The sequence below is a fragment of the Xaviernesmea oryzae genome (assembly GCF_900109605.1).
Lineage (GTDB): Bacteria > Pseudomonadota > Alphaproteobacteria > Rhizobiales > Rhizobiaceae > Xaviernesmea > Xaviernesmea oryzae.
The window spans coordinates 170,884-212,597 of sequence record NZ_FOAM01000010.1 but is presented as its reverse complement, the minus strand read 5'-3'; the positions used below and the strand labels follow the sequence as shown (position 1 = coordinate 212,597).

37 protein-coding genes and 1 pseudogene are annotated in these 41,714 nt (G+C 60.9%); 17 read left to right on the top strand and 21 right to left on the bottom strand.

The genetic code is table 11. The annotated features are described in order from the left end of the window. Together BMX61_RS14455 and BMX61_RS14450 are read left to right on the top strand one after the other, a co-directional pair. Positions 1-361: IS5 family transposase (locus BMX61_RS14455; protein ID WP_139198933.1), on the top strand; the 361-nt coding region annotated here is incomplete at its 5' end. A gap of 173 nt (positions 362-534) precedes the next feature. Beyond that, entirely contained in the window at positions 535-1,629 is a 1,095-nt protein-coding gene (locus BMX61_RS14450; RefSeq protein WP_234794690.1) for a PDDEXK family nuclease, read from the top strand. Positions 1,630-1,661: 32 nt separating this feature from the next. On the opposite strand, the gene BMX61_RS14445 is transcribed toward BMX61_RS14450, so the two are convergent. Both BMX61_RS14445 and BMX61_RS14440 read right to left on the bottom strand, forming a co-directional pair. Beyond that, positions 1,662-2,924: a type II toxin-antitoxin system HipA family toxin gene (locus BMX61_RS14445; RefSeq protein ID WP_075628176.1), complete on the bottom strand. Its 1,263-nt coding sequence runs from the start codon at positions 2,922-2,924 to the stop codon at positions 1,662-1,664. Beyond that, positions 2,921-3,151, bottom strand: coding sequence for a type II toxin-antitoxin system Y4mF family antitoxin (locus tag BMX61_RS14440; RefSeq protein WP_075628177.1), 231 nt, complete (start codon positions 3,149-3,151; stop codon positions 2,921-2,923). The genes BMX61_RS14445 and BMX61_RS14440 overlap by 4 nt, the downstream gene beginning before the upstream one ends. Positions 3,152-3,521: 370 nt before the next feature. Between BMX61_RS14440 and BMX61_RS14435 the strand changes: the two genes are divergently transcribed. Both BMX61_RS14435 and BMX61_RS14430 read left to right on the top strand, forming a co-directional pair. After that, complete coding sequence (locus BMX61_RS14435) at positions 3,522-6,872, top strand: hypothetical protein (RefSeq protein WP_456119708.1); 3,351 nt, start codon at positions 3,522-3,524, stop codon at positions 6,870-6,872. Between the two features lie 2 nt (positions 6,873-6,874). After that, a complete protein-coding gene (locus tag BMX61_RS14430) occupies positions 6,875-7,585 on the top strand; it encodes a hypothetical protein (RefSeq protein WP_018095597.1) in 711 nt (236 codons plus the stop codon). Positions 7,586-7,613: 28 nt separating this feature from the next. Here the strand turns inward: BMX61_RS14430 and BMX61_RS14425 are convergent. The 3 genes and pseudogenes from BMX61_RS14425 to BMX61_RS25070 form a co-directional block, all read right to left on the bottom strand. Next, positions 7,614-8,890, bottom strand: a pseudogene (locus BMX61_RS14425) (type IV secretory system conjugative DNA transfer family protein). Between the two features lie 642 nt (positions 8,891-9,532). Further along, positions 9,533-9,865, bottom strand: a complete 333-nt coding sequence (locus BMX61_RS25075; protein ID WP_234794694.1) for a hypothetical protein — start codon at positions 9,863-9,865, stop codon at positions 9,533-9,535. 3 nt (positions 9,866-9,868) lie between these two features. Further along, a complete protein-coding gene (locus BMX61_RS25070; RefSeq protein WP_234794693.1) occupies positions 9,869-10,342 on the bottom strand; it encodes a hypothetical protein in 474 nt (157 codons plus the stop codon). A gap of 154 nt (positions 10,343-10,496) precedes the next feature. Between BMX61_RS25070 and BMX61_RS25440 the strand changes: the two genes are divergently transcribed. Beyond that, the gene (locus BMX61_RS25440) at positions 10,497-11,231 is read left to right on the top strand and encodes a hypothetical protein (RefSeq protein WP_407703772.1); all 735 of its coding nucleotides are present in this window, start codon (positions 10,497-10,499) and stop codon (positions 11,229-11,231) included. On the opposite strand, the gene BMX61_RS25060 is transcribed toward BMX61_RS25440, so the two are convergent. Together BMX61_RS25060 and BMX61_RS14410 are read right to left on the bottom strand one after the other, a co-directional pair. Further along, positions 11,114-11,596 carry a plasmid mobilization protein gene (locus BMX61_RS25060; RefSeq protein ID WP_234794689.1) on the bottom strand — a complete coding sequence of 161 codons (483 nt, stop codon included), beginning with the start codon at positions 11,594-11,596 and terminating at the stop codon, positions 11,114-11,116. The two genes, BMX61_RS25440 and BMX61_RS25060, sit on opposite strands and share 118 nt — an antisense overlap. Next, complete coding sequence (locus tag BMX61_RS14410; RefSeq protein ID WP_075628180.1) at positions 11,593-12,354, bottom strand: helix-turn-helix domain-containing protein; 762 nt, start codon at positions 12,352-12,354, stop codon at positions 11,593-11,595. The genes BMX61_RS25060 and BMX61_RS14410 overlap by 4 nt, the downstream gene beginning before the upstream one ends. Before the next feature lie 596 nt (positions 12,355-12,950). Here BMX61_RS14410 and BMX61_RS14405 point away from each other — a divergent pair. Together BMX61_RS14405 and BMX61_RS14400 are read left to right on the top strand one after the other, a co-directional pair. After that, positions 12,951-13,676: a DNA-methyltransferase gene (locus BMX61_RS14405; RefSeq protein WP_139198931.1), complete on the top strand. Its 726-nt coding sequence runs from the start codon at positions 12,951-12,953 to the stop codon at positions 13,674-13,676. 53 nt (positions 13,677-13,729) lie between these two features. Beyond that, complete coding sequence (locus BMX61_RS14400) at positions 13,730-14,773, top strand: hypothetical protein (protein ID WP_075628182.1); 1,044 nt, start codon at positions 13,730-13,732, stop codon at positions 14,771-14,773. 211 nt (positions 14,774-14,984) lie between these two features. On the opposite strand, the gene BMX61_RS14395 is transcribed toward BMX61_RS14400, so the two are convergent. After that, complete coding sequence (locus tag BMX61_RS14395) at positions 14,985-15,434, bottom strand: GatB/YqeY domain-containing protein (protein WP_075628315.1); 450 nt, start codon at positions 15,432-15,434, stop codon at positions 14,985-14,987. Positions 15,435-16,071: 637 nt separating this feature from the next. On the opposite strand from BMX61_RS14395, the gene carA reads away from it, so the two are divergent. Beyond that, complete coding sequence (gene carA, locus BMX61_RS14390) at positions 16,072-17,280, top strand: glutamine-hydrolyzing carbamoyl-phosphate synthase small subunit (RefSeq protein ID WP_075628316.1); 1,209 nt, start codon at positions 16,072-16,074, stop codon at positions 17,278-17,280. Between the two features lie 73 nt (positions 17,281-17,353). Here carA and BMX61_RS14385 read toward each other — a convergent pair whose 3' ends face one another. Further along, positions 17,354-18,754, bottom strand: coding sequence for an MATE family efflux transporter (locus BMX61_RS14385; RefSeq protein WP_075628317.1), 1,401 nt, complete (start codon positions 18,752-18,754; stop codon positions 17,354-17,356). A 476-nt stretch (positions 18,755-19,230) separates the two neighbouring features. Between BMX61_RS14385 and BMX61_RS14380 the strand changes: the two genes are divergently transcribed. Further along, positions 19,231-19,542: a hypothetical protein gene (locus BMX61_RS14380; protein WP_075628183.1), complete on the top strand. Its 312-nt coding sequence runs from the start codon at positions 19,231-19,233 to the stop codon at positions 19,540-19,542. A 76-nt stretch (positions 19,543-19,618) separates the two neighbouring features. Here the strand turns inward: BMX61_RS14380 and BMX61_RS14375 are convergent, their stop codons facing one another. After that, complete coding sequence (locus BMX61_RS14375) at positions 19,619-20,866, bottom strand: TCR/Tet family MFS transporter (RefSeq protein ID WP_075628184.1); 1,248 nt, start codon at positions 20,864-20,866, stop codon at positions 19,619-19,621. Between the two features lie 351 nt (positions 20,867-21,217). Between BMX61_RS14375 and BMX61_RS14370 the strand changes: the two genes are divergently transcribed. Then, positions 21,218-22,465, top strand: a complete 1,248-nt coding sequence (locus BMX61_RS14370) for a sugar MFS transporter (protein ID WP_075628318.1) — start codon at positions 21,218-21,220, stop codon at positions 22,463-22,465. A 75-nt stretch (positions 22,466-22,540) separates the two neighbouring features. Here the strand turns inward: BMX61_RS14370 and ypfJ are convergent, their stop codons facing one another. Beyond that, positions 22,541-23,455 carry a KPN_02809 family neutral zinc metallopeptidase gene (gene ypfJ, locus BMX61_RS14365; RefSeq protein WP_075628185.1) on the bottom strand — a complete coding sequence of 305 codons (915 nt, stop codon included), beginning with the start codon at positions 23,453-23,455 and terminating at the stop codon, positions 22,541-22,543. A 292-nt stretch (positions 23,456-23,747) separates the two neighbouring features. Continuing rightward, positions 23,748-24,224, bottom strand: coding sequence for a DUF2306 domain-containing protein (locus BMX61_RS14360; RefSeq protein WP_075628186.1), 477 nt, complete (start codon positions 24,222-24,224; stop codon positions 23,748-23,750). A gap of 169 nt (positions 24,225-24,393) precedes the next feature. Between BMX61_RS14360 and BMX61_RS14355 the strand changes: the two genes are divergently transcribed. The 3 genes from BMX61_RS14355 to BMX61_RS14345 all read left to right on the top strand — a co-directional run bounded on the left by BMX61_RS14355 (position 24,394) and on the right by BMX61_RS14345 (position 29,340). Continuing rightward, complete coding sequence (locus BMX61_RS14355) at positions 24,394-25,242, top strand: LytTR family DNA-binding domain-containing protein (protein WP_092742767.1); 849 nt, start codon at positions 24,394-24,396, stop codon at positions 25,240-25,242. A 163-nt stretch (positions 25,243-25,405) separates the two neighbouring features. Next, positions 25,406-28,891, top strand: a complete 3,486-nt coding sequence (carB, locus tag BMX61_RS14350) for a carbamoyl-phosphate synthase large subunit (RefSeq protein ID WP_075628188.1) — start codon at positions 25,406-25,408, stop codon at positions 28,889-28,891. Between the two features lie 257 nt (positions 28,892-29,148). Beyond that, positions 29,149-29,340, top strand: coding sequence for a DUF2283 domain-containing protein (locus tag BMX61_RS14345; RefSeq protein ID WP_075628189.1), 192 nt, complete (start codon positions 29,149-29,151; stop codon positions 29,338-29,340). Positions 29,341-29,582: 242 nt separating this feature from the next. On the opposite strand, the gene BMX61_RS14340 is transcribed toward BMX61_RS14345, so the two are convergent. Then, positions 29,583-29,909, bottom strand: coding sequence for a hypothetical protein (locus tag BMX61_RS14340; RefSeq protein WP_075628319.1), 327 nt, complete (start codon positions 29,907-29,909; stop codon positions 29,583-29,585). 59 nt (positions 29,910-29,968) lie between these two features. Beyond that, positions 29,969-30,274 (bottom strand): hypothetical protein, encoded by a 306-nt coding sequence (locus tag BMX61_RS14335; RefSeq protein ID WP_075628190.1) that lies wholly within the window; start codon positions 30,272-30,274, stop codon positions 29,969-29,971. Positions 30,275-30,667: 393 nt separating this feature from the next. Between BMX61_RS14335 and greA the strand changes: the two genes are divergently transcribed. Together greA and BMX61_RS14325 are read left to right on the top strand one after the other, a co-directional pair. After that, positions 30,668-31,144 (top strand): transcription elongation factor GreA, encoded by a 477-nt coding sequence (gene greA, locus BMX61_RS14330; protein WP_075628191.1) that lies wholly within the window; start codon positions 30,668-30,670, stop codon positions 31,142-31,144. A gap of 97 nt (positions 31,145-31,241) precedes the next feature. Further along, entirely contained in the window at positions 31,242-32,363 is a 1,122-nt protein-coding gene (locus BMX61_RS14325) for a glycosyltransferase family 4 protein (protein WP_083639494.1), read from the top strand. On the opposite strand, the gene BMX61_RS14320 is transcribed toward BMX61_RS14325, so the two are convergent. The 7 genes from BMX61_RS14320 to BMX61_RS14290 all read right to left on the bottom strand — a co-directional run bounded on the left by BMX61_RS14320 (position 32,347) and on the right by BMX61_RS14290 (position 38,802). Further along, complete coding sequence (locus tag BMX61_RS14320; RefSeq protein ID WP_075628192.1) at positions 32,347-33,369, bottom strand: glycosyltransferase; 1,023 nt, start codon at positions 33,367-33,369, stop codon at positions 32,347-32,349. The two genes, BMX61_RS14325 and BMX61_RS14320, sit on opposite strands and share 17 nt — an antisense overlap. A gap of 3 nt (positions 33,370-33,372) precedes the next feature. Next, entirely contained in the window at positions 33,373-34,398 is a 1,026-nt protein-coding gene (locus BMX61_RS14315) for a glycosyltransferase (RefSeq protein ID WP_075628193.1), read from the bottom strand. Next, positions 34,399-35,214, bottom strand: a complete 816-nt coding sequence (locus BMX61_RS14310) for a glycosyltransferase family 2 protein (protein ID WP_075628194.1) — start codon at positions 35,212-35,214, stop codon at positions 34,399-34,401. Further along, positions 35,207-35,926 carry an FkbM family methyltransferase gene (locus BMX61_RS14305; protein WP_083639480.1) on the bottom strand — a complete coding sequence of 240 codons (720 nt, stop codon included), beginning with the start codon at positions 35,924-35,926 and terminating at the stop codon, positions 35,207-35,209. Before BMX61_RS14305 ends, BMX61_RS14310 begins: the two co-directional genes overlap by 8 nt. Before the next feature lie 68 nt (positions 35,927-35,994). Beyond that, positions 35,995-36,462, bottom strand: coding sequence for an Lrp/AsnC family transcriptional regulator (locus BMX61_RS14300; protein ID WP_075628195.1), 468 nt, complete (start codon positions 36,460-36,462; stop codon positions 35,995-35,997). 129 nt (positions 36,463-36,591) lie between these two features. Next, entirely contained in the window at positions 36,592-37,641 is a 1,050-nt protein-coding gene (locus BMX61_RS14295; protein WP_170854948.1) for a glycosyltransferase family 2 protein, read from the bottom strand. Between the two features lie 102 nt (positions 37,642-37,743). Continuing rightward, positions 37,744-38,802 carry a glycosyltransferase family 2 protein gene (locus BMX61_RS14290; RefSeq protein ID WP_234794688.1) on the bottom strand — a complete coding sequence of 353 codons (1,059 nt, stop codon included), beginning with the start codon at positions 38,800-38,802 and terminating at the stop codon, positions 37,744-37,746. Positions 38,803-39,300: 498 nt separating this feature from the next. Here BMX61_RS14290 and trxB point away from each other — a divergent pair, with 498 nt between their 5' ends. Both trxB and BMX61_RS14280 read left to right on the top strand, forming a co-directional pair. Continuing rightward, complete coding sequence (gene trxB / locus BMX61_RS14285; RefSeq protein WP_075628196.1) at positions 39,301-40,275, top strand: thioredoxin-disulfide reductase; 975 nt, start codon at positions 39,301-39,303, stop codon at positions 40,273-40,275. A gap of 208 nt (positions 40,276-40,483) precedes the next feature. Next, entirely contained in the window at positions 40,484-41,380 is an 897-nt protein-coding gene (locus BMX61_RS14280) for a LysR family transcriptional regulator VtlR (protein ID WP_075628197.1), read from the top strand. Positions 41,381-41,714 lie beyond the last annotated feature (334 nt).

Here is a 41,714-nt window from a genome sequence, read left to right as displayed (position 1 = left end):
CTTCGTCCTGACGGGCGGAGAGGCTTCGGATTACAACGCCGTTCCGGACCTGCTGGCGATACCTGTCGGCAAGCCGAGACTGTTCCTCGCCGACAAAGGATATGACGGTGATTTCCTGCGCGAGGAACTCCTGATCCATGGGATCAGGCCAGTCATTCCGCCGAAGGCCAACCGTAAGAACCCGCCTGCCTGTGACTTCCGGGCATACAAGGATCGAAACCGCATTGAGCGGATGTTCAACCGCCTCAAGCAGTTCCGTCGCGTTGCGACCCGATACGACAAGACCCGAAAATCCTTCTCAGCATTTCTCGCCCTGGCTGCCGCTAAGATATGGCTGCCATACTCTGTCAACAGGACCTAAACCTGAAATTCAAGACGAAATAATTGAAACGCATTTAATTCGAACCAAGGCAACTGAACTGCTCGCCGCCGCAGCAGATCTCGGAAATGGTTCTCAAGATGTCGGCGTTGCCAGTTTGGCAGACAAAATTGCTGAGGACGTAAGGAAGCTCCTACAAGCAGTAGAACGCAAGCGTGACATTTCCACGGTACTTTCATGAGGATGAACGAAGTTGGTTATTGTGCATGAGCTCGCTTTACTCGATCGTTGACGGCAAACTGCAGCCAGCAACGCGCCGCGCCTTAATGAAGGAAAGCCTCATCGAGGATTGGGTGGCGGCTGATCCGTCGCTGCTGGGCCTGGATGCCCTCGTCATCGGCCGTCAGGTGCCGACCGACCACGGCAAATTCATCGACCTTCTGGCGCTGGACGCTTCGGGCGCGCTTATTATCATCGAACTGAAAAAGGACCGCACGCCGCGAGAGATCGTGGCGCAGGTGCTTGACTACGCCTCGTGGGTGCGCACGCTGACGACACCGCAGATTTATGAGCGTGCGGAAAGATACCTCCAGACACGCCTGGTCACCGCCTTTCGCGAGAAATTTGGCGAAGCCATTCCGGAGCAGCTCAACGGCAGCCACTCCATGCTGATCGTGGCAAGTGAACTCGATCCGGCATCGCGGCGGATCGTCGAATATCTGTCGGAAGAGCATGGCGTCGCCATCAACACAGTCTTTTTCAACGTCTTTGAGGCCAATGGCCAGGAATGGCTGACAACCGATTTCCTTCTCGATCAGGAAGAGGTGGAAGAGCGCTCAGAGCGCAAGGTTCGCCCGCCTTGGTCCGGCTATTATTTCGTCAATGCCGGTCTTGGCGAACATCGCTCCTGGACGGACATGAAGCGCTACGGCTTCGTGAGTGCCGGCGGCGGCGAATTCTACACCAAGCGCCTGGAGCAGCTCGCCGTCGGCGACGAGATATTCGTCTACGACAAGGGCAAGGGCTATATCGGTTACGGCGTGGTGACGAGCGAAGCGCAGCTCGCCTCGGACTTTATGACGCCCGATGGCCTCCTCTTTGAGCAAGCACTCGCCGAGCCACGAATGAAGCGTCCCGGCGAACCTGCTGACCGCGCGGAATATGTCGTCGGTGTTGAATGGCGCAAGACGGTGGAGCCATCACAAGCCAAGTGGTTCAAGGGAGCCTTCGCCAATCAGAACATCGTCTGCAAGCTGCGCGATCAGGCGACGGTCGATTTTCTGATCACGGAATTTGGGGTGGGCGGGTGAAACACCAGCTTGGCGGATCGTTTTTATTTTCGCTAAAGTGACGATCCTACCAACTGCGCGCGGCTCGCGATCAAGGTCGAGACCTGATTGATCGTAACCGGGTCAACGGCGCTTGGAGATAGCGATTCGCGCACTTGGGCTATCGTTCCACAGGTGGCATCCGTCAGCTCAGCAACTCGGCGGCGCACCAACGGTAAGCCAACACCGGTATCTTTCGAAAAAGCCTTCCAACCGTCGGCGTCCATTTCGGCAAGGGTCGCACGTCTCCCGATCCGCATAGCCATTTTCGGTGAGAGGTCTGGATAGGCCACGGTTGAAAGCAGGTCGTACAAAGGAGCCATTCGGGGCCCTTGGTCGTCATACAGAATCGAAAAATTCTTGCCGTGGGCGTCAGCATTTCCAACTATGAGATTAAAGATTGCTGCGTCCAGTAACTTCGCGATGTCCGTGCCCGGCCGTTCAGACACCCGCCGCAATAGCTCGAAGCAGTCCTTGAATGTCGGTCCGCCCTCGCTTGCATACTTCGTTTCAGGCGGCACACCAAGTGCTTGGCAAAAGTCTTCCTGATGTATGCGGCGAACCACGCCGTCGGCATCGCGGTAGCGATCGTATCGCTCGATCAAAAGAAAAGGGCGACCATTCGCGGACCACGGTTCGACGGGGGCAATGTCGAGGCCAACTGCTGCAGCGAGCCTCATGACGAAGGCTTCGTTTTCGGTTGTCCCTGGGAAGCGTGCGATCGGCGGCTTAAGTATGTGGGTAGTCGCCTGGCCGAGAACCGGAAGTGCGATCTGACCGTCGATTAGAACAAGCGGCACCTTGGATTGCGCGCCAGCCAGCGATAGCCTCAAGCCCTCTTGGCCGGCCAATAGCGGCCGGGTCGGAAGTGCGTCCAGTATCCGAACGATTCCGGCCTCATCCAGAGGTGCTGGTTGCTGATCCGCAATCGGTCCCGCTTCTGTGGGTTTCTGATCTTCCGGCAAAAGCTGAAGTGCGCCGGCAACGTCACCGCCTAAGCGATCAAGAAGCGCGAAGTCGTTCGCAGGTGAAACGCCCAATGCCTGCGCCGCAACAAGACGCTGGCTTTCCTCGGGCAACAGGCCTCCGAAAAATGGTCGGCATTCACGACGGGAAAAACGCTCTTGGCGCTTCGGGAGCGAGGCAGACAGCGGAAGAGTATTTTCGTCACGAAGCCAAGCTTCGGAGTAGGCAAAGCCAATATCACCGTGCCTATCCTGGGTGAATTGCCCGACAATACGACCATCCCACCAGACGTTGAGAACCCTTACCGTCATTTTCTACGTTCACCAGGTGTCAGAATATCAACGGAACAGCCGAGCGTTTGCAGAACCTGCAACACTTTTCCTATCTGAGCTGTCGGCTTTCCGGCTTCGAGATCGACAATGAAGCGGAGGCCGACCCCAGAAACGCCAGCAAGTTCGTCCTGCCGCAAGTTTTGCTCCTTGCGTGCGATACGGACCAGGGTGCCGATATCGGCTGGAGTTTTGATGCGTTTCGCCATTGCTCTTTTCCCGATCGGGAAAATAGCAGCGTAGTTGGTGTCTTGTCGATAGGAATTTTCCCGATCGGGAAAATGATGCCGCCGAATGACGCTCGTGCAGATAAATTTCCCGATCGGTAAATTGATGAGGGGCTAACCGATACCTTTGGATTTGCAGCTAACGGCTAACTGAACGAGATTGCAGTCTGACCCGGCTTTCTTAAAATAACTCAGCTTCCACACTGAGCGACAATGCCGCCTTTACAGCCAATATATGCTGGTGCGGCCCGATTGGAACTGACGGCGTCAACCCGCGCGGCCGTGAAATTATTCAACAGCGAGGCCAAATACGAATAGATGGTATAGTTGCGCTGATCAGAATCGTCGCTGCATGCGCGAATCCAGACCAAGCGCTTCGGTAAGCTTGCCCAAGTGTGACGCCCAATATAACTCTACACAAGTGTATGTATTCGCGCATAGTTGCATCGGATCGATGCAAGACATTTGGAGCCTCCCTGTGCCAATAATTCCTACAATTGATTATGTGCCTGACGGGCTGATCGCAGGGTTGGCGGACCGCGAAGTCTCGGTTTGGATTCGCGGCGTTGCGACCGGCGACGCGGAGCGACGTGAAATAGCGCGCATGCTCAGGCTTCCTTGGAAGCATGTCTACCTTGAGGAGTCGGACCCGATTTTGGTGGCCGAACTCGAGAACATGGAAGACGATCCGTACGTCGGCCGGCGTGGGTTCCTGCACGTCGTGGACAGCGACCCTTCGCGCATCGATCTGCCTCCGCGATCGCTACCAATCTTCCTTCTCAGTGGAAGAGACAGCCGGGGATCGCCGTTTGAGCAGCAGCTTCGGCGCATGACGATGCTAGAAGAGTTACGCCGTTCCAGCATCAGACAATTGATCGTGATCTCCAGTGGAGGTGGAGAACCGCCGCCCGGCGTAGGGGAGTTGTGGGCAACCGGTTTCAGAACGCGTCTCACTCTCGTCGACTCGGGGCCCGGGGCTCCGGAACAGTTGGGTGCTTGGCTAGAGAGAAGCGGCTCAGGACCAACGCCTTCGGTCGTTTTGATGCCCATCATTGCGTTTGCTACGTCGCTCGTCGACGCCTTCAACGCAGCCTATCGTGACGAGCGGCTTACGATCCGTCTACGCGACGAAACCGATGCGATCGGTGAGTTGGACCTCGCTGGTGTTGATGATCCCGAACGTCCGCTGTTGGGCAATTATGATGTAATTCTCGGTCGCGATCTTGGCGTCACCGATCCAACTGACCTCTCTGAAGATGCATTCAACGCCTTCTTTCGGGGGGAAGCTCGGGACTGGCGTGCTTTCTCGGCTGGCCTACCTTGGATACGAAGCGACGAGGCGTGGCAAGGGCTAAGAGATCAGCTCTGTCGTTTGGACGCGGTAGGCCCCTCAGAGAATTGCGTCACATATATATTGTCAGAACCGGGCGCCGGCGGGACTACGCTTGCCCGTCACCTCGCGTTCAGTGCAGCCCGCTCCGGGTATCCTACCCTAGTTGCAAAGGAGCTGCCGTTCGCGCCAGACTCGCTTTCGGTAATCAACTTTCTCACCCGGGCGAAGCAGCGCGCAGAAGATGGACGCAACAAAAATAAGTCCGTTGAGGCGCAAGATAACGATGGCGAGAGGCGCATGTACGAGACGCCCTGGCTGATCGTCTTCGATCGCATCCACTGGGAGTCCAGAGACGCCGAACTCCGTCGATTTCTTCAGCAGATTGAAAGAGCCGGACGACCGGTTTGCATCCTAGTCGTTTCTGGACCAATCCGAGAAGCAGGCTATTATGACACCTCTCGGTTTAATTTACTCTCCGAGCTCCACCACATGCTCGACCAAGATGAAGCCATCGAACTTGGGCGGCATCTGAACCGTTTCCTTCGCCATTACGGCAAGGAGCGACCTGATTGGCAATGGCGCAACTTCCAGGAAGCGCATTCCGTGCGTCTGCTCGATGGACTGGCAGCGTTCTGGATCACGCTAAGCTTCTGGCTTCAGACGCAATACGATCTCACGGAATCCATTCAGGAGTGGGTTTATCGGGCCTTCAAAGAACGGGTCGATACGCACGATCTGAAGAAGGCTGTCCTCCAAATAGCAGCGTTAAGCTCGGAGCGGCTGCCGATGCCCGAGACACTACTTGAGCAAAGCGCAGACGGTTGGCCACTTACACTTCTCCTTGACGACCACCGGTCAAGCCTTTCACCTCTTGGACTCGTTCGCCTTTCTGACGGTAGCAATAAGTACTGGGCACTGGCCCACGATATACTCGGTAGGCTGCTCATCAATGCCGTTTTTTACGATCAAAGCGCGCGTACCGCGCTGGGGCTCGGCGAAGCAACTGATGCAGAGCATTTACGGTTCCTGATCTTGCGAGAGATTTCCAGCAAGCCGTCACTCGGCGAGATCGACGGGATTAGGTACGGTGAGGAGTTTGCGACCACAGTTTTCAAGGTCGATCCAGACCATGGACGCGGAAGTTGGGTACATATATGGCGCGAGGTGCTCGCCGCGCTCGACCACATGCCGCAGGCTCTTCGCAACGGCAGCCGCGTTTTTCGCCATCATACAGCGATCTCCAGGCGCCGTATAGCGTGGCTCGATGCGGCCGCGTACGGTGTTTCCGACGCGGATCGCGTTTCGTTGCTCGAACGCGCGGTGGATGACATTGTTTACGCGCTACAGTCGATCGACCGCTCTCAGGACGAGGAGCCCGACGTTAATCTCTACAATTCGCTCGCCAATGCCTATTTCGACCTGGCTCGCGTGCGAGCAAAGCAAGGCGCGTCTCCAGAGGAGCTGGCGAATCTGAGGCGGTTGGCGGCGGAAGCAACTCGACATGCGTACGAGGAGAGCCCTTCAAGCCCGTATGTTATCGAGACGCACGTCAAGAGCCTTATCGCGTCGGCGGAGGGGGCGGGCGATGGTGCTGCCGCCTACTGCATTGAGGCACTGGAGATCGTGTACGCGGCCATCCGGAACGACCAGAATGAACTCCGGCGTCACGCACTGACAGTTTTGGCGGACCGTGTCGTAGGCATCCTTCTCGCTGGCAGTGCCGTTACCAAGCGACAGGGCGAACCCGATGGGCCTGCGGACGTTCTTGTTCGTGCATGGATCGCGCTTGCAGCGCCGCTCGGAGGGCGGGCACCATCATCGCTTGAGGAGGTTCCTCGCGACATACTCGACGCAGTCTTAGCGGAGTTGAACCATCCTGCGGGCGCTGGGAACCCACAGGTTCTTAGGTTCAAGTACCTTGTCCTTGTGGCGATTGCACCATTTGATTTCGTGCGCCAGGCAGAGGTGTTGGATCAGCTGATTGCCAGCGACTACCGGCTGTCTCCGCAGTTGAGGCTGGAATATGCGTTGCTTCTGTTTCAGCTCATGCGGACTGATGAGGCCGATCGCCAGTTTCGCGCCCTCAGAAAGCTTTGGCGCGAAACGGACATCTTCGGTCAAGTTCCAGAGCGGCTGCGCTGGCTTTTGCAGCCTGGCGACCATCGGCCCCGTGTTGTAAACGCCGTTGCGGCTTACGATCACGGTCATCGTGCCATGGCTCGCGTTCGAGAGTTTGCGCGCTTCGATGTACCCTATCGTCCGCAGGAGTTTGGGGTGCGTGAGCACACTCCTGGAATGGTGTTCGCTGCACACGTTTCATTTGGACACAACGGCGCCTTTCTGCGTCCTGTAACCGCACGGCCGCACTAATAATGACAGCGGAGCCAGATTTTGTAGCGCGCTATGCGCTTTCTCAGGGCTGGGGTTTGAAGCCGAGGACGATTCTCGTCGAAGGGACATCCGACGTCGCATTGTTCGGCTTAGCAGCCAGACTGTTTCATCGTTCAACTGGCAAGGATCTGCTTGGTGATCTTGCGGTCCTCGCCGCTGGCGAGGGCGATCGAGGGGGGACACATGGCGTGGTCCGCGAGCTCGTCACCATGCGCAATCTTTCTCGCGCCTACCTCTCACCAGCCGGTCGGCCGGTCTATCGAGTGATCGGGTTGTTTGACAATGATGTCGCTGGACAGAAGGCGGTAAATGGTGCCCGAAGCGTTGATGCCAGTATCATCGAGTATCGAGATGTCTTCCGACTCCGGCCGACAATGCCGATTGGAGGAAGCTTAGATCCATTAGCTCTGAAACGGAGCTTCGAGGAGCGCAATGAGGCATACAAGGGTCTCAATTGGGAGCTGGAAGACCTGATTGGCTCGGCGCTAATGGAGCTTTTCCTACATGAGAATCCTACAGCGTTGATCCGAGAACATGTCATGTCCGACCGCACGCATCGGGAATTGACCCGTGATGGAAAAAGCCGATTAGTAAGGTTTTGTCAAACCCATGCTGACTTGGCGAGCTTGGATGATTTGGTTGCAACCCTCCACGCACTCCGACACTATCTCGTGCTGCCTTCTTTGGTATGACGGCAGCTGAGACGATCGATGGCCCCTTTCACAGGACCATCGGGTTCCGATCCAGCTTCCCCCGATATGCCGGATGCCTGTGCGAGACGATCGCGTCAACCAACGCAGGAGGTTTCGAGCCCGCCAGCAACAGCATTTTGCCGGTCTTCATTTCCAGTATCTGATCTGCGGTCATGAGTTTCTGGCGCTGCTCAGCAATTGAGGTCTTGCGGCTCTCGCCGAATTTCGCGGCGGATTGCTTGCTACGGGTCAGCACCGTCTGATCACCAAGGGCGTTCGCGGCCCAGTTAGCGGTTTCGAATTCGGCGCGGCCGAGACCGAAAATGCGGGTGGTGACGCAAGAGCCGACAATGCTGGCGGTGTCGCCCTTGCCATAGACGCTTTCGATTTGCCCCTTGTCCTGGGTAATGAACAGCGCCTCGATGCCGCAGCCGGCGGCGACGTTGGCGATGTTGATCAGCTTTTCCATCCGGCCGAGACGGACAAACTCGTCCAGCACCAAGAGCACGTTCTTTTTCGGCTTCTTGGCACCCTCCAGGCGCACGGCCATGCCGAGAATGATGTTCGTCAGCAGCCGGAGAAAGACCGCCTGGGCGTCAACCTGGTCGAGCGGCACGACCATGAAGAGGTCGGCACGGCCCTCGAACAGGTTTTCGAGCGAGCATGTGGAGGTGCTGAGAAAACTACGCAGTTCGTCGGAGCGTGCCCAATCGAATGCCTTCTTGATCGTCGTCTTGATCGCACCGCGCTCGTTTTCGCCGGCTGCGAGGAAGGTGGCGGCGGCTGCGGCCGGACGGGTGCCGAATGTCTCCGGCGCACCGGCCCATTCCGTCAGTGTCTTTTCAAAGCCGGCGGAAAACAGCAGGTCCATGACGGTGATCAGGTTGCGATCGGCTTCGGCGCGCCTGGTCATGATGACCTCGATCACGGCCGCAATCATGGATTTCGCCATTTCGGCAAAGTGCGCGCCGTTTCCGCTTTCCGGCCGAACAAGACCCTCGGCAATGACCTCGATATCGCGGACCAGGTGCGCTTGCCGGATATAGTCGAGGGGATTGAGACGATCCTTCAACGGCTCGATGACGCCGAAGGGATTGAGAACCACAACCTGGCGCCCGAGCGATCGGCGATAGCGGCGCGTTACGGCGAAGTTTCGCCCTTGATGTCGAGGACGGCGACCGGCCCGTCATGGTCGATGATGGCGGGAATGACGACGGACACGCCTTTCCCGGCGCGGGTCCCGGCGATGGCGACATGATGGCCGGCACGCCATCCGGTTTTAGGGTTGGGGCGGTAGCGCAGCATTGCGCCGCCGGAGAGACCGAGCGGCAGGCCGCTGTCGTTGTGCCGGAGCTGGCGCAACTCCTGGCGATTCATCCATCGGGCGCGCCATGGGCCTTGTTTGGAAATTCGGCTTGACGAAGCGGGGACGGCTATCGAGATCGCTCGCAGAATGAGGAACAGCGGCACAGGCAGGCCGATGGCGAGGCTGGTTTGCACACCAAGTTTCTGCGCCTCTGTGAAGCTGTCCCATGTCGAAACCATGCCTCGGATGCTCTCGATTCCGGAATAACCGGCATTTCGCCAAGCCTTGAAGCTGTCGAGCAGGACGCCTGCCGCAATGGTCGGGTCGGTAAGGGCGAGAGCAGACGCGGCAAGGAGGGCAGCCCCCACAGCTAGGCCCGACGCGCTGCGGATGCGGCCCTGGGTGTCTCCCACCAAGGTCAGCAGCGCAAACCCGCAAAACATGACTAGGATCGCGGCGCGCGCGTTTTGGTAGATGGGTTGCCAGAACAACGGCGCTGTCTCCATCAGCAGGAAACCGGCCGCCACGACGGCAATGGAAAGGGCATAGCGATAGGGCTGAATAATCAAATTCATGGCTCGAAACTCCGGACGGAAATGAGGATCAGTTGCGGCCGCGACTTGGCGCAGGCGGTCGGGCTGTCACGTTGGCGGCGCGACCGCCTCCAGCATCGCTTCGGCTTGCTCCAGCAGGGCGAACGCTTCCGTCAGCTCGGTCGAGGCCGTGTCGCTGGAAGGATTGCCGGAGGCGAGCCAGGCGTTCATGAAGGTAGCCTGTGACGCGATGAGCGATTTCAGCGATCCTTCCAAAGCCCATTGCCGGCTTTCGATCATGTCTGTCGAGCGTTTCTCCAGCGCCTCGAATTGCGCGGTCCCGCTCTGCAAGGTGTTCATCAACGTCTCGACGTAACCCAGCAATTCGCGCTCCAGCGGCGAAAGGCTCTCGGGCATCGGTGGTTTGGCGGTCTCGGTCATCGGTCAATCTCCCTGGGCGATCTTCAGGCATGGGGTTTTGGCGGTCCCGGCCTGACAGGTGATCAGCTGAAGGCGGTTGACGTCCCATGTCAGGACTTTGCCGTTGCCGGTCTGGTTGATCTGCAAGCCCATTTGCCAGAGGCTGGCGCTCTGGGCTCGGTCGATCATCAGCCCCGCCCAAAACCAACTCGCGGTGAAGCTCAAAAGGACGATCAGCAACGCCACCGCGCCCATGGTCAGGAAGTACGGCTGTACCATCGACCGGAGCCGGTTCACGTCCGCCTCGGTCGTCGCCAGTGCCTCGCTCAAGTGCTGGCGGTTCGCGGCCGTGAAGCTGCGGATATCGGTCTCGATTGTAGCTTGCGCGCGCTTCAAGGCTTCGCTCCAATCGGTCTCGAAGCTCGTCGAGGGCGATGGCGTCGAGCCGGCTTCCGGTGCGGGTGGGCTCGCCAGCCGATCTTTCAAGCGCTCGCTCAAGGGTATTCTTTCGGGTCCAGTCTTCACGGAACAGGTCTCCTTTCAAACGCCAGCGCTCGTCGGTCTCTGGGTCGCGCACGGTGATGTAATTTTTGCCGGCGCGCGGCAGGTCGAAACCCGCCGCCGTCAAGGCTTCGGTCATGCTCGGACGGTCATGGATGTCGCCGGTCTCGATGCGCTGGACGATCCAGTCGTGAATCAACTCACGGGCATCGCCACGCCTGACGCTCTCGATGAGGCTGACGGTCTCACGGGCGCGCTCCGGCGCCATCGGGTCGTTCCAGCCGTGTTCCTTGTTCAGAACATCGCGCAAGGCGTCATAGTGCTTCTGGTAGCCGGGCGGCGCGATGTTGAGGCTGCGCCCGCTCGCAAGCTCCATGCGCGGCGTCACGAAATGCAGCTCGACGCGGCCCTCGTGGGTGTGGCGGACCCAAAGCATATCGCGCTGGTCGGCTTCGAGGCCGGCAAAGGCAAGGCTCTCGAAGGCGTCCATCACCCGCCGTTGCTGGGCAGGGTTCGGCGCGTCTTCAGCGGTGAAGGCAATGACGCCGGCTCGATAGGTCCACTGGTGCGGGCAGGCGTCGATCAGCGCGCGCATGCGGTCTGCATCGCCGCGCAGCACTTCCGGCAGGGGCTCGCGGGCAAACAGCATGATCTCGCCGCGCTCGTCACGGATCGCGTTGCGGTTCTGGTCGTAAGCGACGACGTCGCGCTCGACCAGGTAGTCAACCGGTCCCGATCCGCCGCCCTGGCCGTTTCGGAAAAACTTGATCAGCACGGCGCGCCATCCTTCGCCGTGAACTGCTCTAGGGTTTCCGATAGCGCCCGCTCGATGGCGACCAGGCGCGCGGCAATCGTGATAGCGTCGATGGCGGGCAACTGGCCCTGAGCCTGGGCCGTGTTCAGCCATCGGGCGATCTGGTTGAGGTTGCCGCCGATCTGCGCGACGGCTCGCACCAGCTCCGGGTCCACCCTGGGGACCGGACGGCGACGGCGCGCCTCGGTGAGGCCGAGCGCTTCCCGCATCAGCGTGGCGAAGGGCAGACCGGCCCTCGCTGCGCGGGCGGTCAGCGCCTGCTTTTCCGATGCCGAGCAGCGGAAAACCACGACGGCATTGAGTTCGCCTTTGGGCGATCGCCGCGTGCTCTTGGTGGGGTTTGAAGGGGAGGCCTGCCTCCCCTCACAAGGCTCCCTGTCGGACGGCTCGCCGTATGACAGGGGTCGCCTTGCTCCCTTCAAATCGCCAGCCGTCATGACGCCCTCCGAAGGTCGGTTTGTCGGGCTGTTTCATCGGCGATGTGGTCACGGCGGCGGCTGAAGAAAGCGATCCAATCGAGCGCGCTTGGGCTTGCCTCGTCCGGTGGCCAGTAGCCGGGCAAGGCATACCCCGGCTTGCCGGTTTTTACCGTTCGAAGGCCCAAGGCGTTGATCGAGGGAAAGCCGTGATGGCGCAACCAGGAGCGCCATTGCTCGACCTGATCCGCCTTGGTCTCTGCCACGAAAACGAGCGGGACGGCTCGCCGCGTCTCGACGCGCGGCGGGGCGTCCTCGCGCGGGTTAGGTTTATATATTTTTTCTTTCTCTAAGTTTGGTGGACATATTTGTCCCCCTTCGCCGGACACATCTGACCGCCTTTCCGGACGATTTTGACCGCCTTTTTCAGGGTAAAGGGTGACAATTTTGTCCGTCTTTTCGCGAGCCTCCGATGCGCGTAAAATCGATGCCGCTGAGGGACGATATTCTGTGTTGTGCCCGACGCCATTTCCGCGCTCGACCTCGAACCATCCTTTGACATCAAGTTCACGGACGGCGCGCTGAATGGTCTTGACGCTCTTGCCGGTCGCGTCGGCAATCGTTTGATAGGACGGCCACGCCTTTTCGGTGTGGCCGTTCATATGCGTGGTGATGATGTAGAGCGCCACGGACCGCGCGCTGTCGCTCAAATCCCTGTCGCAGCTCAACTGCTGAAGCCATTGCAGCTTCACGTCCCGAAATGGCCGCGTCCCACTCATGCGCGCCTCCCTGGTCGCAATACGACCGGGAAAGAAGTGCCGGAAACGGCCGGAAAAAGTGGGACGGCGGCTTTACTAAACCATTGATTTTTATAAAATGGGGTCTTCGTCCCACACAGGGTTAAGTTGCTGATTTTCTTGGAATTCGGCAGGCCCTCCGGGCCCACCAACACGTCTCTTACCTCAATAAAATCAATGACTTAGTCCGCGACAAAAGTGCTCAAACTGGCATTTTGGAGGTATTCAGAGGGCAAAATACCCTTTCGGTTTGGGGTAAGATACCGTCAGGTGTCCGCCAGGCAAGTATAGTTCTGGGCGCGTCGGCAGCGTTTCTCAGGCTGAATCTATAAGTGGGATCATACACTTACGCGGCAAATGAAACTCGCATAACCGCTGAGTATAGGCTAGGTAAAACTTCCTGACGGTTGTGGGTTCGAGTCCGAAACATTGCGGGTTCGATTCATATTGAAGTATTCAACACGACGTTGAATTGCTTTTCTCTGTTCAACATTGTCTACTGTAGAGAAATTACCGACTTTGAGAGAATCAAGTTTGCGTATAAGCCCCAGCTACTTCTCGTTGACTGCTTAGACCGGATGCAGGAAATCCCTGACAGCTCTGTCGACCTGGTGCTCACCGATCCGCCCTACGGCACAACCGCCTGCAAGTGGGACGCTGTGATTCCGTCTGACGAGATGTGGTTGCAGGTGAAGCGCGTGCTCAAGCAAAATGGGGCGGCAGTGTTCACTGCGTCTCAGCCCTTTACGAGCGCCCTTGTGATGAGCAATCCTCGTCAATTCAAATACGAGTGGATTTGGGAAAAGAGTAAAGCCACAGGTTTTTTTAAACGCAAAGTTGCAGCCGCTTCGGGCGCACGAGAGCATATTGGTCTTCTCACCGGCACGGACGCCATATTTTCCCAACATGGTTCAAGGTGCTGCTTACAACAAAGGTTTGCGCAGGTGGAAGTCAGAAGTGACGGGGAGCGTTACCCGAGGAGCGTCCAAAAGTTTAGGACTGCCGAGCGAGAAGGCGGTTTCCATAAAACACAAAAACCAATCGCACTGATGGAATACCTGATCCGAATCTACACCAACGAAGGCGAAACGGTTCTGGATTTTACGATGGGCTCCGGCACCACCGGCGTGGCTTGCGCCAACACAGGTCGCCGCTTCATCGGCATTGAGCGAGATGAAAATTATTTCCAGATTGCCAAGGATCGCATTGCTGCTGCGCAACCAGCGACAATCGCGCCGGTACCAGACAACGACAATATTCAGAGCCCATTTGAACGGCTTATCCGCAGTATTCTTGCAGCCTGATCTTCGTCGAGCGCGGCGTCTCTGGTAACCTTGCGTAACAAAACGGAGACGCCATGAACGGATTGAGTCGACTTTGGGCAGGCAACATTTACGGCACGAACACCGGCAACGTGTTTGTGGAACTGGATTCGGGCGAGCAGGACGGCCTCAAAGGTCTGATCCGAATCCAGGATCACCTGTTCGGTTTGGCGCTCTACGATGTTTCGGGCAAGTTCGACGGCAAGACACTCACGCTTCGTGGGCAGGCGAAGCAAGGCCCGGACGGCATAGAACTCGGCGAAGTCGAAATTGCAGGAACCTTGACGGAGAACGGCCAGATACGAGGACGCTGGTCATCCACGCTCGGAACTGGTGGCACATTCATTCTTCACCCGCATGACCAAGACCAAACGCCGCCCAAACAGGGTCCGTCCCCCGAGCGGTTACATACGGCTGTCCGTGAAATAGGCGCTGTGCGCCTCTACGCCGACGACGTGAAGCATCTCATTCAGTTCATGGCGAGCGACTTCGGCCATCAGACTGTCACCGTCAGCTTTCGGGAACGGCGCACCGAGACGAATATGTATGCCGTGGATTTCCTGACGGACATCGAGCGGCTGGGTGAGCAGCGCTACCTGCGGCTTTTCATTCAAGAGCCCGATCTTTTTGGCGTTAGCAAACTGGTCGTGATCGAATTGAATGCCGATGGCGAAAACCAAATTCGGGTTCAGGGCGCTCAAGAAAGCTGGGTTACAGGGAAAGCAGAGTCCCTGCTCGCTCACATGAAGGGTTTCGAGAAACCTTTGGCAACGTCTGTGCGGAAGTTCGGCCTGAACGTGAATGGCCTCATGCTTCTGTTCGTCGTGGCGCTAATCCCAGACCTAGACTTTTGGGGACGAATCGCATTCTTGGCAGCCGTGGTAGCGATCGCCACTGTGATTGTGCAGCTGCACAAGAGGCTCATTCCGAATACCGCAGTCTATCTCAGTCCGCGCAAGCCTAGCGCTATAGCGCGAGCATGGCCTACTACGCTATCATGGGGCCTTGCGTTTACCTCGGCCTTAGTCGCCGCTTTGGCATATGGCCTGATCAAAGGAGAGATACCAACACCGTGGTGAAATAGGTGGGGTATCCTGAGGGGTATCGAAGGCATTCAGGGGCAAAAAGGTCAATGATTTCAATGCTTCACGGTTGCCTCCGGGCCCACCAAAACGACACGATTACATATACCTAGCCAGAAACTGGCTAACCATATTATCGAGAATTGCACTCAACACCGGCCTTGCAAAAACGCTCTGGCCCCTCCCCAGGCCAGCCGCCTCATATCCCCTACTTCAACAGCTCCTTCAACACCCCTGAAGCCTTCGAAAAGTCCATCTGGCCGGCGTGGCGCTCTTTGAGCAGGGCCATGACCTTGCCCATGTCGCGCGGCGACGCGGCACCGGCGTCGGTGATCGCCGTCTGGACGACCTCGCGGATCTTGTCCTCAGAAAATTGCTCGGGCTGGAATTCGCTGATGATGGCGATTTCCTCGCGTTCCTGGGAGGCGAGTTCGGGGCGGCCGGCATCGTCGTAGACGCGAGCGGATTCCTCGCGCTGCTTGACCATCTTGGAGAGGATCTGCAGCACCTCCTCGTCGCTGGCCGCGCCATTGCCCACGCCGCGATTGGCGATATCGCGGTCCTTCAGCGCGGATTGGATCAGCCTCAGCGTCGAGACACGCTTGGCATCCTTGGCCTTCATTGCCGTCTTCAGGGCTTCGCTGATCGCGTCACGCATCGTCATGATCCTTTCGTCTTTTCGCAAGGCCGTTCGCCGCCGGGTTTGTCAATCCCATCGGCGCAGCCGTTCTGTTCTGGAAGGGCGGCCTGCTGGCACGCACTCTTGGCGCGTCCGGCGGACGCCGCTGCCTTGCCTTCTCTTTAGCCGGAACGCCAGCGCGAAGGCAAAGCCTCTCTCCCCGTCATATAGGCTGAGGGTGCGCCCTTCCCAAGTCGGACGGCGCTGTCGGGCGCGGAGGACATACCGCACTCTGCCTGGGATCGGAACAGTCTCACCGGCGCAAGCAAGGAACGCATGCGCCCGTCGCGGCGGCGCATGCCGTCGGGCCCTCGCCTAGTGCTTTTCCTCTGTGCATGTCGTGACATGGCTGGCATAGGATAACACGTGTATTCGGCTGGCTCGGGGCGGCTCTATTTGGTCGATAGCGGCGCCCGCGCATCCTGTCGGGGTTGACCCGTCTTTTCCCAGGGTTTATGCCCGGCACCTGCACGAAATTTGCCGAACAGGCCTCGAAACCCTGCGGAAGCGCAAGCCTCCTGCCGCTTCGGGGCGCTTGGCGCGCGGGCTTTTCAAGGCGCGATAGGGCTTCATGAGGGAGCCCGCCGCCGCCCGCCGGAACGGGATGATCAAGACGATGAGCGCGACGAGCCCCTGGACGACTGAGACGCCGACTGCCCTTCTGGTGCTTTCGGATGGAACCGTGATCGAGGGCAAGGGCGTGGGTGCCACCGGCGCGGTCGAGGCCGAGGTCTGTTTCAACACCGCGCTGACGGGCTATCAGGAGATCCTCACCGACCCCTCCTATCTCGGCCAGATCGTCACCTTCACCTTCCCGCATATCGGCAATATCGGCGCCAATGACGAGGATATCGAGGATCTGACGCCCGCCGCCCGGCGCGGCGCGGTGGGTGTCATCTTCAAGGCCGATATCACCGACCCGTCCAACTATCGTTCCGCCCAGCATCTCGACCAATGGCTGAAGTCGCGCGGCATTATCGGCCTGTCCGGCATCGACACCCGCGCGCTCACCGCCTGGATCCGCGAGCATGGCGCGCCGAATGCGGTGATCGCCCATGATCCGAACGGCAATTTCGACATCGAGGCACTCAAGGCCCGCGCGCGCGGCTGGAGCGGGCTGGAAGGGCTCGATCTCGCCAAGGAAGCGACGTCAGGCCAGTCCTCACAATGGACGCAGACGCCCTGGGTCTGGAACGAGGGCTACGATGAGGCGAAGCCCGAAGAGGCCGCCTATCATGTCGTCTGCCTGGATTACGGCGTGAAGCGCAACATCCTGCGCCTGTTCACCGGGCTGGACTGCAAGGTCACCGTGCTGCCGGCAACGGCCAAGGCCGAGGACGTTCTGGCGCTGCAGCCCGATGGCGTGTTCCTGTCCAACGGCCCCGGCGATCCGGCGGCAACGGGGGACTATGCCGTTCCGGTGATCCAGGAGCTGATCAAGACCGAGCTGCCGATCTTCGGCATCTGCCTGGGGCACCAGATGCTGGGCCTCGCCTTGGGCGCCAAGACCGAGAAGATGCATCAGGGCCATCATGGCGGCAACCACCCGGTCAAGGATCACACCACCGGCAAGGTCGAGATCGTCTCGATGAACCATGGTTTCGCGGTTGCCTCGGATTCACTGCCCGAAGGCGTGGAAGAGACCCATGTCTCGCTGTTCGACGGCTCCAATTGCGGGTTGCGGATGAAGGACAAGCCGGTCTTCTCGGTCCAGCACCATCCGGAAGCCTCGCCCGGTCCGCAGGACAGCCACTATCTCTTCCGCCGCTTCATCAACCTCCTGCGTGAGAAGAAGGGCGAGGAAGCGCTGCCCGAGCGGGCTTGAGCCGATCCCTCATCCCTGAACAAAAAAATGCCGCCTCGAAAGGGCGGCATTTTTGTTGCGATGACGGATCGTCTCAGCCGAGCAGGATCCGCTCGCGGCGGATGAAGCGGTAGACCCGCCAGTTGAGCGAGACGGCGGCGGCGGCCAGGCCGATCAGGAAGCCATACCAGACGCCGATGCCGCCAAAGCCGAGGGGAAAGGCCAGCGCCCAGGCCGAGAGAAAGCCGATCGCCCAATAGGAGATCAGCGCCAGGATCATCGGCACCGTCGTGTCCTTCAAGCCCCGCAGCATGCCGGAGGCCAGCGCCTGCAGACCGTCCACCAGCTGAAAGGCGCCTGCAACGACGATGAAGGGCACGGCACGGGCCAGAACCTCGGCGGCATCCGCCCTGTCCGTGTCGAGATAGAGCGCAGCCAGTTCCGCCGGAAACAGCGCGAAGACCAGGCTGCCCACCAGCGCGCAAAGGCAGCCCAGCACCAGAACGGCGATGGCCGCGCGGGTAACGCCCTCCCCATCCCTGCGCCCATGCGCCAGCCCGATCCGCACCGTTGCCACCTGCGACAGACCGAGCGGCACCATGAAGGCGATCGAGGCGAATTGTAGCGCGATGCCATGGGCGGCCAGCTCCGCCGTGCCGATCATGCCCATCAGCAGCGAGGCGACCGTAAACAGGCTGACCTCGGCGAGAATGGTGATGGCAATCGGCAGGCCGAGCTTGACCACCTCGAAGAACGCGCTCCAGTCGGGCCTCCAGAAGCGCGTAAACAGCGCCACATCGCGCGTTTCCGGCAGGCGCCGGAGATAGAGGATCGCCAGCACGAGGCTCATCGAATTGACGACAAGCGCCGAGATGGCGGCCCCCTCCATGCCGAGCGCAGGCAAGCCGAGATGGCCGAAGATGAGGATATAGCACATGACGGCATTGAGCCCGAGGATGGCCAGCGTGATGTAGAGAATCACGCCCGCCCGCTCCAGCGCGCTGAGGAAGGCGCGCAGCACCATGAAGGCCAAGGCGGGAAAGATGCCCCATTGCGCGATGCGCATATAGCGGCCGACCAGAGCCGCCACCTCAGGCTGCTGGCCCATGAGGCGCAGGATCTGCTCCGCATGCCAGAGCACCGGTGCGGTGATCAGGCCATAGATCAACGCGACCCACAGCCCCATGCGCACGGAGCGGCGAATCGACACGCCATCGCCACGCCCCATGGCCTGGGCGACCATGGGCACGACGGCATTGGCAAAGCCGGAGCCGAAGATGAAGACGGTGAAGAACACCTGCCCTGACAGCACCATGGCCGCGAGCTCGACCGTGCCGAGCCGGCCGATCATCAAGATATCGGTGGTGTGGATCGCAAGCTGCGCCACCTGCGCGCCGATGAAAGGCAAGCCGAGCAAGAGACTTGCGCGAAAATGGGTAAACCAGGAATTGTCGGGCGTGCCGCCATGCGGCATTGCGCCGGTCCGAGCGTGCATCTGAATAACCTTGGACATGGCTAAGGGCGCCATGGACCATCCTTGTCCGGCGCGACCCTGCCCTTCTACAGGCGCTGAGCGCAACAAGGCAAATGCATAAACTTTATGCACCCCATCAAATGGGCTGATGTAGAGCGCGCTGCGGGCCGTCGCTCCTGGGCAAATCTCCAAGGTTAGCACAAGCTAACTATGCTCAGCTCGTGACGCGCCGGAAGCCGAGAAGGCGAGCCGGCACCGGCCGCAAGGCCGCGCCTTTAAAAATACCTGCCGAGCTCAATCCGGCCCGCGCGTCTTCGGCCTAAACCATGCACGTGGCCGAGGACACGGCGAGCCGAGCCGGCCTTTCAAAAGCCTCCTGCCCTCGCCCGCCCTCGGCATGCCGCAGATTTTGCGGGCACCTCCGACTGAGGGGGAGGGTCGGTCAGAATTCGCTTAACCTTTACAACGCATATTCCGAACAGAAACAGGATTGATCCATGGTCAGCGCCACAACATCCGTCAGTTCGACGGCCCTCTCCTCATCCACATCCAGCACCGCCGATATCAAGGCACAAATCGCGTCGAAGGAAGCCGAGCTTGCCAAGGCCAAGGACAAGGCCGAACAGGCGGCGCTCGAAGGCGAAATCGAAGCCCTGAAGGCGCAGCTCGACAAGCTCGAAAGCAGCAAGAAGAAGGATCAGGGCACCACCGCCGAGACCGACAACAAGGCCTCGGGCGAGAGCGACCGCATCGGCACGAAGAATTTCGACGAGAATACCGAATTCGGCAGCCGGACGCTGTACGTCTAAGCCGATCTGCAAGCGTCATGGAACTGCGACGAGGCGGCCGCGGCACACGGCCGCCTCGTGTGCTGGATGGCCAGCCTCAACCGCGCATCGGATGAACCCGTCGCAGGAAAATAATGAGGCCGGTGGCGACCAACAGGGCGGCAAGCGCGAAGGGCGCGCCCGGCAGTTCAATGGCCGCGCCGTCGCGCGTGAAGGCTTCGAAGACCGAGGCAAACATCAGCGGTCCGACGATCGAGGTGAGCGAGGAGAGGCTGGAAAGAGCCCCCTGCAGTTCGCCTTGCTCCGATGGCGGCACGCGTGCAGCCGCAAGGCTGCGCAAGGGCGGATCGGCCACGGCCTCCAGCGGGGTCGCCAGAATCACGAGATAGACCATCCACCCCTGCCAGGCCAGCGCATAGCCCATCAGCGCGATCACACCCGTGGCAAGGCCGAGGATCGCGGTCCGCCGCTCGCCGAACGTGGCGACGACACGCGGCAGAACGAGCGCCATCACCAGGGCGGTGACGATTCCATAGACGCCGAGCGAAAGGCCGATCTGCCCTTCCGACCATCCGTAGCGATAGGCACCCGCGAAGGGCCAGATGGCCGGATAGACCACATGCGCCTGATAGATGAGGAAGAAGACGGCAAGCACCGGCATCAAGCCTGGGCGGCCGCGCATCTGCTTCAACGCCCCCATGGGATTGGCGCGGCGCCAGTCGAAGGCGCGGCGCAGCGGCTTTGGCAGCGTTTCCGGCAGGAGCCAGCAGGCAGCGCAGAAATTGAGGAAGGACAGGGCCGCCGCGCCGAAGAAGGGCACGCGCGGCCCGAAGCTGCCGAGCAGCCCACCGACAACGGGGCCGAGCGTGAACCCGACGCCGAAGGCAATGCCGATCAGGCCGAAATTGCGCGCACGGCTGCGCTCGTCGCTGACATCGGCGATGAAGGCCGAGGCCGTGGAAAAGCTCGCTCCGCTGACCCCGGCCAGGATGCGGCCGATGAAGAGAATCCAATAGCTGTCAGCCAGCGCACAGATCAGATTGTCCAATGCGAACGTCAGCACGGAGACAAGCAGCACAGGCCGGCGCCCGAAGCGATCCGACAGATTGCCGACGGTCGGGGCGAACAGAAACTGCATGGATGCGTAAACGAAGAGCAGCCAGCCGCCATCCACAGCCGCGCGGGCCGGTGGATCGCCCGTCAGCTCCTGCAGAAAGGTCGGCAACACCGGCATGATGATGGCAAGGCCCATGATGTCGAGCAGCATGATGGTGAAGACGACGGCAAGGCCACGCCGCGCCGCTTTCTCGCCAATCGAGCCGATTGCCGGCCTGTCTGCATCCATGATGGTCCTCCCCCCGACCTGCTGCCGGCTCCTGCCGAAGCGGTTAGCCGAATTGTGCCGTAACGACAATGAGCCGAGCTTGTCCCGCCTGTGAGAGGCCAATCGCAGCGCAGCAAGCGGCTAAGGGCATGAGGTAGCGCTAGCTGAAGCTGTTCAAAGCGCTTTGGTAATCCTTGCATCGCAAGAAAAGCGGCCGTAAGAGGTCCGCAATATTCGTTCTTTCGCCGTCGCGAATGTCAATTTGGCTTTATCAAGCACAGCCGCTTTGAGGACGTTCACAAGGACATGCTTCCCGATGCGGCGGCTGTTCACAGCACCTCGATCCGGTTCGATTTCTCGAAAGGTTTTTCTGTGGCCTCGATCTCGTCCAATCGCTCCACCGCGCAAGCGTCGCCGGCTGCCGCCGGCGCACATGCGCCAGCTCTCGTGGCGCTCACCAGCCTGTTCTTCATGTGGGGCTTCATCACCTGCATGAACGACATTCTGATTCCGCATCTGAAAAAGGTGTTCGAGCTGAACTACACCCAGTCGGTGCTCATTCAGTTCTGCTTCTTCGGCGCCTATTTCATCATGTCGATCCCGGCCGGGGCGTTGGTGAAGCGCATCTCCTACAAGGGCGGTGTGGTTGCCGGCCTCGTGATTGCGGCGATCGGCTGCGCCATGTTCATCCCCGCCGCCTTCAGCCGGGCCTATTCCTTTTTCCTCGGCGCACTCTTCGTGCTGGCCTCCGGCATCACCATTCTGCAGGTGGCGGCCAATCCCTATGTAACGGTGCTGGGTGATCCGAAGACGGCACCGGCGCGGCTGACGCTCACGCAGGCCTTCAACTCGCTCGGCACCACGATCGCCCCGCTCGTCGGCGCGCTTCTCATCCTCAAAGACGCTGACGTGAATATGTCACCGGCCGAAGGGGCGGATGCGGTGCGCATCCCCTACATGATCTTGGCAGGAACCTTATTCCTGCTCGCGGTGATCTTTGCGATCCTGAAGCTGCCCGTCATCCGCGAGGAGGCACCGGCGGCCAAAACCGGGGGGCAGGCATCGATCTGGTCCTATCGCCATCTGATGCTAGGCGCCGTCGCCATCTTCCTCTATGTCGGCGCGGAAGTCAGCATCGGCAGCTTTCTGATCAATTTCATGGCCGAACCGACCATTGCCGGCCTGCCGGAAAAGAGCGCCGCGCACTACGTCACCTATTTCTGGGGCGGCGCGATGATCGGGCGCTTCATCGGCGCTGCGGTCATGCGGGTGATCGATGGCGGCAAGGTGCTGGCTTTCAATGCCGTGGTGGCCGGCCTGCTGCTTGCCATTGCCGTCTTGACCTCCGGCCCCTTGTCCATGTGGTCGGTGCTGGCCATCGGCCTCTTCAACTCGATCATGTTCCCGACGATCTTCAGCCTGGCGCTGAACGGGCTCGGCGACCGGACCAGCGAAGGCTCGGGCGTGCTGTGCCTGGCGATCGTCGGCGGCGCCTTGATCCCCCTTGCACAGGGCGCTCTGGCCGATGCGATCGGCATTCACCACGCCTTCTTCCTGCCGATCCTCTGCTATGTCTTCATTGCCTATTACGGACTGAAGGGCGCCAAGCCCGCCGCCTGAGCAAGACCACATGCTTCAACGATAAAGGGCGCCCGCAAGAGCGCCCTTTTTATTTCCATACGCGGTGAAACTGGATCAGACAGGGTTGTTGAACGTATCGCAGGCCGAAAGCTGACCGCTGTCGAAACCGCGCTTGAACCAGGTCGAGCGCTGCTGCGATGTGCCGTGGTTGAAGCTCTCCGGCACCACATAGCCCTGCGTGCGGCGCTGCAGCGTGTCATCGCCGATCTGGGTGGCGGCGTTCAGCGCCTCTTCCAGATCGCCCTGTTCGAGCAGGCCCTTCTGCTGGGTATATTTGCCCCATATGCCGGCAAAGCAATCGGCTTGAAGTTCCGTGCGCACCGACATCTGGTTGGACTGCGCCTCACTCATATTTTGCCGCTGCTCGTTGACCTTGGGCAGTATGCCGAGCAGGTTTTGTACGTGATGGCCAACTTCATGCGCGACGACATAAGCCTGGGCGAAATCGCCCGACGCCTTGAAGCGCTGGGAGAGTTCGTCGAAGAACGACATGTCGAGATAGACCTTCTGGTCGGCGGGGCAATAGAAGGGACCGGAGGCCGCAGACGCATTGCCGCAGGCTGACTGGATGGCGTTGCGGAACAGCACGAGCCTCGGCTCACGATAGGTTTCGCCGTTCGCCTTGAAGATGCCATTCCAAGTATCCTCCGTCTCCGCCAGGACGGTGGCGACAAAGGCCTTCGTATCCTCCTCGCCCGGCGAGCTTTCCTGGGCGCTGCGCTCATAGCCGGCGGGCGTCGGCTGGCCGCCGCTGACGACCTGCAGGAGGTCGATGCCCATGGCCTTGAAGACGAAATAGATCACGACCAGAAAGATGATCGTGCCGATGCTGAGGCCGCCGCCACGGCCCGAGCCGACGGGAATGCGAAAGCCACCACCTGGACCGGAACCGCCGAACCCACCGCCGACAGGCCCTTCGGCCCGGCGATCCTCGATATTGCTGGACTGACGGCGTCCTCTCCATTCCATGGCTGATCTCCCTCTCCGGATGCGCATGAGGGCCCCGCGGCAGCACATCTGCCGGGCTCGGCCCGGCGGGGTAACGCAGAAGACATCGCTTTGTATCCGTAAGCACGTATGAAATTCACAAAGGGTGCTTGCTGCCTCTTCGGTCAGCGAATGCTTGTGCCGGTTCGACATGTGCACCGGCCATCAGCGCGAGGTGCTGCCGCAGGGATGGCATAGGCTTTCGGCAGAGCGACGGCAGCACGTAAGCCGACTTGGATGCTCAAGGACCAAATCCTCCGGATCGGTCCGCTTTTCAGACCAATCGCCGCCGCAAAAGGAGGGCTGCAGCCAGTGTCAACATGGCAAGGCCGGCAAGGACAAGCCAGATATGGCCTCCGCTGAATAAGACCGCCGCCATGCGCCGGCCGGGCAGGAGAGTGAAGCCGCCGGCGATGCCCAGTGCCCCGACATTGAGCTGCAGCATCACCCGGCGATGCCCAGCCACATCGCCAGCGCGGGCCTTGGCAATGGCGGCCCAGAGCCCTGCCAGCGTCAGCACCGACAGAAGATGAATCGCGCTGAAGCCGTAGAGCCCGCCAATCTCATGGATGAAGAAGCTCGACAGGGCGGCGATCGTCATGAGCCCGACCCAGACGCGGCCGAACAGCTTATGCGCGCCCGTTCCTTTCCGCGCGGTCAGAAGCACGATGCTGAGGATGGCTGCCGGAAGAACCGCAGCCACATGGATCTGCACCGCCGGTGGCGCGGCGAGAAGGGGCGCAAGCGTCATGAAAGCTCCTTGTTTCAATTTCAGACAGGGACTGGATCTGAGGCAGCCGGCCGGTTCGCGGTCTGCGACGTCGGTGCGAGCGATCCTTCCCGGCGGTTGAACAGGACGCCGGTTTCGGCCAAGAAGAAGCCGAGCTCAATCGAATTGGCGTAACCGACGGGCGTATTTCGTGAATCGACCTCTTCTGCCATCCGCGCTTCGTGAAATGCAGACCGTGCTTCGCTCGCCCCGCTTCTGGGGCACCTTCCTTTCGATCGTCGCGCTGTTTGCCGTCACCGGTCCCTATGGCACGCGCGAGACGATGATGCCCGCCGAACGGCTGGGCTATTGGCTGGCCATCCACGCCGTGACCTGGACGATCGCAATCGGCGCCAGCGTGCTTGCCGACTGGGCGCTGAAACCGCACCTGCCCAATACGGTCCTGCGCATGCTGGTCGGCTCGCTGATGGCCGCCTTGCCAATCGGCCTGTCGCTGGTGGTGCTCGATGCGCTCTTGCGCGACGGGCCGCTCGCGCTCGACCTCGTGCCCTGGCGCGCCGCCCAGTCCCTGCCGCTCTGCGCCTTGTTCTGCATTCTGACGATCCTGACGCTTCGGCCGGAGTCTCCGGCCTCGAGCGATGTGAGCGTTCTGGACTGGCCACTGCCGGCAAGCGACGGAGAAGGGTCGCAGCAGCCGGCCGGCCTAGAGCCAGAGATTGCGCCACCGGCGCCAATCCTCGCGCGGCTGAAACCGCATCATCGTGGTCCGCTGCTGCGTCTTTCGGTCGAAGATCACTACACCGAGATCGTCACCACCCGCGGACGGGAGCTCGTGCTCCTGCGCTTTTCCGATGCGCTGCGCGAGATTGGCGCCACGCCGGGCCTGCGGCTGCACCGCTCGCATTGGGTGGCGGATGCGTTCGTCGCCGACCTCAGGCGAGAAGACGGCCGGTTGATCGTCATCGGCCAGGATGGCAGCGCCCTTCCCGTCAGTCGCAGCTACCAGGATGCGGTTCGCCAGCACTTTGCGAACAAGTGAGATCGGGTTTTGCTGTCGATCGCGCGATTTATGGGGTTCCGTTTCCTCTGGCCTTTCCCTATAAGCCGCTTCTAGCCTGAATTTGATAAAAAGCTTGCACAGCTGGCCGGCGGTCCGTCGCCCTGGCCGGTTTCCGCGCGAGCCCGCTAGATGGAAAAAGCCGATGCCGAAGCGCCAAGACCTGAAATCCATTCTCATCATCGGCGCAGGCCCGATCGTCATCGGCCAGGCATGCGAATTTGACTATTCCGGCACCCAGGCTTGCAAGGCGCTGAAGGAGGAAGGCTACCGGGTCATCCTGGTGAACTCCAATCCGGCGACGATCATGACCGATCCGAACCTTGCGGACGCCACCTATGTGGAGCCGATCACGCCGGAGGTGGTGGCCAAGATCATCGCCAAGGAGCGCCCGGACGCGCTGCTGCCGACCATGGGTGGACAGACCGCGCTGAACACGGCGCTTTCGCTGAAGCGCATGGGCGTGCTCGATCGCTACAATGTCGAGATGATCGGCGCCAAGCCGGCGGCCATCGACATGGCCGAAGACCGGGCACTGTTTCGCGAGGCCATGGCGCGCATTGGGCTGGAAACGCCGAAATCCATGCTGGCCAATGCGACTGACATCAAGGACACCGACCGCAAAGCCCACGAGGCGGAACGCAACAAGCTGAAGGAAAGCCTGTCCGGACCGGAGCTGGACAAGGCGCTGGACGCGCTGGAAAATCAGTGGAACCTTGGCGAGACCGACCGCAAGCAGCGCTATATGAGCCATGCCATGGCCGTTGCCGCCCAGTCGCTTGACCATGTGGGCCTGCCCGCCATCATCCGCCCCTCTTTTACCCTCGGCGGCACAGGCGGCGGCATCGCCTATAACCGCTCGGAATTCTTCGAGATCGTTTCCGGCGGCCTCGACGCCTCGCCGACCACCGAGGTCCTGATCGAGGAAAGCGTGCTCGGCTGGAAGGAGTATGAGATGGAGGTTGTCCGCGACAAGGCGGACAATTGCATCATCATCTGCTCCATCGAAAACATCGATCCGATGGGCGTTCACACCGGCGACTCGATCACCGTTGCCCCGGCGCTGACGCTGACGGACAAGGAATACCAGATCATGCGCAACGCCTCGATCGCGGTGCTGCGCGAGATTGGGGTGGAGACCGGCGGCTCCAACGTGCAGTTCGCCGTCAACCCGAAGGACGGCCGCCTCGTCGTCATCGAAATGAACCCGCGCGTGTCGCGCTCCTCCGCCCTGGCGTCGAAGGCCACCGGCTTCCCGATCGCCAAGATCGCGGCCAAGCTCGCCATCGGCTACACGCTGGACGAGCTTGAAAACGACATCACCGGCGGCGCGACACCGGCCTCCTTCGAACCGTCGATCGACTATGTCGTGACTAAGATTCCGCGCTTCGCCTTCGAGAAGTTCCCCGGTGCCTCGCCGGTTCTGACGACGGCGATGAAGTCGGTTGGCGAGGTCATGGCGATCGGCCGGACATTTGCCGAATCGCTGCAAAAAGCGCTTCGCGGCATGGAAACCGGGCTGACCGGCCTGGACGAGATCGAAATTCCCGGGATCGACGATGGCGAAAACGCCAAGGCCGCCATCCGCGCGGCCATTGGTACGCCGACGCCCGACCGGCTGCGCATGGTCGGCCAGGCGCTGCGTCTCGGCTTTTCCGAAGCTGAAGTGCATGAAAGCTGCAAGATCGACCCCTGGTTTATCGCCCAGCTGAAAGCCATCATCGACATGGAAGAGCGCGTGCGCGAGCATGGCCTGCCGAAAGACGCGGAAAACCTGCGCCGCCTGAAGGCCATGGGCTTCTCCGATGCACGGCTTGCCACCCTCTCCGGCAAACGCCCGAAGGAAGTGGCCGAGTTGCGCAACGGGTTGAACGTGCGCCCCGTCTACAAGCGGATCGACACTTGCGCCGCCGAGTTCGCTTCGCCGACCGCCTATATGTATTCGACCTATGAGACGCCCTTCGTCGGCCAGACGCGGTCGGAGGCCGGCATTTCCGACCGCAGGAAGGTCGTTATCCTCGGCGGCGGTCCGAACCGCATCGGCCAGGGCATCGAGTTCGACTATTGCTGCTGCCATGCCGCCTTCGCGCTGAAGGATGCCGGCTTCGAAGCGATCATGGTCAACTGCAATCCCGAAACCGTCTCGACCGATTACGACACCTCCGACCGGCTCTATTTCGAGCCGCTGACGGCCGAGGACGTGATCGAGATCCTGAAGGCAGAGCAGGAAAAGGGCGAACTCGTCGGCGTCATCGTCCAGTTCGGCGGCCAGACGCCGCTGAAGCTCGCCGAAGCGCTGGAAAAGAACGGCATTCCGATCCTCGGCACCGCGCCTGATGCGATCGACCTGGCCGAGGACCGCGACCGCTTCCAGAAGCTTTTGATGAAGCTCGACCTCAACCAGCCGAACAACGGCATCGCCTATTCGGTCGAGCAGGCGCGTCTCGTCGCTTCCGAAATCGGCTTCCCGCTGGTCGTGCGCCCCTCCTATGTTCTGGGTGGCCGCGCCATGCAGATCATCCATTCGGAAGGCCAGCTTCAGACCTATCTGCTCGACACCGTGCCGGAACTGGTGCCCGAAGATATCAAGCAGCGCTATCCCAACGACAAGACCGGCCAGATCAACACGCTGCTCGGCAAGAACCCGCTGCTCTTCGACAGCTATCTGAGCCAGGCGATCGAGGTCGATGTCGACGCGCTGAGCGACGGCAAGGACGTCTATGTCGCCGGCATCATGGAGCATATCGAGGAAGCCGGCATTCACTCCGGCGATAGCGCCTGCTCGCTGCCGCCGCGCACGCTGTCTGCCGAGATGCTGGACGAGCTGGAGCGCCAGGCCAAGGCCATGGCGAAGGCGCTCGGTGTCGGCGGCCTCATGAACGTGCAGTTCGCCATCAAGGACGGCAAGGTCTATGTGCTCGAAGTCAATCCGCGCGCCTCGCGCACGGTGCCCTTCGTCGCCAAGACCATCGGCGCGCCGATCGCCAAGATCGCCGCGCGCGTGATGGCCGGCGAGAGCCTGGACGATGCCTTCGCCGCCTATGGCGCCAAGCCCGATCCGCGCAAGCTCAAGCATATCGCGGTCAAGGAAGCCGTCTTCCCCTTCGCCCGCTTCCCCGGCGTCGATATCCTGCTCGGGCCGGAAATGCGCTCGACTGGCGAGGTCATCGGCCTCGATACGGATTTCGCCGTCGCCTTCGCCAAGGCTCAGCTCGGCGCCGGCGTCGATCTTCCGCGCGAAGGGACGGTGTTCGTCTCGGTGCGCGATGAGGACAAGGTCGGCGTGCTCGCCGCCATCCGCATCCTGACCGAGATCGGCTTCAAGGTTCTGGCCACCGGCGGCACCGCCCGCTACCTGGAAGAACAGGGCATTGCCACCACCAAGATCAACAAGGTGCAGGAAGGCCGGCCGCATATCGAGGATGCGATCCGCAACCGCCAGGTTCAGCTCGTCATCAACACGACCGACAGCAACAAGGCGATCTCGGACTCCAAGTCGCTGCGCCGCGCCACGCTGATGCAGAAGGTGCCCTATTTCACCACGATGGCGGGCGCCGAAGCCGCAGCCAGCGCGATCAAGGCGCTGAAGGCGGGGAACCTGGAAGTGCGGCCTCTGCAGAGCTATTTCTGAAGCATGGGCAAGACGATCCGCTACTCGCTGCATGCAGAAGCGGTCATCGCCCAGCGAGATCTATCAAAAGACTGGATCGTAGCCGCGGTCGAACAGCCGGATTGAATTGAGGCCGACGCTCGTGATCCGGAGATTGAACGCCGCTTCAAACGCATAGACCAACGCGCAGGGAGGATCCTGCGTGTTGCTTGCGTTGAAGGTGCGGCGGAAATTCGTATAGTATCAGCCTTCATCGACCGAGATGCGAGGAAGCCTGTATGAGACCTGTCATTAAATATGATCCTGCATCCGACGCAGCCTATATCCGCTTGTCGGAGGAAGCGGTTGTGGAGAGCGCTGAGGTCTCGGAGAATCTCGTTCTCGATTACGACGAGGCTGGACACATTGTCGGCATGGAGTTGCTGAACGCGCGATCGCAGCTTTCGCCTTCGCTTCTGGACGTTGCTTGATCGTTGACGGGCGACTGGCCGACGCAATAGCAAAGGCGGATGCTTCGATGGGCGGCGATGCATGTCGCGACGTGTGCGCTGCAATCAAAATCAGGAACTTGATTGTCCGAGCTTGGCTGTATCGACATTGGCATTAAGCAGCCAACACCCAGCGACAAACAATGATCGGGATCCCTGGGCCCACCCCTGATATTCGGCACAAGGCTGCCGTAGGGAGCCATCTCCGACTGAAAATCAGGCCCTCAAACCTGCGTCGGATGGATCGTGTCCACACGGACCAGACCATCGATCACGCCACGCTCGCCCGTCTCTGTGAATCCGTATTCGCTGCCGGCTTCGATCACGGTATAGAGTTTCTCGCTGCGAAAGGCGCTGGCCATGCGTGTCGAGGTGCCCTCGGCCGGCATGGCGTCCACTTCGAGGAAATCGAGCTCGGCCTCAGCTGCAACGATGCGGGCATCGGCGGGCGATGCGGCGCGCACCAGGATCTCACCATGACTTGGCGCATTGTCCCACCTGGGATCATCGGGTGCTGCAATCGGCACCAGGCGATAGATGTGCAAGGGCATATCAGCGCTCCGAGACGCGGGTGCGCTGGAATCTGTCTGGCTGCTGATGTTCGGATTGCTCATTCTGCCGCCTCCTGCTTCGTCAAGCCACCGGCGCCGGCTTCCAAGGCCTGACGGCGGGCAAGAGCCGAGCCCAGGATGTGGCGGATTTCCTCGTCCGCGATTTCTTGCCCGGCAAAGCCCTGATCGGGCAGCACGCCGGGGTCCTCGTCCTGCGTATCCACCGTTTCGGCATCGGCAATCATGGCCTCGATCGCCGCGCGTCCGTCTGGAAGAGCGGCCAGATGCGTGGCAAGCCCGACCAAGAGCCGTCGATAGGCGTTGAGCCGGCCTTCAATCTGCATCGGTGAAAGTTCGTCCGTCATTCCCTACCTGCCTTTCATCCCCGCACATCCACAAGACGATGCATCATAGACCGCCTTGCGGACTGTCCACGCCCTTGAAGCCGGCGCGTTGCCGCTCCATGTCATGGTGATGTCACGCGCGGAGAGACTTCGTTCGCGTGGCCTTGCAGACAACGTCTGGCCATGGGCAGGAGTTCCGAGAACTAGGCGAGACATGCGAAAGCTGCGCCTTGCAAAGGGCGTGGCGGGATGGAGAAGCCCGAAAATTCTGGCTTTAGCGGGGTCGCATCTGCTATAAGCCTCAACCTGGTGTTTGGACGGTTTCGGGGCTGACGCTTCGCAAACCGTTTTATTTTGCGTCGGGGCCGCCTGATATCAAAAGGCGGGCCCGCGCGAGCAGTGAAGGACAGGGAAATGGTCGAGAAGGTACCGATGACGCAGAGCGGGTTCGTCAAGCTGCAGGAAGAACTGCGCTGGCGCCAGCAGGAAGAACGCCCCCGCATCATCGAGGCGATCTCGGAAGCACGCGCGCATGGCGATCTCTCGGAGAATGCGGAATACCATGCAGCCAAGGAAGCCCAGAGCCTGAACGAAGGCCGTATTGGCGAGCTGGAAGACTTCGTGGCCCGCGCCGAGGTGATCGATCTGTCGAAAATGTCGGGCTCGACGATCAAGTTCGGCGCCAAGGTCAAGCTGGTCGACGAGGACACCGACGAAGAGAAGATCTATCAGATCGTCGGCGATCAGGAGGCCGACGTGAAGGCCGGCCGCATCTCGATCTCCTCGCCCATCGCCCGTGCGTTGATCGGCAAGGAAGTGGGCGATTCCATCGAGGTCGTCGCGCCTGGCGGTTCGAAGGCCTACGAAATCATCAGCATCAACTGGGGTTGATGCGTTTCCGCCGGACACGTGCGATGCTCTTTCCTTCGTCTCGAAAGATGCCCCTCCCGGCCAGGACCTGCCGCTCATGAACCGGCAGGATCCCATCATGGCCGAGGACGATCTGGGTGCTGCCCCCGTGAGCGGCCAGCCTGCAGGGCAGCCTCCGCAGGTCGATCCGGCTGAAATCGACGTCATCGCGCCGAATTTCAAGCACCGGCTTTCAGGCGTAACCTCGACCATCATTCAACTGGTTCCGGTACAGCGCCGTCTCGGCCGACGCATCGCGGTGCTTGGCCCCGGACTTCCCGACAGCCTTCCGCATCTGCGCTTTAGGGACCTGATGCGGCTGCGCCAGCCGCCGCCCGGCCGGCCGGCCCGAGTCTGGCATGCTCGCCGCAATATTGAGATGCTGCCCGGCATCGTCCTGCGCGACCTCCTGCGCATGCCCTTGCGGCTGGTGTTCACCTCCGCTTCGCAGCGCCGCCACACCGGCTGGACCAAGTGGCTGATCAACCAGATGGACGCGGTGATTTCCACAAGCGAAAAGACGGCCCGCTACCTGAAACGCGATAGCGCCGTGATCATGCATGGCATCGATATCGAACGGTTTGCGCCAGCTTCCGACAAGGCATCGGCGCGCCGGGCGCTGAACCTGCCCGAGCAGGCCAAGATCGTCGGCTGTTTCGGCCGCGTGCGTGCGCAAAAGGGAACGGACCTCTTCGTCGAAGCCATGCTCTCGCTGCTGCCGCATCGGCCGGAGTGGGTTGCGGTCATCGCCGGGCGCGCGACATCCAAGCACAAGGCCTTCGAGCGCGACTTGAAAAACCGGGCGGCCCAGGCAGGGCTCGGCGAGCGCATTCTCTTTGTCGGCGAACAGACGAATATTCATGAATGGTACCGGGTTCTGGACCTATTCGTCGCGCCGCAGCGCTGGGAAGGCTTCGGCCTGACGCCCCTGGAAGCCATGGCCAGTGAAGTGGCCGTTGTCGCCACCGAGGTTGGCGCCTTCAACGAAATCATCGTCACGGGACCAGATGAGACGGGCCTGCTCGTGGCGGCCGATCACTCGGTTGGCCTGACGCTCGGCTGCGCCGAACTGATGGATGATGACCCCAGACGCATCATGGCCGGCAAGCGCGGCCGCACGCGCGTCAGCGAGCGCTTCACCATCGAGGGCGAAGCGCAAGCGATCGGCAAGGTCTATGACAAGCTCATGGCCGGCGGCTGAACAGGTCGAGATAGGCGCCGGTCACCGCCTCCTCGGAAAACTGGCTCAACAGCGTGCGATGCCCCCCCTCGGCCAGACGCGCGGCCAAGGCAGGATCTGCCAGCAGAGCCTCGATGGCCGCACTGAAGCTATCGACATTCTCGATTTCCGCCAACAGGCCGTTCTCACCATCGCGCATGAACCAAGACGGCCCTTCCGAGCGCGAGGAGACCACCGGCCGCCGCTGCGCCCAGGCTTCCAGGATCACATTGCCAAGCGGCTCATGAAGCGACGGCATGACGAACACATCGGCTGCCGCGATGAAGGGCCGCGCATCCTTTTGCCAGCCGAGAAAGCGGATGCGCTCGCCCAGGCCCTTTTCTCGCGCCAGTCGTGTCAGCGCGTCCTGCTCCTCCCCCTCGCCCGCCAGCCAGAGATAGGCGGATGAGTGTCGCGCCACTGCCTCGATCAGCGTGTGAAAGCCTTTGCGATGCACGAAGCGTCCGAGCGAAACGATCAGCGGCACATGCTGCGGCGTTTTCCATTGCGCGCGGTCTGTCGGCGCCACCCTCTGCGTATCGGTGAAGTTCGAAATCACAGTGAGCCCGCGTGTCCAGCCGAGCTTGCGCACGTGATCGGCGATGCCGGGTGTATTGCACACGAGCATGTCGCTGTTGCGGAAATAGTCGAGCTTCGGCGGATAGTCGCCAAGCCGGGAAAGTTTGATACAGCCGGGATAGGCAGGCATCAGCATGCTGGCGCGTGGCGCCCAGGCCATCAGCGCATCCGGTTTCAGCCGGCGGGCCATGCGGGCAGCCCTGATCGGCAGCAGGAAGCGGTCCGGTGAAAGATTGCGGAAATGGCTTTCCTCGACCTTGATCGACGGATCGAGATCGGCCCGCCAGGCCCGGTCTGGCCGGATGATAGCGCTTTGGTAAACGCCACGCCTGGCCAGCGCATTGGCAAACTGAACGAAGAAGCGCTCTGCCCCACCATCCTTGCCGAAGTGATAGTGAACGACCTGCATGCGTCAGCTGTCCTGGCCAGCGAAGAGTTGCAGATAGGCCGAAGCGATGGCGTCTTCCGAAAAGCGCGTTTCGATGGTGCGTCGCCCACCGTCCACAAGCCGCGTGCGCAGCCCCTCGTCGTCACGCAGCCGCGTGATGGCGGCCGCGAGACCATCGACATCGCCGACCTCGACCATCAGCGCATCCTCTTCATGAGTCATGGCAAAGGAGGGGCCTTCCGCCTTGAAGGCGATCGTCGGCTTGCCTGCGCCCCAGCCCTCCAGGCAGACATTGCCGAGCGGCTCGTGAAGGGACGGAATGACGAACGCGTCCGAGGCCGCGAGATAGGCATAGGCATCGGTGCGCCATCCGGTAAAGCGGACCCGCTCGCTCAAGCCCAGGGACGCCACCAACGCTTCCAGATTGCCGCGCTCCGGGCCGTCGCCGACCAGCCAGAGAAACGCGCCCTCGACCGCCGCTATGGCCTTGATCAGGAGATCGAAGCCCTTGCGCGGCACGAAACGGCCGAGACCGAGGACGACGAAGGCTCCTTCCGGGGTCGACATCTCGGCTCTCGCCACGGGCGCCATGGGCCGTGAGCGGGTGAAGTTCGGAATCACTTCCAGCCCGCGTGTCCAGCCGAGCGCGCGCACCCGCTGCGCCATGTCAGGTGTGATGCAGACAAGCGTCTGGCAATGGGTGTAGTAGCCGAGATGCTCGGGATAATCCCCGAGCCGGGCAATGCGCTTGACCCCATCGACGGCGGGCATGAAGCGGCTGGCGCGCAGCTGCCAGGAGACGATCACATCCGGCTTGAAGCGTTTGAGAATGCGGCGCAGGCGAAAGGCCAACAGGAAACGCGAGAGCGAGATGCGCCGGAAGATCCCTTCATGCACTGTGGCGGCACATTCAATCTCGCCACGCCAGCTGCGGCCGGGCCGGATCAGCACCTGCTGCTCCACCCCCCGCTCATGCAATGCGTTGACCAGATTGACGAAGAATCGCTCGGCACCGCCCTCCTTGCCGAAGTGAATGTGCAAGACCCGCATCTAACGCCCTTTCGCATCGTCCACGTTCGGGCGCCGCTTCAAGGCATCCCGCTGGTAGAGCTTTGCCTGGGTGAGGAAAGCATAGACGGCGCCGGTCATTGCCTCGATGAATCCCGGAAGACCACAGCGCCATAAGCCATTGCGCAGATAGAGCCGCAGGAAATAAAGCAATGGCGAGAAGATCAGTTTCGCCGCCTTCGGCCGCCGCCCTTCAGCGGTCTGCTGATCGGCCTTCAGCGTGGAATATTTGTTTTCCTTGAGGATCTGCTCGTCGAGGATCAGCGGGCGGTAATGCAGAAGACCGCCGGCTGAGGCTTTCTCGACGCGCCCCCGGGGCACGATTCCTTCGTGCACGGCCTGTGCCAGATCATAGGCGCCCTGCCCTGCCCGGATCAGCCGAAGGTTCTTGCGCTCACGCACACGGGCCGGCGTATAACCATAGCCGATGAGATAAGGGCGGCGGGCGACCTTCCAGCCGACGATCTCAGGCGGCGCGGCGAGAAGCGTCGGCAGGCTGTCTCGCAAAGCCCGGTCCAGCCGCTCGTCGGCGTCGATATTGAGCCGCCACGGTTGCGTACACAGATCGAGGGCGAACTGCTTCTGCCCGGCATAGCCGCGCCAGGCCTCATGGACAAAGCGGATTGGCCAGCCCCCAGCGATATAGCGCTCGACCAAGGCCTGCGTTCCATCCGTCGAGCCGGAATCCACCACGACGATTTCGGCACATTCGGCGAGACTGTCGAGACAGGCGCCGAGATAGGCCTCTTCGTTCAAACAGATAATGAAGGCCGAGAGCGGCAGCTTCGCATCAGACATGAACCAGGTCCCGACGGAAATAGGCAGCCTTGCGGTTGCGTTCCGCCAGCTGGAAGCCGAGGCGCGCAAGATGCGCGATCAGCCCATCGATTGCCGCATCGCCGACAATATGGGGATGCAGTTCGGCGATGATATGAGCCAGCGGATCGAGGTTCGGCAGGCCAAGCAAATCGACCTCGGCGCCCTCGACGTCGATGACCAGCATATCCGGCCGGAAATCGGCCAGCACGGCCGGCAAAGCATCGCTCTCCACCATCGTCGCGTTCAGGCCCTTGGCGCGGTCATACACGCTCGACGAGAGAAGTGCGCCATCGACGAAAAACCGCACCGGTGCGCCATCCACCGTCAACGCTTTCATGCGCAGTTCCGGTAGGCTGGAATTGAGGGCGAAATTGCCGCGGATCTTGGCCTCCAGCGTCGGATTGGCCTCATAGGCCAGCACCTTTCCGGGCCCGGCGATCCGCGCCAGAATCAGGCTGACCACGCCGAGGCCGGCGCCGATTTCGAGAACCCGCATGCCGGGCCTTAAGGCGTTGCGGATCAGCGCCCGCTCGGTATCCTCATAGGCTTCACGAAAGATCAGGGCACGGATGTCGTCGGCGATGTGGCCCTTGCGGGTATCGATCGTGATGCCATCGAGGCGGACACGCTCAGCCTCGGTCAGGATGCGCCAACGTCGGCGCAGAGAGCGCAGGAATTTCGTCACGATCATCCTTCATTTCTTGGGCTGCATGGCCTATCGGCGCGCCCACGCCAGTACCGGCAAGACCATCGCCCTCCTCAGAGGCCGACGAGCGCGGCCTCCTTGACCTTGCGAATGGTCAGCATGGTGCGGACGGTGTCGACATTGTCGGCGGCCGTCAGTCGTTCAATAACGAAATCCTGGAAGGCTGCAAGATTCTCCGCCAGACAGTGCAGGAGATAGTCGCTGTCGCCCGAAACCATCCAGGCTTCGCGCACCATCGGCCAATCGCGCGTGCGCGCGGCGAAAGCTTTAAGATCGGCTTCGGACTGGTGCTTCAAGCCAACCATGCAGAAGGCCACGAGATCATAGCCAAGGGACGGCGCGTTGAGGATCGCGCGATAGCCGCGGATGATGCCCGCCTCTTCCAGCTTGCGCACGCGGCGAAGACAGGGCGGGGCGGAAATGCCCACGCGTTCGGCCAGATCGACATTGGTGATCCGACCGTCTTCCTGCAATTCGCGCAGGATTTTCAGATCGATCGCGTCGAGCTCGGCCCGCAGCACGCTTCCCCGCCTTCTTCTTGTCGTTCCGTCTTGCCACCCCGATGGGCGAAGGACCGAGATGTGCCACGTCTTCTGCGCGGCATCAAGGTGAAGCGAAGGGTCGCCTGAGGGCGGCCGATGCGGCCCTGTTTAGAGAACTGGCCATAGGCTGCGCATGAAGCCTTCCTCGACCATGCTGTCAGGATCGGCAAAGCGGTGGGAGACCGAATCGGTAAAATCGAGCCTGTTCAAGTCCTCCATATGACCGAGCATCAGCTTGTAGTGCTCGGCGCCGCCGAAATGCTGGCCGTTTGACGAAATGCGTTCGAAGCGGGCCGAGACCCCTGCAAAGAATTTGAAATGGAGCAGCACGCCGGCAATGGGCGCGAAATTTTGCTGGAAGGGTATGGGATGGTGGATTGACGTGCCGAGACTGCAGGCATCGTCCCAATAGAGCAGCGGAAACTTGATGAGCTGAACATCCGCGCCAAAGATCCGCCGACGCGGGCCACCCCTGACCTGTAGGGAGATGGAGGAGCGCGACAGATCATAGCCGGCGACATCATAATGGGTCGCAACCTCCCAGGGCATGACGCGGCTGTCGCCACTAAAGATGAAATCTCCGACGGGGCCTGCCGGGTAAAAGTCGATCATCGGCGCGGAAAGCCGCGTTATCCCCAAGGCCTGCAGCCTGTCGATCAACCTGGAGAGCGGCCGCTCGGCGCAGCTTTGGTAGACCAGATATTCGTCGGCATCGACGTTGACGTACCATCGATGGCGACCGTAAATCTCGAACAGGCTCTCGCGCCAGAGCCTGCCACGGTTGGCAGCGCCATAGCGCAGATCGGAGATCCAGAGATCGACATCGGGCTCGGCCTCCAGATATGCTTGGCTCTCATCCGTGGAGGCATCATCGACACAGATGAAGCGCGTAACACCCAGTCCCCGGTAATGCGCAAGGAAGGACGGCAGGAACGCGCGGTCATTATGACATAGAAACACCAGCGGGATATCATCCGCCCGTAGCGCGCGTGGTGGCGCGAGATTGAAGCGACGCAACGTGGGATCTGACATCGCCAGCCGCGCTCGGCGCTTGCTGAAACGCCTGTTGGCATTCAATGCCCGGAGATAGGCGAACGGTCCTGTCTTGAAGAATGCATCCGGCAGCACGGGATTGGGATAGGCGTAACTCTGCGGCATGAACGGTCCCGTTAAAGCCGGGCAACAAGCCGGCCTGCTGCAGGAGATCATCCTGCGGGCGGGAACCTATAATATTCGCATTATATGTTAAAGTAATTTCTTTTATAATGGACCGCGTTTTGGCTGCTCCGCCCATTCGCGCATGAAGCCCGCTCTTGCCAGCTCTTCCGGGCGGGTAAAACGCCGAGTGCCGGAATAGGTGAAATCCAGGTCGCCCTGATCGGCAACGCGATCGAGAATCGTGCGATAGACCTGGGCACCATTGAAATGCTGCTCTTCGGCGACGGCAGCTTCGGTCTTATGGCGATAATCGGCGAAAAACTTGAAATGCAGGAGCACGCCTTGCGGCGCGGTGAAATTGCGCGTGAAGGGCAAGGGTTGATGCACGCTGACACCGAAGCTGCAGCTCTCGTCCCAGTACAACAGCGGATATTTCGCCAGTTCGGCTTCGGTGGAGAACATACGCTGGCGTGGGCCGCCGCGAAGGCTGAGGAAGCGGCGGTTGGGCTGCAGCAGATAGCCATCCCCATCATAGCCGTCAGCCACCTCCCAGGGCATTGTGTCGTCGGCGCCCTGGAAGGGATAGAGGCTCAAGGGGCCACGCGGATAGAGATCCAGCATCGGCGCCATCATCCGCTTCTGCCCGGCTGCGTCCAGCGTTGCGATCAGCGCGGGCAAGGGCCGCTCGAAACATCTGTCGTAAACGAGGTATTCGTCGGAATCGACCGAAAGATACCAGCGGCCCGTGCCGTAGAGCGAGAGCAAGGCTTCGCGCCAGAGCTTGCCGCGCCGCGCATCCTTGTAGCGCAGAGGCGAGCTCCAGAGATCGACATCGGCCTCGGCCGCCAGCCTCTCGGCCGTGCCGTCGCGGGATTGATCGTCGACGACGATAAAGCGCGTGACCCCGAGCCGCCGATAATGCGCGAGAAAGGAGCGCAGGAACTTGGCGTCATTGTGGGTGAAGGTGACGAGACCCAGGTCTTCCGCCGCGAGCGGGCGCAAGGACCGGCCGCCCGCAAGCGAAAGCGGTGCCTCTGCCTGCTCCCGAGCGCGGCGGCGGCGCACACGCCGCGTTTCCCAGGCTGACAGCGCCCGGTCGATCGGGCCGCGCTGAGGCTCCGCTGGAAAAGGCTGTGGATAGGCAGTGGCAACAAAGCTCAAATGGCATCCTCATGCATTGGGAAACGGTGACGTCATCATCCGGCTTGGCTTGCCTGGTGCCCGCCACTCCCAGCCCGCATCATCGCCCCTCCAGTTCGGCCTTCGACACAACAATCGCCGAAAGCACCGGGCGGGCATGTGACGATGCTGCAACGGAGCCTCCACACCGAGATTTCATGGGATGCGCTTGGCCGTCTTCGATAGAAAGAAGGCGACAAGGAGTCAAATCTGATGGGCGCATGCGCAAGCGCGGTCGCGACAGGACCTTTTTCGCATCAGACCGATCGCTTGCCTCGTCTTGACCCTTTATGGCACAGGGCGCGCCTTTGCCGCGGCAGGCCTGCAACAAGACCGCGCATTTTGGACGGCAAATGGCGCTGCGCTTGTGGTAAAAGGCGCAGCACCCTTGAAAGCAAGGGGGGATGATCCTTAAACTAAGGCATAAAACCCAAGCGGCGGCCGGTTTTTGACCCTGTCTCCGCCAGTCGAGGAACGTGCATGACCTCCCGCCATACGAAGGTGCTGATCATTGGCTCCGGCCCCGCCGGCTACACCGCCGCCATCTATGCCGCGCGCGCCATGCTGCAGCCGGTGCTGATCGCCGGCATGGAGCAAGGCGGGCAGTTGATGATCACCACGGATGTGGAAAACTATCCCGGCTTCGCCGATCCGATCCAGGGGCCTTGGCTGATGAGCGAAATGCTCAAGCAGGCAACCCATGTCGGCGCCGAAATCGTCAGCGACCTTGTCACCAGCGTCGATCTTTCGGTCCGTCCCTTCCGGCTGATGACCGACAGCGGCACGGTATGGACGGCCGACACACTGGTGATCGCCACGGGCGCCCGCGCGAAATGGCTTGGCATCGAAACGGAAGAGACCTTCAAGGGCTTTGGCGTATCCGCCTGCGCCACTTGCGACGGGTTCTTCTATCGCGGCAAGGATGTGATCGTGGTTGGTGGCGGCAACTCCGCCGTGGAAGAGGCGCTCTATCTCTCCAACCTTGCCAAAACTGTCACCGTCATCCATCGCCGCGATGGCTTCCGGGCCGAGCGCATCCTGCAAGACCGCCTGTTCGCCAAGGAGAATGTCCGCATTCTCTGGGATCATGAGATCGCCGCTTATGAGGGCGCGCCGGCAAAGCCGCCAATGCCGGCCTCGCTGAATGGCGTCACGCTTCGCAATGTGAAAACCGGTGCGATCACGCCGATGCCGATCGACGGCGTCTTCGTGGCAATCGGCCATGCCCCGGCAACCGACCTTTTCAAAGGCCAGCTTCGACTGAAATCCAACGGCTATCTCTGGACCGCGCCGGATTCAACCGCCACCGATGTCGCGGGCGTTTTTGCCGCGGGCGACGTGACGGACGACCAATATCGTCAGGCGATCACCGCAGCGGGAATGGGCTGCATGGCGGCGCTGGAAGCGGAGCGTTATCTGGCCGGCCATCTTCCGGTCGCGATTGCCGCAGAATAAGGTCTGCGACCCGCCGGGCGCAGGGGCGCATTGGCGGTCGATAACGAACACCGCCTGCTGCTAAGATGCGCGGGCAAGCGCATGGCGCGGCCAGCGGCTGGATCAAACCTGCGGCATCCGTCTTGCGGAACGAAAACAAGGGGGGAGACGGGAGCTCGGCGGCTGAAGGCATGGCCCGGTCGCTCGCCCCCCATAAGAGGGAGACGGCATGCCGCTCGACTGGGACAAGTTGCGCATCTTTCATGCGGCGGCGGAGGCCGGATCCTTCACCCATGCGGCCGACAAGTTGCATCTGTCGCAGTCGGCGATCAGCCGCCAGGTCAGCTCGCTCGAGCAGGATGTCGGTATCAAACTGTTTCACCGCCATGCCCGCGGCCTGATTCTCACCGAGCAGGGGGAAATCCTCTATCGCACAGCGCATGACGTGCTGATGAAGCTGGAAAGCGTGCGCGTTCAGCTGACCGAAACCACGGACAAGCCGAGCGGCAAGCTGCGCATCACCACCACGGTCGGCCTCGGCCAGGGCTGGCTGACCGACAAGGTGCAGGAATTCCTCAGCCTCTATCCCGACATGCAGGTTCAGCTCATCCTCGACAATGAGGAGCTGGACGTGAACATGCGCCATGCCGACTGCGCCATCCGCCTGCGCCAGCCCCAGCAATCGGACCTGATCCAGCGCAAGCTGTTTACGGTGCATATGCACCTTTATGCCGCGCCCTCCTATATCAACAAGCATGGCGAGCCGCATTCGATCGCCGATCTGGACAACCACCGGATCATCACCTTTGGCGAGCCGGCGCCCAACTATCTGCTCGACGTCAACTGGCTGGAGATCGCCGGGCGCGAGAGCGACAATCCCCGCCCCTCCCATCTGCAGATCAACAGCCAGACCTCGATCAAGCGTGCCTGCCTGCTCGGCATCGGCATTGCCATGATGCCGGACTATATCGTCGGACGCGATCCGGGCCTGATCCAGCTGCCGATTCAGGCCGACATTCCTTCGTTCGATACCTATTTCTGCTATCCTGACGAGATGAAAAACGCCGCCAAGCTCAAGGTCTTCCGCGATTTCATCGTCGCCAAGGCCCGCAACTGGAATTTCTGAAGCCGGCTGCATGTTTTTAAGGCTGCTGTGCGTCGGTAGCCTAACTCTCCCCATCGCCATGTGAATTGCTTGAAGCCCCGCGCCTACCTTGGCGCGGGGCTTTGTATTTTGCTTACAAAACAGGCAGGGGTGCGCTGTCATCATGGCTGGCATGCATATTTATTGATTGTTCATCGCCCAAAAAGCGAGCATATCGACTGCAGCTGATGCACATGACGGTCTTCTCCCAGTGCCGTCGCAGCAGCTGTTCCCCTCTGGAGGTTTTAGACCTTCACACTTAAAGGCCCCAAGTTTACTTGTGGGCCTCTTTTTTTGCCATTGATTCAGGATGCTG

Coding starts and splice junctions, on each gene's coding strand:
- BMX61_RS14445 (WP_075628176.1), bottom strand. CDS start 2,924: ATGACGGTAAGGGTTCTCAACGTCTGGTGGGATGGTCGTATTGTCGGG.
- BMX61_RS14440 (WP_075628177.1), bottom strand. CDS start 3,151: ATGGCGAAACGCATCAAAACTCCAGCCGATATCGGCACCCTGGTCCGT.
- BMX61_RS14435 (WP_456119708.1), top strand. CDS start 3,522: ATGCGCGAATCCAGACCAAGCGCTTCGGTAAGCTTGCCCAAGTGTGAC.
- BMX61_RS14430 (WP_018095597.1), top strand. CDS start 6,875: ATGACAGCGGAGCCAGATTTTGTAGCGCGCTATGCGCTTTCTCAGGGC.
- BMX61_RS25075 (WP_234794694.1), bottom strand. CDS start 9,865: ATGACCGAGACCGCCAAACCACCGATGCCCGAGAGCCTTTCGCCGCTG.
- BMX61_RS25440 (WP_407703772.1), top strand. CDS start 10,497: ATGGATGTCGCCGGTCTCGATGCGCTGGACGATCCAGTCGTGAATCAA.
- BMX61_RS25060 (WP_234794689.1), bottom strand. CDS start 11,596: ATGACGGCTGGCGATTTGAAGGGAGCAAGGCGACCCCTGTCATACGGC.
- BMX61_RS14410 (WP_075628180.1), bottom strand. CDS start 12,354: ATGAGTGGGACGCGGCCATTTCGGGACGTGAAGCTGCAATGGCTTCAG.
- BMX61_RS14405 (WP_139198931.1), top strand. CDS start 12,951: ATGCAGGAAATCCCTGACAGCTCTGTCGACCTGGTGCTCACCGATCCG.
- BMX61_RS14400 (WP_075628182.1), top strand. CDS start 13,730: ATGAACGGATTGAGTCGACTTTGGGCAGGCAACATTTACGGCACGAAC.
- BMX61_RS14395 (WP_075628315.1), bottom strand. CDS start 15,434: ATGCGTGACGCGATCAGCGAAGCCCTGAAGACGGCAATGAAGGCCAAG.
- carA (WP_075628316.1), top strand. CDS start 16,072: ATGAGCGCGACGAGCCCCTGGACGACTGAGACGCCGACTGCCCTTCTG.
- BMX61_RS14385 (WP_075628317.1), bottom strand. CDS start 18,754: ATGCACGCTCGGACCGGCGCAATGCCGCATGGCGGCACGCCCGACAAT.
- BMX61_RS14380 (WP_075628183.1), top strand. CDS start 19,231: ATGGTCAGCGCCACAACATCCGTCAGTTCGACGGCCCTCTCCTCATCC.
- BMX61_RS14375 (WP_075628184.1), bottom strand. CDS start 20,866: ATGGATGCAGACAGGCCGGCAATCGGCTCGATTGGCGAGAAAGCGGCG.
- ypfJ (WP_075628185.1), bottom strand. CDS start 23,455: ATGGAATGGAGAGGACGCCGTCAGTCCAGCAATATCGAGGATCGCCGG.
- BMX61_RS14360 (WP_075628186.1), bottom strand. CDS start 24,224: ATGACGCTTGCGCCCCTTCTCGCCGCGCCACCGGCGGTGCAGATCCAT.
- carB (WP_075628188.1), top strand. CDS start 25,406: ATGCCGAAGCGCCAAGACCTGAAATCCATTCTCATCATCGGCGCAGGC.
- BMX61_RS14345 (WP_075628189.1), top strand. CDS start 29,149: ATGAGACCTGTCATTAAATATGATCCTGCATCCGACGCAGCCTATATC.
- BMX61_RS14340 (WP_075628319.1), bottom strand. CDS start 29,909: ATGCCCTTGCACATCTATCGCCTGGTGCCGATTGCAGCACCCGATGAT.
- BMX61_RS14335 (WP_075628190.1), bottom strand. CDS start 30,274: ATGACGGACGAACTTTCACCGATGCAGATTGAAGGCCGGCTCAACGCC.
- greA (WP_075628191.1), top strand. CDS start 30,668: ATGGTCGAGAAGGTACCGATGACGCAGAGCGGGTTCGTCAAGCTGCAG.
- BMX61_RS14325 (WP_083639494.1), top strand. CDS start 31,242: ATGGCCGAGGACGATCTGGGTGCTGCCCCCGTGAGCGGCCAGCCTGCA.
- BMX61_RS14320 (WP_075628192.1), bottom strand. CDS start 33,369: ATGCAGGTCGTTCACTATCACTTCGGCAAGGATGGTGGGGCAGAGCGC.
- BMX61_RS14315 (WP_075628193.1), bottom strand. CDS start 34,398: ATGCGGGTCTTGCACATTCACTTCGGCAAGGAGGGCGGTGCCGAGCGA.
- BMX61_RS14310 (WP_075628194.1), bottom strand. CDS start 35,214: ATGTCTGATGCGAAGCTGCCGCTCTCGGCCTTCATTATCTGTTTGAAC.
- BMX61_RS14305 (WP_083639480.1), bottom strand. CDS start 35,926: ATGATCGTGACGAAATTCCTGCGCTCTCTGCGCCGACGTTGGCGCATC.
- BMX61_RS14295 (WP_170854948.1), bottom strand. CDS start 37,641: ATGCCGCAGAGTTACGCCTATCCCAATCCCGTGCTGCCGGATGCATTC.
- trxB (WP_075628196.1), top strand. CDS start 39,301: ATGACCTCCCGCCATACGAAGGTGCTGATCATTGGCTCCGGCCCCGCC.
- BMX61_RS14280 (WP_075628197.1), top strand. CDS start 40,484: ATGCCGCTCGACTGGGACAAGTTGCGCATCTTTCATGCGGCGGCGGAG.